The 46186-nt window shown below is 73.5% G+C and carries 41 protein-coding genes; 26 read left to right on the top strand and 15 right to left on the bottom strand.

Annotated elements, in window-relative coordinates; genetic code table 11:
- Window positions 1-704: 704 nt before the first annotated feature.
- Window positions 705-1190: a nitroreductase family deazaflavin-dependent oxidoreductase gene (locus O4U47_RS24305; protein ID WP_270680283.1), complete on the bottom strand. Its 486-nt coding sequence runs from the start codon at window positions 1188-1190 to the stop codon at window positions 705-707.
- Window positions 1191-1402: 212 nt separating this feature from the next.
- On the opposite strand from O4U47_RS24305, the gene O4U47_RS24300 reads away from it, so the two are divergent.
- The 6 genes from O4U47_RS24300 to O4U47_RS24275 all read left to right on the top strand — a co-directional run bounded on the left by O4U47_RS24300 (window position 1403) and on the right by O4U47_RS24275 (window position 8971).
- Window positions 1403-2164 (top strand): ATP-binding cassette domain-containing protein, encoded by a 762-nt coding sequence (locus O4U47_RS24300; RefSeq protein WP_270680282.1) that lies wholly within the window; start codon window positions 1403-1405, stop codon window positions 2162-2164.
- Window positions 2161-4314, top strand: coding sequence for a YhgE/Pip domain-containing protein (locus tag O4U47_RS24295; RefSeq protein ID WP_270680281.1), 2154 nt, complete (start codon window positions 2161-2163; stop codon window positions 4312-4314). Before O4U47_RS24300 ends, O4U47_RS24295 begins: the two co-directional genes overlap by 4 nt.
- A gap of 91 nt (window positions 4315-4405) precedes the next feature.
- Window positions 4406-4993 carry a TetR/AcrR family transcriptional regulator gene (locus tag O4U47_RS24290; protein ID WP_270680280.1) on the top strand — a complete coding sequence of 196 codons (588 nt, stop codon included), beginning with the start codon at window positions 4406-4408 and terminating at the stop codon, window positions 4991-4993.
- A gap of 179 nt (window positions 4994-5172) precedes the next feature.
- A complete protein-coding gene (locus O4U47_RS24285; RefSeq protein WP_270680279.1) occupies window positions 5173-5880 on the top strand; it encodes an ATP-binding cassette domain-containing protein in 708 nt (235 codons plus the stop codon).
- Window positions 5881-8229 carry a YhgE/Pip domain-containing protein gene (locus O4U47_RS24280; protein WP_270680278.1) on the top strand — a complete coding sequence of 783 codons (2349 nt, stop codon included), beginning with the start codon at window positions 5881-5883 and terminating at the stop codon, window positions 8227-8229. It begins immediately after the preceding gene.
- 343 nt (window positions 8230-8572) lie between these two features.
- Window positions 8573-8971, top strand: coding sequence for a DUF3592 domain-containing protein (locus O4U47_RS24275; protein WP_270680277.1), 399 nt, complete (start codon window positions 8573-8575; stop codon window positions 8969-8971).
- A gap of 24 nt (window positions 8972-8995) precedes the next feature.
- Here O4U47_RS24275 and O4U47_RS24270 read toward each other — a convergent pair whose 3' ends face one another.
- The 6 genes from O4U47_RS24270 to O4U47_RS24245 are packed head-to-tail and all read right to left on the bottom strand — an operon-like array spanning window position 8996 to window position 16465.
- Window positions 8996-10231 carry a cytochrome P450 gene (locus tag O4U47_RS24270; protein ID WP_270680276.1) on the bottom strand — a complete coding sequence of 412 codons (1236 nt, stop codon included), beginning with the start codon at window positions 10229-10231 and terminating at the stop codon, window positions 8996-8998.
- Window positions 10228-11826: an AMP-binding protein gene (locus O4U47_RS24265; RefSeq protein ID WP_270680275.1), complete on the bottom strand. Its 1599-nt coding sequence runs from the start codon at window positions 11824-11826 to the stop codon at window positions 10228-10230. The genes O4U47_RS24270 and O4U47_RS24265 overlap by 4 nt, the downstream gene beginning before the upstream one ends.
- A complete protein-coding gene (locus tag O4U47_RS24260) occupies window positions 11826-12983 on the bottom strand; it encodes a thiolase domain-containing protein (protein ID WP_270680274.1) in 1158 nt (385 codons plus the stop codon). Before O4U47_RS24260 ends, O4U47_RS24265 begins: the two co-directional genes overlap by 1 nt.
- Window positions 12980-13966: a lipid-transfer protein gene (locus O4U47_RS24255; RefSeq protein ID WP_270680273.1), complete on the bottom strand. Its 987-nt coding sequence runs from the start codon at window positions 13964-13966 to the stop codon at window positions 12980-12982. The genes O4U47_RS24260 and O4U47_RS24255 overlap by 4 nt, the downstream gene beginning before the upstream one ends.
- Window positions 13963-14913 carry a Zn-ribbon domain-containing OB-fold protein gene (locus O4U47_RS24250; protein ID WP_270680272.1) on the bottom strand — a complete coding sequence of 317 codons (951 nt, stop codon included), beginning with the start codon at window positions 14911-14913 and terminating at the stop codon, window positions 13963-13965. The genes O4U47_RS24255 and O4U47_RS24250 overlap by 4 nt, the downstream gene beginning before the upstream one ends.
- Window positions 14903-16465, bottom strand: coding sequence for an acyl-CoA synthetase (locus O4U47_RS24245; RefSeq protein ID WP_270680271.1), 1563 nt, complete (start codon window positions 16463-16465; stop codon window positions 14903-14905). Before O4U47_RS24245 ends, O4U47_RS24250 begins: the two co-directional genes overlap by 11 nt.
- 169 nt (window positions 16466-16634) lie before the next feature.
- Between O4U47_RS24245 and O4U47_RS24240 the strand changes: the two genes are divergently transcribed.
- From O4U47_RS24240 to O4U47_RS24205, 8 genes are all read left to right on the top strand, one after another.
- On the top strand, window positions 16635-17465 hold the full coding sequence (locus O4U47_RS24240) for a crotonase/enoyl-CoA hydratase family protein (RefSeq protein ID WP_270680270.1): 831 nt from the start codon (window positions 16635-16637) through the stop codon (window positions 17463-17465).
- A 62-nt stretch (window positions 17466-17527) separates the two neighbouring features.
- Window positions 17528-18547, top strand: coding sequence for a hypothetical protein (locus O4U47_RS24235; protein ID WP_270680269.1), 1020 nt, complete (start codon window positions 17528-17530; stop codon window positions 18545-18547).
- A gap of 600 nt (window positions 18548-19147) precedes the next feature.
- Entirely contained in the window at window positions 19148-20341 is a 1194-nt protein-coding gene (locus O4U47_RS24230; protein ID WP_270680268.1) for an acyl-CoA dehydrogenase family protein, read from the top strand.
- 58 nt (window positions 20342-20399) lie between these two features.
- Entirely contained in the window at window positions 20400-21488 is a 1089-nt protein-coding gene (locus tag O4U47_RS24225; protein WP_270680267.1) for a zinc-dependent alcohol dehydrogenase, read from the top strand.
- A 99-nt stretch (window positions 21489-21587) separates the two neighbouring features.
- On the top strand, window positions 21588-23042 hold the full coding sequence (locus O4U47_RS24220) for an alpha,alpha-trehalose-phosphate synthase (UDP-forming) (protein WP_270680266.1): 1455 nt from the start codon (window positions 21588-21590) through the stop codon (window positions 23040-23042).
- 19 nt (window positions 23043-23061) lie between these two features.
- Window positions 23062-23973 (top strand): UTP--glucose-1-phosphate uridylyltransferase, encoded by a 912-nt coding sequence (locus O4U47_RS24215; protein WP_270680265.1) that lies wholly within the window; start codon window positions 23062-23064, stop codon window positions 23971-23973.
- A 34-nt stretch (window positions 23974-24007) separates the two neighbouring features.
- Window positions 24008-24508 carry a flavin reductase family protein gene (locus O4U47_RS24210; protein WP_270680264.1) on the top strand — a complete coding sequence of 167 codons (501 nt, stop codon included), beginning with the start codon at window positions 24008-24010 and terminating at the stop codon, window positions 24506-24508.
- Window positions 24505-25557, top strand: a complete 1053-nt coding sequence (locus O4U47_RS24205) for a Gfo/Idh/MocA family protein (RefSeq protein WP_270680263.1) — start codon at window positions 24505-24507, stop codon at window positions 25555-25557. The genes O4U47_RS24210 and O4U47_RS24205 overlap by 4 nt, the downstream gene beginning before the upstream one ends.
- Here the strand turns inward: O4U47_RS24205 and O4U47_RS24200 are convergent.
- Window positions 25511-25840 (bottom strand): ArsR/SmtB family transcription factor, encoded by a 330-nt coding sequence (locus tag O4U47_RS24200; RefSeq protein ID WP_270680262.1) that lies wholly within the window; start codon window positions 25838-25840, stop codon window positions 25511-25513. The two genes, O4U47_RS24205 and O4U47_RS24200, sit on opposite strands and share 47 nt — an antisense overlap.
- 193 nt (window positions 25841-26033) lie before the next feature.
- Between O4U47_RS24200 and O4U47_RS24195 the strand changes: the two genes are divergently transcribed.
- Window positions 26034-27512, top strand: a complete 1479-nt coding sequence (locus O4U47_RS24195) for an MFS transporter (protein WP_270680261.1) — start codon at window positions 26034-26036, stop codon at window positions 27510-27512.
- 54 nt (window positions 27513-27566) lie between these two features.
- Here the strand turns inward: O4U47_RS24195 and O4U47_RS24190 are convergent, their stop codons facing one another.
- The 3 genes from O4U47_RS24190 to O4U47_RS24180 all read right to left on the bottom strand — a co-directional run bounded on the left by O4U47_RS24190 (window position 27567) and on the right by O4U47_RS24180 (window position 29674).
- On the bottom strand, window positions 27567-27986 hold the full coding sequence (locus tag O4U47_RS24190; RefSeq protein WP_270680260.1) for a nuclear transport factor 2 family protein: 420 nt from the start codon (window positions 27984-27986) through the stop codon (window positions 27567-27569).
- A 128-nt stretch (window positions 27987-28114) separates the two neighbouring features.
- On the bottom strand, window positions 28115-28543 hold the full coding sequence (locus O4U47_RS24185; RefSeq protein ID WP_270680259.1) for a DUF4333 domain-containing protein: 429 nt from the start codon (window positions 28541-28543) through the stop codon (window positions 28115-28117).
- Between the two features lie 81 nt (window positions 28544-28624).
- Window positions 28625-29674: a helix-turn-helix domain-containing protein gene (locus O4U47_RS24180; protein WP_270680258.1), complete on the bottom strand. Its 1050-nt coding sequence runs from the start codon at window positions 29672-29674 to the stop codon at window positions 28625-28627.
- A gap of 99 nt (window positions 29675-29773) precedes the next feature.
- Here O4U47_RS24180 and O4U47_RS24175 point away from each other — a divergent pair, with 99 nt between their 5' ends.
- Entirely contained in the window at window positions 29774-31090 is a 1317-nt protein-coding gene (locus O4U47_RS24175) for an APC family permease (protein WP_270680257.1), read from the top strand.
- A gap of 214 nt (window positions 31091-31304) precedes the next feature.
- On the opposite strand, the gene O4U47_RS24170 is transcribed toward O4U47_RS24175, so the two are convergent.
- Together O4U47_RS24170 and O4U47_RS24165 are read right to left on the bottom strand one after the other, a co-directional pair.
- Complete coding sequence (locus O4U47_RS24170) at window positions 31305-32351, bottom strand: hypothetical protein (RefSeq protein WP_270680256.1); 1047 nt, start codon at window positions 32349-32351, stop codon at window positions 31305-31307.
- 95 nt (window positions 32352-32446) lie between these two features.
- Window positions 32447-32854, bottom strand: coding sequence for an NUDIX hydrolase (locus tag O4U47_RS24165; RefSeq protein WP_270680255.1), 408 nt, complete (start codon window positions 32852-32854; stop codon window positions 32447-32449).
- Window positions 32855-32980: 126 nt separating this feature from the next.
- Here O4U47_RS24165 and O4U47_RS24160 point away from each other — a divergent pair, with 126 nt between their 5' ends.
- The 4 genes from O4U47_RS24160 to O4U47_RS24145 all read left to right on the top strand — a co-directional run bounded on the left by O4U47_RS24160 (window position 32981) and on the right by O4U47_RS24145 (window position 36145).
- On the top strand, window positions 32981-33742 hold the full coding sequence (locus tag O4U47_RS24160; protein WP_270680254.1) for a TauD/TfdA family dioxygenase: 762 nt from the start codon (window positions 32981-32983) through the stop codon (window positions 33740-33742).
- Window positions 33743-33816: 74 nt separating this feature from the next.
- The gene (locus tag O4U47_RS24155) at window positions 33817-34071 is read left to right on the top strand and encodes a hypothetical protein (RefSeq protein ID WP_270680253.1); all 255 of its coding nucleotides are present in this window, start codon (window positions 33817-33819) and stop codon (window positions 34069-34071) included.
- The gene (locus O4U47_RS24150; RefSeq protein WP_333563670.1) at window positions 34068-35039 is read left to right on the top strand and encodes an MvdC/MvdD family ATP grasp protein; all 972 of its coding nucleotides are present in this window, start codon (window positions 34068-34070) and stop codon (window positions 35037-35039) included. The genes O4U47_RS24155 and O4U47_RS24150 overlap by 4 nt, the downstream gene beginning before the upstream one ends.
- The gene (locus O4U47_RS24145; RefSeq protein WP_270680251.1) at window positions 35036-36145 is read left to right on the top strand and encodes a methyltransferase domain-containing protein; all 1110 of its coding nucleotides are present in this window, start codon (window positions 35036-35038) and stop codon (window positions 36143-36145) included. The genes O4U47_RS24150 and O4U47_RS24145 overlap by 4 nt, the downstream gene beginning before the upstream one ends.
- 89 nt (window positions 36146-36234) lie before the next feature.
- Here the strand turns inward: O4U47_RS24145 and O4U47_RS24140 are convergent, their stop codons facing one another.
- Complete coding sequence (locus tag O4U47_RS24140) at window positions 36235-37356, bottom strand: VanZ family protein (protein WP_270680250.1); 1122 nt, start codon at window positions 37354-37356, stop codon at window positions 36235-36237.
- A gap of 462 nt (window positions 37357-37818) precedes the next feature.
- On the opposite strand from O4U47_RS24140, the gene O4U47_RS24135 reads away from it, so the two are divergent.
- The 6 genes from O4U47_RS24135 (at window position 37819) to O4U47_RS24110 (ending at window position 44418) form a co-directional block, all read left to right on the top strand.
- Window positions 37819-40452: a sensor histidine kinase gene (locus tag O4U47_RS24135; RefSeq protein ID WP_270680249.1), complete on the top strand. Its 2634-nt coding sequence runs from the start codon at window positions 37819-37821 to the stop codon at window positions 40450-40452.
- Window positions 40453-40478: 26 nt separating this feature from the next.
- Complete coding sequence (locus tag O4U47_RS24130) at window positions 40479-40877, top strand: roadblock/LC7 domain-containing protein (RefSeq protein ID WP_270680284.1); 399 nt, start codon at window positions 40479-40481, stop codon at window positions 40875-40877.
- 11 nt (window positions 40878-40888) lie between these two features.
- On the top strand, window positions 40889-41263 hold the full coding sequence (locus tag O4U47_RS24125) for a DUF742 domain-containing protein (RefSeq protein WP_270680248.1): 375 nt from the start codon (window positions 40889-40891) through the stop codon (window positions 41261-41263).
- Window positions 41244-41840 (top strand): GTP-binding protein, encoded by a 597-nt coding sequence (locus O4U47_RS24120; RefSeq protein ID WP_270680247.1) that lies wholly within the window; start codon window positions 41244-41246, stop codon window positions 41838-41840. The genes O4U47_RS24125 and O4U47_RS24120 overlap by 20 nt, the downstream gene beginning before the upstream one ends.
- Window positions 41841-42005: 165 nt before the next feature.
- Window positions 42006-42977, top strand: a complete 972-nt coding sequence (locus tag O4U47_RS24115; protein ID WP_270680246.1) for an oxygenase MpaB family protein — start codon at window positions 42006-42008, stop codon at window positions 42975-42977.
- Between the two features lie 7 nt (window positions 42978-42984).
- Window positions 42985-44418 (top strand): MFS transporter, encoded by a 1434-nt coding sequence (locus tag O4U47_RS24110; protein WP_270680245.1) that lies wholly within the window; start codon window positions 42985-42987, stop codon window positions 44416-44418.
- Between the two features lie 33 nt (window positions 44419-44451).
- Here the strand turns inward: O4U47_RS24110 and O4U47_RS24105 are convergent, their stop codons facing one another.
- Entirely contained in the window at window positions 44452-45699 is a 1248-nt protein-coding gene (locus tag O4U47_RS24105) for a metallophosphoesterase (protein WP_270680244.1), read from the bottom strand.
- Window positions 45700-46186: the final 487 nt, after the last annotated feature.

Genomic DNA, 46186 nt, shown 5'->3' with positions numbered 1-46186 from the left:
GGTTCAGGGCGGGCCCGACGGGGGCGGGTCCGGGCGTCGGAGAGGGCGAACCCCGACCCCTGCGTCTCACCATGCGGGACATTTTCGCCGAGGTACGCCTGGTGGCCGGAATCGGGGCCCGGATTCCGGCCACCAGGCGCATTTCGGCGAACCCGCCCCCCCGGGCGGCCTCGCCCAGGGCCCGAGGGATGGGCCCAGTGGCCGCCGGGAACGCGAAGAAGCCTCGCCTTCCCTGCCGCGCCGCCCACCCGCACCGCAACGGCCCGCCGCCCGGCCGGAGTCCGCGAGCGGGGTACCAGCCGCGCCGCCCGCCGACCCGGACCGCGAGGGGCCCGGCGCCCGGCAAGCAGGCTCGGGGAACCGCCCCCGCTCTGGCCGTCGCCGCCATCCACGGTGACCACGCACACGCCGCGCAGCCGACAACGCTGCAGGCAGGGCCGCCGACCTTCGTCGTCGCTGCCCCCCACCCCGCACCCCGACGACCCGCCGCCCGGCCGGGGGCCGCGAGTGGGATACCAGCCGAGCCGCCCGCCAACCCCGACCGCGAGGGGCCCGGCGCCCGGCAAGCAGGCTCGGGGAACCAGCCCCGCTCTGGCCGTCGCCGCCATCCACGGTGACCACGCACACGCCGCGCGGCCGACCGACCCGCAGGTAGGGCCGCCGACCTTCGTCGTCGCCGCCATCCACCTCGCGCCCCGGGTCCCCTACCTTCCGGGGTGCTCCAGGAGGACCACCGGGATCTCGCGGTCGGTCCACGATTGGTAGTCCGCGTACTCCGGGTAGAGCTCGACCAGGCGGGGCCACAGCTCAGCGCGTTCCTCCGGGGTGGCGGTGCGGGCCCGGCGCACGGTCATGTCGGCGCCGGTCTGCAGGACCACCCGGGGCTCGTCCAGGATGTTCCTGTACCACATGGGGTTGCGCGCCATGCCGCCCTGGGACGCCACGACGGCCACGGTCCCGTCCTCCAGCTCCAGGTAGAGCAGCGGCGCGGTCCGCAGCCGCCCGCTCTTGCGCCCGCGGGTGGTCAGCAGGCACACGGGGATGGCGCGCGGGAAGCCCCGGTGCGCCCGGAAGCGGCCGCCCACGCGCCCGCCGGTGGCGCGGTACACGGCCGCGTTCAGCCGGGAGACCGCCTTGACGGCGCGCAGGGTCGAGGGCGCGTCCAGGCCCGGGGGCCGCGTGGGGTCCATGGATCCTCCGATCGGGTCGGGGCCGAGGCTACGCCGCCTCCCCTGCCCGCGGTCAAGATGTCCGGGATGGCCCGATTCGGCCGCCTTTTCGGGAACCCCCGCCCCAGCACCGCGTGACGCATTCCACCGTCCGACCGCACCCCGCCACCCCCGCCCGTGGCGTACTTTTGTACTGACTGGTCAGTTCAAAAACACGCACGGGAGGCACCGGCATGCGCACGGCGACGGGGGCACGGGTCCAGGCCCAGGGCCTGGGGCTGCGAACCGGCCAGGGGACCGTCTACGCGGGGGTGGACCTGGACGCCGCCCCCGGCTCGCTCACCGCGGTGCGGGCCGACTCCGGCGGCGGACGCACCGCGCTGCTGCTCACCCTGGCCGGGCGGATGCGCCCCACCTCCGGGACCCTCGCCGTCGACGGCCACGAGCTGCCCCGCAACGCGCGCAGGGTGCGCGGCACCGCCGCCCTGGCGCTCTGCGAGGGCGTCAACGACCTGGACGAGCGCCTGCGCGTCGCCGAGCACCTGCGCGAGCGGCTGCTCATGCGCTTCCGCCCCGCCCCCCGCTCGATCACCGGCCCCGCCCTGGCCGCCGCCGGGCTCGACGGGCTCGACACCCAGCGCCTGGTCGGCGACCTGGGCATGCCCGAGAAGCGCCGCCTGGGCGTGGCGCTCGCCCTGCTGGACGAACCCCGCCTGGTGCTGGTGGACAACGCCGACACCGGTCTGAGCCCCGAGCAGCGGCGCGCCTTCTTCAAGCGGCTGCGCACCGTCGCCGACACCGGGCCCACCATCGTCGCCGCCTGCGCCGACGCCGAGGCCGCCCGCGGGCTGGCCGACGTGGTCGAGATGGGCGGGGCGGCCCCGCCCCCGGAGGGGCGCCACCACGCCGGACGCCTGCCGACCGCCGACGCCCGCACCGACGGCGGCGCCGACACCGGATCCTCCCCGAACCGTTCCGAGAAGGAGAACGCGTGAAGCTCCGGAAGCCCCGGGCCCTGCCCTCGCTGCGCCTGGGCGGCCTGTCCGTCCGGTCGTTCTTCCGGGCGCGCCTGACGACCGCCGCGATCGTCGCGCTGAGCATCGTCCCGCTGCTCTACTCCGGCCTGTACCTGTCCTCGTTCTGGGACCCCTTCGACCGGATGAGCAACCTTCCGGTGGCCCTGGTCAACGAGGACCGCCCGGTGGAGGCCGGCGGCGAGGAGCTGAGCGCGGGCGACGAGATCACCGACGAGCTGCTCGAAGGCGGCGACCTCAACTGGAAGGTCGTCGACGCCGACGAGGCCGCCGCGGGCGTCGCCCAGGGCCGCTACTACGTCTCGCTGACGATCCCCGAGGACTTCAGCGAGCGCCTGGCCTCCCCCGACGAGGACGGCGCCGAACCGGTCCCGGCCCTGCTCCAGGCCGACTTCAACGATGCCAACGGCTTCACCGTGCGCCAGCTGCTCACCTCCGCGTTCAAGGAGGTGCGCTCGGCCGCCGCGAGCACGGCCGTCGCGGACTACCTGGACAAGATGTTCCTCGGCTTCAACGAGATCCACTCCAAGACCGAGGAGGCCGCCGACGGGGCCGACAAGCTGGCCGACGGCAGCGCCGACGCCAAAGACGGGTCCGAGCAGCTCAGCGACGGCCTGGGCGACGCCAAGGACGGCTCCTCCCAGCTCTCCTCCGGCGCCGACGAGCTGAGCACCGGGATCGACGAGCTCTACGACGGCTCCCAGACGCTCGCCTCCGGCCTGGGAACCGCCTCCCAGCAGGTCTCCGACGCCGCCGACCAGCTCAACCCCAAGGCCGACGAGGCGATCCCCTACCTGCGGGACCACGAGGACGAGATCACGACCGCCGCCGAGGACGCCGAGGCGGCCGCCACCGCCCTGTCCGAGGCCCTGGACGGGCTCCCCGACGAGCCCACCGGGGTGCGGCAGGACGCCGCCGACGCGCGCGCCTACTCCCAGAGGGTCGCCGACCACCTGGAGGAGAACCCGGACCTGCAGACCACCGACCCCGGCGGGTACGCGCTGCTCCAGGACGCCCGGACGTACGCGGACGGCGGGGCGGACTACGCCGACTTCGTCGCCGACAACTGGGACCGCATCCACGGCATCAAGGCCAAGGCCGACGAGGTCGCCGACATCGCCGGGACGGTCGCCGACACCGTCCCCGGCCTGGCCGACAAGGCCGAGGACGCGCAGGGCAAGATCAACGACCTGGACGACGGCCTGCAGGAGCTGGCCCAGGGCAGCCGCGACCTGCGCGACGGCCTGGAGAAGGCGTCCGGCGGTGCGGGCGACCTGGACGAGGGGGCCGGGGCGCTGGACGAGGGCATCGGACGGCTCGACGACGGCGCCGACGAGCTCGACGACGGCCTGGGGCGGCTCGCGTCCGGTTCCGGCGACCTGGCCGACGGCCTGGACGAGGGCGCCGACTCCATCCCCACCTTCGGCGCGGACGACCGCGAGGACCGCGGCGCCATGATGAGCGAGCCGGTCCGGCTGAGCTCCGACATCGCCAACGAGGCCCCGCAGTACGGCACCGGCTTCGCCCCGTTCTTCATCCCGCTGTCGCTGTGGGTGGGCGCGATGATGATCTACATGGTGCTGCCGCCGATGTCGGGCCGCGCGCTGGCCTCGGCCGCCCCGTCCTGGCGGATCGCCCTGGCCGGGTGGGTCCCCGCCGCGGCGATCGGCGCCGCACAGGTGGGCATCAGCCTGGCCGCGCTGCACCTGTACCCGGGGCTGCAGGCCGACCGCTGGCCGGCCACGGTCGGGCTGCTGCTGCTGACCACGGCCGCCTACACCGCGGTCGTGCAGTGGGCCAACGCCCGCTTCGGCTCGGCCGGGCGCATCCTGGCGCTGGTGCTGCTGATGCTCCAGCTCACCTCGGCCGGGGGCACCTACCCGGTGGAGACCAGCCCGGGCTTCTTCCAGGCGATCTCCCCCTACCTGCCGATGAGCTGGGTGGTGTCGGCGCTGCGGGTGCTGATCAGCGGCGGCGACACGACGGTGGTGCTGCGGGCGTGCGGGGTGCTGGCCGCCTACACCGCGGTCTTCGGGCTGCTGACGTGGCTGGCCGTGGCGCGCAAGCGGATGTGGACGATGAGCGCCCTGCACCCGGCGCTGAAGCTGTGAACGTCGGCCGGGGGCGCCGCGACCGGCGCCCCCGGCCGGGGAAGGCGGGATAATGACGGTCGCACCCATCCCCCGTACGCAGGAGCGACCCGTGAGCGCGCGACGCGAGGCCACCCGGCAGCGCCTCTTCCAGGCCACCCTGGAGGAGGTCTCCGCCCACGGCCTGGACGGTGTGACCGTGGACCGGATCGCCGAGCGCGCCGGCCTGGCCAAGGGCACCGTCTACTACAACTTCGGCGGGAAGAACGAGCTGTTCACCGCCTTCCTGGAGTGGGGGGTGGACCGGTTCGCCGCCATGCTGCGGGAGGGCGCGGTGGGCCCACCGCGCGAGGCGCTCTCCGGGCTGGTCCGGGCCGAGCTGCAGTTCATCGCCGAGTACGAGGACCTGGCCCGGCTGCTGCTGTCGGAGTCCTGGCGCACCAACCAGGCCTGGGAGGCTACCGCGCTGCGCATCCGACGCCAGGCGATCGACGTGTTCACCGAGCTCCTGGACGCGGTTCGGGCCGAGGGCGGCATGCGCCCGGGCCTGGACACCGGTGTGGCCGGGTCGGCGCTGTTCGGCATGGCGCTGACGGCGGCCCTGGAGTGGCGCACCCTCTCCCCGGACCGGCCGCTGGAGGAGGTGCACGCGGTGCTGATGCGGCTGGTCGACGACATCCTGCGGGCCGAGCGCGCCTGAGCGCTCCCCCGCGTCGATCTCGGGGATCCGCCCCTACGGGCGCGGCTTTAGCGTCGTTATTCCCGAGATCAACGCCGAGGTCCGGGGATCGCCAAGTCCGAGCGTGGCGCGTTGCCCCCGGCGTGCCCCCGCGCCCAGGCTCGTGCCCAGGACGGACGTAGGCGAGCCGAGGGGGGCGGATGCGCCGTGCGACGGGGGTCCGGGTGGTGGCCGAGGACCTGGAGCTGCGCACCGGGGAGGGAACGGTCTTCTCCGGGGTCGGCCTGGAGGCGGCCCCGGGGTCGCTGACCGCCGTCGCGGGCGACTCCGGCAGCGGGCGCACCGCGCTGCTGCTCGCCCTGTCCGGGCGGATGCGCCCGACCGGCGGCCGCCTGGTGGTGGACGGGCACGCGCTGCCCCGCCACGCCCGGAAGGTACGCGCCATCGCCGCCCTGGGGCTGTCCGAGGGTGTGAACGACCTGGACGAGCGGCTCCGCGTCGCCGAGCACCTGACCGAGCGGATGCTGCTGCGGCTCCGCCCCGCGCCCAAGACGGCGGTCGCCCCCGCCCTTGAGGAGGCGGGGCTGGGAGGCTTGGACACGCGCACGCTCGCCAAGGACCTCTCGGGCCTGGAGCGCCTCCGGCTGGGGGTGGCGCTGGCCCTGCTGGAGGAGCCGCGCCTGCTGCTGGTCGACGACGCCGACGACGGCCTGACCGACGAGCACCGCCGGGAGTTCTGGGGGTCGCTGCGCGCACTGGCCGACACCGGGCTGACCGTCGTCGCCGCCTGCGGCGACCCCGCCGGGGCGGACGAGGGCACCGCCGTGGTGCGCCTGCACCGCCCGCCACGCCCAGGACGCAAGCGCGCGGTCCGCCTGTCGGAGCTGTTCGCGCGCAAGGAGGCCTAGATGAGGGCCCCCAAGCCGCGGCTCCCGAGGATGCGCTTCCTTCCCACCCCGCGCCTGGGGTGGCTGTCGGCCCGCTCCTTCCTGCGCCACCCGCTGACCATCGCCGCGCTGTGCGCCCTGGCGGTCATCCCGCTGCTGTACACCGGCATGTACCTGTGGGCGTTCTGGGACCCCTTCGGCAAGCTGAGCAACCTGCCGGTCGCCCTGGTCAACGAGGATGAACCGGCCACCGCCGAAGGGGAGACCGTCACCGCCGGGGACGACCTCACCGACGAACTGGTCGAGCGCGGCGACCTGGCGTGGCGGGTCACCGACGCGCGCGACGCCGCCGCCGGGGTCGCCGACGGCCGCTACTACGCCTCCGTCACCATCCCCGAGGACTTCAGCGCCGACCTGGTCTCCCCCGCCGACACCGAGCACGACCCCACGCGCGCGCGGCTGGAGGTCCACTACAACGACGCCACCAACTACATCGCCTCCGAGCTTCTGGCTCTGGGGCTCACCGAGATCGAGAAGGCGGTCGACGAGACAGCGGTCTCCCGGTACCTGGACTCGATGTTCGTCGGGTTCAACGAGATCCACTCCCAGACCGAGGAGGCCGCCGACGGCGCCGGGGAGCTGGCCGACGGCGCGTCGCAGGCCAAGGACGGCTCGGAGCGGCTGTACGACGGGCTCGGCGACGCCGAGGACGGCGCCGGGGAGGTCGCGGGCGGCGCCTCGGACGCCGAGGAGGGGGCGGGAGAGCTGGCCGACGGCGCGTCCACCGCCAAGGACGGCGCGGACGACCTGGCCGAGGGCGCCTCCGCCGCCAAGAGCGGCGCGGACGACCTGGAGTCCGGCCTGGGCGACCTGCGCTCGGGGGCGGCCGACCTGGCCGAGGGCGCCGCCTCCGCCTCGGACCGGGTCGGCGCCAAGGCCGACGAGGTCGACGCGCTCGCCGACGAGTGGATCCCGCTCCTCAAGGAGCACTCCCCCGAGATCGAGAAGGACGCGGGCGACGTCGCGACCGCCGCCGACGGGCTCGCGACCGCCCTGGACGGCCTGCCGGAGATCTGCCATGAGGAGACCGCGCGGCTCAAGGCGTTCAAGGAGGACCTGGACGACCCCGCGAAGTACCCGGACATCCCGCCCGAGGTGCGGGACGCCCTCAAGGAGGGGATCGACCTCGCACTCAGGGCCGACCAGTACGTGGAGGACCACCGCGACCGCATCGACGGGATCGCCTCGGACGCGCGCGCGGTGCGGGACCTGGCGCAGGAGCTGAAGGACGAGGCCCCCCACCTGGCGGACGACGCCGAGGACGCCCGGAACCAGGTCGACGAGCTCGCATCGGGGCTGGAGGACCTGGCGTCCGGGTCCCGCGAGCTGCGCGACGGCCTGTCGGAGGCCGAGGACGGCGCGTCCGACCTGGACGACGGGCTCGGCGACCTGGAGGACGGGGCCGACGACCTCGCCGACGGCCTGGGCGACCTGGAGGAGGGCGCCGACGAGCTGGACTCGGGCCTGGGCGACCTGGCCTCCGGCGCCGGTTCGCTGGACGAGGGCATCACCGAGCTGCGCGTCGGCGCCGGGGACCTGGACGAGGGCCTGGGCGACCTCGAAAGCGGCTCCGGCGAGCTGGCGGACGGGCTGCGGGACGGGGCGGGGCGGATCCCCACGTTCGACGAGGACTCCCGCGACGCCCGCGGCTCGATGATGAGCGCGCCGACGCGGCTCGCCTCGTCCACCTCCAACCCCGTGCCCGACTACGGGACCGGCTTCGCCCCGTTCTTCCTGGGCCTGTCGCTGTGGGTGGGCGCCATGGTGGTGTACATGGTGCTGCCGACCGCGCCGGGCCGGGCGCTGGCCTCCACCGCCCCGTCCTGGCGGGTGGCGGTGGCGGGGTGGCTGCCGGGCCTGGTGCTGGGGGCGGCGCAGGCGGTGGTGATGGCCGCCGCCCTGCACCTGCTGCTGGGGCTGGACGCGGTGGACTGGCCGGGGCTGATCGGCTTCCTGGTGCTGGTGGCCGCCGCCTACACCTCGATCGTGCACTGGGTGGACGCCCAGTTCGGCGCGCCGGGCAAGGTCATCGTCCTGGTGCTGCTGATCGTGCAGATCGTGTCGGCCGGGGGCACCTACCCGCTGCAGACCAGTCCGGGCCTGCTCCAGGCCATCGCGCCGTTCATGCCGATGTACCAGGCGGTGACCGCGAGCCGCCACCTGATCAGCGGCGGGGACCCGCAGGCGGTGCTGCACGCCTGCCTGGTGCTGGGCGCCTACACCGCGGGCGGGCTGCTGCTGGGCTGGGCGGCGGTGGCCGGGAAGCGGGTGTGGACCATGGCGCGCCTGCACCCGGCACTGGAGCTGTGAGCGCGGGCCGTGTGCGCCGCCCGGCGGCCGGGAACGGTGAGGGGCCGGGGTCCCACCACGGACTCCGGCCCCGCCGTACGGGCCCGAACGCGCCCGGCCGGGCCCCGCGGCCTCCGGCGCGGCCCCGTATTCCCCGCCGTCGGCCGGGTCCGACGCTACCGGCGGGCGGCGGGGCGCGGCATCGGCCCGGGAGCGTATCCGCGCCTACGACGAAAGGTGGGCCCGTCCTCGTCCCGGAGGATGGCGCGCCCGCCCGCGTGTCACGGGTGGTGCTCTATCGGCGGCCCGTTGCGTGCTCTAGCCTGGGCCCTGGTGCCGACCGACCGAGTGGAGCAGAGCCGCCGTGGCCGACATTTACCCCCTCCTGCCGATCGCCGCCGGCATCGCCGTCATGTACGCCTATTTCCGCCACGCGCTGTGGACGGCCCTGCTGATGCGCAACGGGCTGCGGGCCGAGGGGGAGGTCGTCGGGTACGCCGAGTCCAGCACGACCGCCCGGATGATCGTCCGCTTCACCACGCACCTGGGCGAGGAGGTCCACGCCCAGCACGAGAGCACGGGGTGGACCGCCTCGAAGCACGGCGAGACGGTGACCGTCACCTACCACCCGAACCGCCCCGAGGTGGCGCGGATCGTGGACGCCCCGTGGCTGAGCAACTGGGTGCACATCATGTTCGCCGTGGTGGGCGCGGTCCTCATCGTGGTCGGAATGTACCTGGGCTACCTGCGCTGGTTCGTGTGAGGCCCGGCCCCGCTCACCGGTGGCTCACCGGTAGCGCACCGGCAGGTGCTTGACGCCGTTGATCCACGACGAGCGGAACCGCTCGGGCGGGCCCAGCGCGCACAGGCCGGGCATCCGGTCGGCGATCGCGTTGAAGATCAGGTCGATCTCCAGCCGGGCCAGGTTGGCGCCCAGGCAGTAGTGCGCCCCGGTTCCGCCGAACCCCAGGTGCGGGTTGGGGTCGCGGCCGATGTCGAAGGCGAACGGGTCGGTGAACACCTCCTCGTCGAAGTTGGCCGAGCTGTAGTAGAGCCCCACGCGCCGCCCCTTCTCCACCGGGACGCCGCCGATCTCGGTGTCCTCGGTGGCGGTGCGCTGGAAGGCGATGACGGGGGTGGCCCACCGCACGACCTCGTCGGCGGCGGTGGAGGGCCGCTCGCCGCGGAACCGCTCCCACTGCCCGGGGTGGTCCAGGAAGGCGAGCATGCCGTGGGTGATGGCGTTGCGGGTGGTCTCGTTCCCGGCCACGGCCAGCAGGATGACGAAGAAGCCGAACTCGTCGTCGGTCAGCCCGCGCCCGTCGACGTCGGCGTTGACGAGTGCGGAGACGATGTCCTCCCGGGGCGCCTCGCGCCGGTCGGCGGCCAGCGCCATGGCGTATTCGAGGATCTGCGCCGAGGCGACCGCCGGGTCGACGGTGTACTCCGGCTCGTCGTAGCCGAGCATCTCGTTGGACCAGGCGAACAGCCGCCCCCGGTCCTGCTGGGGCACCCCGATGAGGTCGGCGATCGCCTGCAGGGGCAGCTCCATGGCGACGTCGGTGACGAAGTCGCCGCCGCCCTTGTCCGCCGCGCGCGCGACGATGCGGTCGGCGCGCTCGGCGAGGGCCTCGGACATGCGCCCGATCGCGCGCGGGGTGAAGCCCCGCTGGACGATCTTGCGGAGCTTGGTGTGGTCGGGCGGGTCGATGTTGATGAGCAGGTGCTTGCGCTGGACGTCCATGGCGTCGGCGTCGATGCCCTGGAAGTAGCGGACCACGGCGGTGTTGGCGTGGGTGGAGTAGAGCCGGGAGTCGACCGAGGCGGTGCGCACGTCCTCGTGGCGGGTGAGGATCCACAGCCCGCCGTCGTCGAAGCCGTGGCCGGGCGGCTGGGGGTTCCAGTACACGGGGCGGGTGCGGCGCAGCTCGGCGAACTCGGCGTGGGGGACGCGCTCGGCGATCAGGTCGGGGTCGGTGAAGTCGAAGCCGTCGGGGACGGGGCGCGGGCTCGGTGCGGTCATGGCGGTGCGTCCTTCCTCGGCTGGAAAGGTGCGGGACCGCGGCCTTCGGCGGCCGCCGCGCGCGCCCAGCGGTAGTCGGCCTTGCCGCTGGGCGAGCGCTGCACCCGCGGGACGATCCGGTACAGGCGCGGCGCCTTGTACCCGGCCAGGCGGGCGCGGACGTGGGCGTCCAGGTGCTCGGGGGCGGGGGGCGGCGCCCCGTCGGGGGCGGCGACGACGGCGGCCACGCGCTCGCCGTAGCGGGGGTCGGGCACGCCCACGACGACCGCGTCGCCGACGCCGGGGGCGCCTTTGAGGACCGCCTCGACCTCCTCGGGGTAGACCTTCTCCCCGCCGGTGTTGACGCAGACCGATCCGCGGCCGTGCAGGACCACGGTGCCGTCGGCCTCGACCGTGGCCATGTCCCCGGTGAGGGTGTGGCGGACCCCGTCCACCTCGACGAACACGGCGGCGGTCTTGTCCGGGTCGTTGAAGTAGCCCAGCGGGACGCGCCCGGCGCGCGCCACCGTGCCCACCTCGCCCGACCCCGGGGCCACGGGGCGCAGTCCGGCGCCGAGCACGGTGATGCGGTCGTCCTCGAACCGGTAGCGCAGCCCGGTCTCGGGGACGGACCCGGCCACGCCCCAGGCGACCAGGCCGGTCTCGGTGGAGCCGTAGTTGTCCATGACCGTGCGGCCGGGAAGGGCCCGCTCCAGGCGCTCGCGCACGGAGCCGGACAGGATCGCCCCTGTGGAGCTGACCACCAGCAGCGACGACAGGTCGTACGCACCGCGCTCGATCTCCTCGGCCAGGGGCGCGGCCATGGCGTCGCCGACGATGTTCATGGTCAGCACCCGCTCGCGCTCGACCGCGCGCAGCACCTCGGCGGCGTCGAAGGAGGGGACGAGCACGAGGGTGCCCCCGGCCCAGAAGGTGATGAACGCGGCGAGCTGGGCGGCGCCGTGCATGAGCGGGGCGGCGGGCAGCATGACCACGCCCTCGGTGGCGGCGGCCCGGTCCACCGCCTGCCCGGGCGAGGCGGCGGGCTCCCCGCCGGGGTCGCCTCCGCCGTGCCCGGCGAAGAACAGGTCCTCCTGGCGCCACATGACGCCCTTGGGCATGCCGGTGGTGCCGCCGGTGTAGATGATGTAGAGGTCGTCGCCGGAGCGGGCGGGAAGCGGCGGGCCGTCGGGGGCGGCGGCCAGCGCCTCCTCGTACCCGTCGGGCACCCGGACGGTGCAGCGCAGCGAGGGGGCCGCGGAGGCGGCGCCGGCGACCCGGGCGTCGAAGACGGCGTCGTGCACCAGGGCGGCGGGGTCGGCGTCGGCGAGCAGGGAGCGCAGCTCGCCGGAGACGTAGCGGTAGTTGACGTTGACCGGGACCGCACGGATCTTCAGCGCCGCCAGCAGCGCCTCGACGTAGTGCGGCCCGTTGTACAGGTACTGGGCGACCCGGTCGCCGGGGCGCACCCCGGCGGCGGCCAGGTGGCGGGCCAGGCGGGTCGCGCGCGCGTCCAGCTCGGCGTAGGTGCGGCGATCGTCTCCGCAGGCCAGGGCGGTTCGGTCGGGGACGCGGGCGGCGACGCCCTCGAAGAGGTCGGCCAGGTTGAACTCCATCAGGGGCGCTCCGATCCGACGATCCACATGGCGAAGAACTGGGACCCGGCGCCGTAGGCGTGGCCGAGGGCGGTGCGCGCCCCCTCCACCTGGTGGTCTCCGGCGCGCCCGCGCACCTGCTGGGCGGCCTCGGCGAAGCGGATCATCCCGGAGGCGCCGACGGGGTTGGTGGACAGCACGCCCCCGGAGGGGTTCCAGGGGGTGTCGCCGTCCAGCGCGGTGGCGCCCCCGTCGGTCAGCCGCCACCCCTGCCCCGGCTCCGCGAAGCCGAGATTCTCCAGCCACATCGGCTCGTACCAGCTGAACGGGACGTACACCTCCGCGGCGTCGATGCCGCGGCGGGGGTCGTCCACCCCGGCCTGGGCGTAGACGGCGGCGGCGCAGTCGCGCCCGGCCCGGGGGTCGACCGCGTCGCGCCCGGCGAAGGCGATGGGCTCGCTGCGCACGGCGGCGCCGCGGATCCAGGCGGGTGGGCCGGGGGCGGTCCGCGCCTCCTCTTCGGCGGCGAGCACGATGGCGCAGGCCCCGTCGGAGGAGGGGCAGGTCTCCAGGTAGCGCAGCGGCTCCCAGAGCATGGGGCTGGCGGCGACCGCCTCCGCGGTGATGCCGGGCATGCGCAGGTGGGCGTAGGGGTTGAGCAGGGCGTTGCGGCGGTCCTTGGCGGCGACGGCCCACCCCACGTGCCCGGGCGCCTTCGCCCGCTCGATGTAGGCGCGGATGAAGGGGGCGAAGTAGCCCCCGGCGCCCACGACGAGGGAGGCGGAGAAGGGCTGGCCGACGGTGAGCGCCCAGGTGGCGTTGGACTCGGACTGCTTCTCCCAGGCCACGGCGAGGACCCGGCGGAAGGCGCCGGAGCGCACGTGGTCCGCGGCGACGATGGCGGTGGACCCGCCCACCGAACCGGCGGTGTGCACGCGCAGCAGCGGCTTGCCGCGGGCGCCCAGGGCGTCGGCGAGGAACAGGTCGGGCATGGCCACGCCCTCGAACAGGTCGGGGGCCTTGCCCAGCACGACCGCGTCGATGTCGGCGAAGCCGAGCCCGGCGTCCTCCAGGGCGCGCAGGGCGGCCTCGCGCACCAGGCCGGGGATGGACACGTCCGTGCGCCTGCTGCGGTGGTGGGTCTGGCCGACGCCGACCACCGCTGCCGCTCGGCTCATCGTGGGCCTCCTTCCGGAGCGGCCTCCAGGACCGCGACGAGGTTGTGCTGCAGGCAGGGGCCCTGGGCGGCGTGGGCGGCGGCCCGGTCGGCGGTGCCGTCGGCGACGCGGCGCGCGGCCTCACCGATGCGGACCAGGCCGGTGGCCATGACGGGGTCGGCCGCCAGGGGGCCGCCGGAGGGGTTGACCTCGGTTTCCGGGCCCAGGCCGAGGGCGGCGCGCAGCAGGGCCTCCTCGTGGAGGTGGCGGGCGTGGAGTTCGGCGACGTGGACGGGGCCCTTGTCGACGCCCGCGGCGGCGGCCGCCTGCTCGGCGGAGGCGCACCGGGCCAGGTCGCGGCAGGCAGGGCTGTGCATGTCGATGCGGTGTTCGAGACCGGTGATCCAGGCAGGGCGCACGCCGCGCGCGCGGGCGATGCGGGAGGCGGCGGGCTCGGTGGCCAGGAGGACCGCGGCCGCGCCGTCCGCAGGCGGGGCGCCTGCGGCACCGGCCGCCTCCTCGGTGCACACCCCGGCGTCGACGGCCGCGCGCGCTTGGAGGGCGGCGAGGTCGTCGGCGTCGACGCCCAGCGGGGCGAGGTAATAGGGGTCGAGGGTGCGGGCGAGGATGTCGGGCAGCGACCCCTGGGTGGGTTTGCCGAAGCCGTAGGCGAGGGCGATGCCGCTCCCCTCCTCCGCGCCGAGCAGGTGCAGCCACGCCTCGTAGAGCGCCCAGGCGGCGTCCATCTCCACGTGGCTCTCGCTGATGGGCGGCCAGGCGCCCAGGGAGTCGAGGGCCCCGACGAAGGAGAAGGGGGCCCCGGCGAGGTAGTCGAAGCTGCCCGAGCAGGTGAAGCCGATGTCGGAGCGGTCGATCCCGGCCTGGCCGAGGACGGCGGTGACGGCGCGGTGGACCAGGGCGGGTTCGGCGGCGGCGGTGCCGCCCGGGTGCACGTCGGCGGCGTAGGCGACGACGGCGACGTGGGCCGGGTTCGCGGCGCTCATCGGCCCTCCGCCTCCCCCGCCTGCTCTTCGGCGCCTTCCTCCGGCACGAACCAGCGGATGCTCGGGCGGGCGCGGCTGCGCTCCCCGGGCGGGAGCCATTCGGCGCGCACGCGCATGCCCGGCCGGACCCGCCCCGGGTCGACGCCGCTGACCAGCGCCAGCAGGTCGACGTCGGCGCCGTCCAGGCGGACGTATCCGGTGACGAAGGGGACCTGCGGGGCGCGGGGGTCGGGCACGTGGTTGACCGAGAAGGTGGTGAGGGTGCCGGTGGGCGGCAGCTCCACGTCCCCGGTGACGGGGGTGCCGTCGGCGGGGTCGACGTCGCGCGGGGGCACGTACACCGCCCCGCTGCGGGCGCGGGACCCGAGGATGCGCCCTTCGGTCTGGGCCTCCAGGTAGCGGGTGAGGGCGGCGTCGGCGCGGACGGTGTAGTCGAGGCGGCCGGTGTCGCGGACCCCGGTCACCTCGGGGCGCAGGCAGGCGATGTCGGTGATGGCGCCGGTGCGCTCGGCCTCGGGGCGCAGGCGGGGGCGGACGCGCAGCCCGGCCCGCAGGGACCGGGGCGGGTCGGTCCCTGCGCCCTCCCCCATGTCGAGCGCGTGGAGCAGGGCGGTGTCGGCGCCGTCGAGGAGCACGGTCGCCCAGGCGAAGGGGCGGTCGAAGGGGTGGGCGGGGCGGGGGTCGGCCACCCAGCACCTGGCCTGGACGGTGCCGGCGGGGCCGACCTCGGGGAAGTCGCCGGTGACCGGGGAGCCGTCGCGGGGGTCGTACTCGGTGGGCGGGAACAGCACCCGGCCGGACGCGGCGCGGACCCCGACCAGGCGGCCGTCGCGCAGCTCGGTGAGGAAGCGGCCGATGACGGGGCCGGTGCTGCGGGTGTAGCCGCCGGGGAAGGCGACGGTGTGCGCCCCGACGAGGGGTCCGGGCCCCGGGGGGTCAGTCGGCATTCTTCTCACGGCCCTCCCAGTAGGGGTCGCGGAGGCGGCGCTTGGGCAGCTTCCCGTTGGGCTCGCGGGGCATCTGCGCGATGAAGTCGATGGTGCGGGGGTGCTTCATGCGGGCCAGGCGGCCCAGCAGGCGGGCGCGGATGCGCTCGGCCAGCTCCGGTCCGGGCTCGGAGCCGGGGGCGGGCTCGACGACGGCCTTGACCTGCTCGCCCCAGTCGTCGTCGGGCACGCCGAACACCGCGGCGTCCATCACCTCGGGGTGGGTGAGCAGCTCCTTCTCGATCTCGGCGGGGTAGATGTTGGCGCCGCCGGAGATGATCACCTCGGAGGTGCGGTCGCTCAGGTAGAGGTGGCCGTCCTCGTCAAGGCGGCCGATGTCGCCGAGGGTGAAGAACCCGTCGAGGCGGGCCTCGTCGGTCTTGCGGCGGTCGCCCTTGTACTCGAAGTCGGGGCCGAGCATGCGCATGTAGACGGTGCCGGTCCCGCCCGGCGGGAGGGTGCGGCCGTCGTCGCCGACGATGCGCAGCTCGGTGATGGGCCAGGGGCGGCCGACCGAGCCGGGGTGGGCGTGCCGGTCCTCGGGGCGCTGCACGGTGCCGCCGCCCTCGGTGGCGGCGTAGTACTCGTAGATGCACTCCCCCCACCAGGCGAACATGGCCGCGCGCACCTCCTCGGGGCAGGGGGCGGCGCCGTGCACGAGCCAGCGCATCGAGGAGGTGTCGTAGCGGGAGCGCACCTCCTCGGGCAGGTGGAGCAGGCGCTTGAAGTGGGTGGGGACCATGTGCGTGCCGGTGACGCGGTGGCGCTCGACCAGGCGGAGGAACTCCTCGGCGTCCCACCCGTCCATGTAGACGACGGTGTGGCCCATGTGCAGGGCGGTGGTGCTGAACTGGGTGACGGCGGTGTGGTAGGTCGGCGCGGTGACCAGGTGGGCGTTGCCGGGGCCGGGTTCGATGCCGAAGAACCCGAACAGGGCGGTGCCCAGCTCGGCCGCGTCGTCCGGGTCCAGGCCGCTGAGGGCGCGGCGCACGCCTTTGGGGCGGCCGGTGGTGCCCGACGTGTAGTGCATGGTCTGCCCGGCGGTGCGGTCCTCGGGCATGCGGTCGGGGTGGCCGCCGGTGAAGGTGTCGAAGGGGACGAAGCCGAGGACGCCGCCGAATCCGATGCGCGCCTCCTTGGGGAGGCGGGCCGCGTCGGCGCCGTGGAGGCCCGCCTCGGCGAACCGCTCGTGGACGAAGAGGGCCCTGGCGCCGCTGTCGGCGGTGATGTAGCCGATCTCGGGGCCGGTGAGGTGCCAGTTCACGGGGGTGAAGTAGAGGCCGGCCTGGAGCGCGGCCAGGTAGAGGGTGAGGCCGTCCGACCCGTTGGGGGTCAGGCCGCAGATGCCGTCGCCGGTGCGCAGTCCCAGCGCGCGCAGGGCGTGGACGAGGCGGTTCGCGCGGGCCAGGAGGGCTCCGGCGGTGTGCTCGGTCCCGTCGGGGTCGACGCAGGCGAGGCGGTCGGGGTGGGCGCGGGCGGTCCTCCAGAAGCCGAGGGGGGCGGTGTCCGACATGGAGACCTCCGTCACACGGAAGCGGACTCCCCGAAAAGTAGAGCACGTTCTTCTTTTTGTGACTAGGCCGTGTCCAACAGCGTTTTTCCGATCTAGAATCAGTTCTCACCTAGGCCCCGAGAACACCGTTAACGCACGCGTCGGCGCGCCCGGCGGACGGGAGGCCCCCATGAAGGACCGGCCAGCGGAGGACACGCCCCTGCCCCTCTCCACCCCCCACTGCGCGGTGCGCCGGGAGGGGCCCATCGTCACCGTGGAGATGAACCGCCCGGAGGCGCGCAACGCGCTGTCGACGGACATGCTCGTGGGGCTGGCGGACGCCTTCGCCTACATCGCGGCCGAGCCGGGGGTGCGGGTCGGGGTGCTCACCGGCGCGGGAGGGGTGTTCTGCGCCGGGGCGGACCTGAAGGGGATGGGGCGGCCGTCGGAGGATCCGCGCGTGAACGCGCGGGCGGCCGAGATCGAGGACTTCCACTGGAAGGGGCTGCTGCGGCAGGACCGGCCGCCCAAGCCGCTGGTGTCGGCGGTCGAGGGCCCGGCGGTGGCGGGCGGGACCGAGCTGGTGGTCGGCACGGACGTGCGCGTCGCCGGGGAGGGGGCGGTGCTGGGCCTGTACGAGGCCAGGCGCGGCCTGTTCCCGATGGGAGGGTGCGCGATCCGGGTGCCGAGGCAGATCCCGTACGCGCACGCGATGGAGATGCTGCTGACCGGCCGGTCGTACACGGCGCGGGAGGCGGCGGACATCGGCCTGGTGACGCGGGTCGTCCCGGACGGGTCGGCACTGGAGGAGGCGATGCGGGTGGCGCACGAGATCGCCGCGTGCGGCCCGCTGGCCGTCCAGGCGATCCTGCGCGTCCACCGCGAGACCGAGGGCATGCCGGAGGAGGAGGCGCTCAAGGTCAGCGACGCGGTCGGCTGGGAGGTGATGGCGTCCGAGGACGCCGAGGAGGGCGCCCGAGCCTTCGCGGAGAAGCGCGAGCCGAGGTTCACGGGAGGGTAGGGCCGGTTGGCCGAGTCCGGCCCCGACGGAACGCCTTGAGGCGCGGCCGGTTCCAAGCGACCATGTCCGACTCTCACGACGGCCCCACCCAGGGCCCGGTCAAAGAGGCCGCCATCGTGGCGTTCCTCTACACCCCGATCGCGACCGTGGCCACGGTGCTCGGCACCGTGCCCCTCCTTATCACCGTGACCAGCGTCGACCCCACGGCCGTATCGCTCACACTGAGGGCCCTGGCGCCCGGGGCCGTCGTGATGTGGATCGCGGGGGCCAGACTCAGGGAGCGCCGTGTGGAGCACCCTTACATCGTCGGCGGACTGGTAGGGCTCGTATCGGCGTGTGTCGCTCCCGCCGGCCTCCTGTTGCTTTGGAGGCCGCTGGACGAGATTTGGGCGCTGCCCATCGTGCTGTCGTCGGCCCCGGCGGTGTTCATCGCGATGCTCGTGGGGGCAGGCTTCCGCGACACCGAGTACCGCCGCTACGCCGCCTGGGCGACGGTCATCGCGATGGCCTTCGTGGCGCACGGCGGACTGCGCCACGCCGAGGCACAGGAGGAGCAGGAGGAGGCGGCGGCCGACCTGGCCGGGTACTCCAGCGTCGCGGTGCTCGACGCGCCGGGCTGGAGGTTCACCCACGCCTACGGGAAGAGCGGCTTCACCGAGCTCGTCTACCGCGACTGGTTCGGCCGGACGGTGCTCCTGGGCACCACGCCGCCCGCCCCCGACCCGGAATCCTCCGGGCCCACGGCGGCCGGCCTCCTCTCCTGCGGCCCGGGGGAAGAGCTGACCACGGTCAGCGTTGAGGAGTGCGCGCGGCGGGACGGCGCCATCGTCACGAGCATGGACCCCGCCTATCTGGACAGCGAAGAGCCCGACCACAGGCTCCAGTGGCCGCACGGGTGGAGGGAGGCCCGCCTGGAGTTCCCCGGCGAGCGCGCCGCCCGCCTGAGGACCGACTCATGGGGCGTGGACCTGGTCGAGCTGTCGCACTCCATCGAGGAACGCGAGATCGACGACCCCGAGGACCTGATCGACGAGGCGTCCTGCCTACTGAACTGCCAGAACTGGAGGGACTACAGCGGCTGACGGGAGTGACGCCCGCGTGTCCACAGAATCCTGCATTCCGTCCGTTCCACCTTGATGTGACGCGCACCATACACGGCCCCCGAAACACGAAATTCTGTGAACATTCACCGAACACCCTCCTGCCGTGTCGCGAGAAAAAGTTTCCCAAAAAGAGATTGCGGCACCGTGGGCCACGGCGCCACTACGCGAAGTGACACTTCGCACCCACGAAGGGAAGCGCCTCCATTCTTTCCGCCGCCTTCACACCTATTGACCGGATGCGGACGCGACGGTTTATGCGTGTGCTCCACATCACAAGAGCGCCGAAACGTCCAATGGCCACTCCACAGAGGAACCGCAGCCCCCGCACCGATTATCACCACCCGCGATAGGGGGCCCACTCTTCGTCATCACGAAGGCGTCCGGCGACCGCGCAGGTCAGCAGCGCCTTCCAGGGGCGGCGACCGCAACCGGACGGCCCCGCATACCTGTTGACCTTCCCGGCGACGCCGCCATACTTGAAACATCCCCGCCCTTCCACGAGGCGGATCACGACGGATAGTTTGTATGTACGCGTACTAACGAACTTCCGTGACGACGCTCTTTTCAAGGTGAATGCACATGTCCCGGAGAAACACCTTCGCCCACTTGTTCACCCGCGATCTCCCCCCGGACCGGAAGGAATGGCGGGACCGCGTCCGCGCACTCGCCCCGCTCCTCCAAGAGAACAGGGACGCGGCCGAGTCCGACCGCGCCACCCCCGAAGAGACCTTTCGCGCCCTCGCCGAATCCGGGCTCACCCGCCTGTGGGTCTCGACCGCGTTCGGCGGATCGGCCGCCTCCATCCCGGCCGGTTCCACCGCCATTCGCGAGCTCGCCCGCATCGACGCCTCGATCGCCTGGCAGATCGGCGTCCAGGGGGCGATCGGCCGACTGTCGGACTACCTGCCCGTGCCCACCGCCCGCAAGCTGTTCCTCGACTCCGACGGGTTCGTGGTCGGGGCCGTGAACCCCGCCGGGCGCGCCGAGAAGGCCGACGGAGGCTACATCCTGTCCGGGACCTGGGGGTTCGCCAGCGGATCGGCGCACGCCGATTGGATCGTGTGCGCCGCCTTCGTCACCGAGGACGGGGACCGCCGCACCGTCGGCGGCGCCCCCGAGGTCCGCATGCTGTTCATCCCCAAGGAACAGGCCCACTTCTCCGACACCTGGCACACGCTGGGGCTCCGGGGGACCGGCAGCAACGACTTCAGCGTCGACGGGGTCTTCGTGCCCGACGACTTCACCGTCGCCGGGGCCGATCTCAACCGCCCGCCCGCGCCCACCCGCGCCTATCCCATCGGCTACTACGACTTCGGCCCGTTCACCTCGGCCTCCACCGCACTCGGTATCGGCCGGGACGCGCTGGACACGCTGCGCTCCGTGGTCGCCGGGAAGATCCCGGCGGCCGGGTCCCGGGGCCTGGCCGACAGCCCGGTGCTCCAGGAGCGGCTGGCCCGGCTGGAGATGCGCCTGCACGCCGCGGGCGTCGTCCTCGACGACGCCGCGCGCTGCGCCGAGGAGTCCGGTGAGACCGGGGGCGACCGGCTCAGCGCCCTGATCCGGCTCAGCGCCGTGAACGCGGCCGAGGCCGCCGTGGAGACGGTGAACCAGGCCTACGTGCTGGCCGGGACGGGCTCGCTCTACACCTCCAGCCGCCTGGAGCGCTGCCTGCGGGACGTCCATTCGGCCACCAAGCACATCACGCTGTCCCCCACCCACTACGAAACGGTCGGCGGCTTCCTCCTCGGCGGCGACCTGGTCATGCGCCGGTGAGACCGGCCCCGCCCCGCACTCCCCCGCACCGCACCACCGCATCCGAGAAAGGACGACGATGACGGCGACCACCGTGCACACGACGACGATGAAGGCCCTTCAGCTCCTCGGCCCCCGCAAGACGGTCATGGCGGAGATCCCCAAGCCGGTCACCCCGGACGACGGGCTGCTGATGAAGACCCGGTGCGTCTCCATCTGCTCCACCGACATCTCCATGTTCGAGGGGAACCTCTTCCCCTCCGAATACCCGGTGATCCTGGGGCACGAGTACCTGGGGGAGGTCGTCGACATCGGTCCCGGCTTCGTCCCTCCGGCCGACGGCCTGGAGGTCGGCGACCGGGTCGTGTACTGGGGCCAGACCGACTTCGGCGGGTTCGCCGAGTACCGGACGGTGCGCCCGATCTTCGCCGGCCAGGTGAAGGAGGACGTCTTCTGGGCCGACCGGAACTTCCACGACGACCGGCGGGCCGCGGCCGTCAAGGTCCCCCCGGAGCTGGCCGACACCCACGCCTCCTTCATCGAGCCGGCCACCGGGGCGCTGCGGGCGATCCTGACCCACCCGCCGCAGATCGGCGACCGGGTGCTGGTCCTGGGCACCGGCCCGATCGGCGTCATCGCCGGGAGCATCATCAAGCGGCTCTTCGCCCCGCACTCGGTGGCCTCGGTCGACTCCAGCCCCGACCGCAACGATTTCGCGCGGCGGCAGTTCTCCGACGCGTCGTACCTGCCGGACCGGTTCGTCTCCGACGTCGAGGAGAACACCTTCGACTACGTCTTCGACGCCCTTCCGCCCATCAAGGGGGACGAGGAGCGCGACCCCCGCCGCATGGCGATGCGGCGCCTGAAGCCCCGCGGGAAGTACGTCCTCTACGGCGCCTCCCAGGAGATGCAGAAGTTCGACACCTGGCTCATGCTGGCCAAGGGCATCACGGTCGGCTCCGCCCCCTTCGACGTGACGAGCTTCCCGATGTACAAGTCCGCCGGCGTCATCGCCGCGGCCATGCACATGCTCACCTCCGGCGTCATCGACGCGCCGGCGCTGCTCTCCCGTGTCATTCCCTTCGGCGACCACGACCGCCTCGTCTCGGTCCTGGAGAACTACCGGGGCACCACCGACATGAAGACCGTCATCGACTTCCGCGACTGATCCGCGCCGCCCCCGCGCGGCGGCTCAACGCCGAGCACCGACCTCCGGGTGGGGAGGCAGGCGCCTCCCCGCTCCCTAGGGAATCCGAGGCAGCGAGCAATGGAACCCATCGTCGAACCGAGCGACACCGCCGAGCCGGTCATCGTCGCCAACCGGCTCCCCGTCACCGCGGTCGGCACCGGCGACGGCACGGTCCGCTGGAAGCGCAGTCCCGGCGGCCTCGTCAGCGCCCTGTCCAGCCGCGGGGGCTCCGGGCGCACCACCTGGGTGGGATGGGCGGGAACCCCCTCCCAGGGCGCGGCGCCCGCCCCGCCCGCGCCCGACCGGGACGGGCCCACGCTGGTCCCCGTCCCGATCAGCGCCGACGAGTACGCCACCTACTACGAAGGGCTCTCCAACGGGGCCCTCTGGCCCCTGTACCACGACGCCGTCGTGCCGCCGGTGGTCGACGCCGCTCACTGGGACGGCTACACGCGCGTGAACGAGCGGTTCGCGCGGGCGGCGGCGGACGCGGCGCCGCCCGGCGGGACCGTCTGGGTGCACGACTACCACCTGCAGCTCGTTCCGGGAATGCTCCGGAGGCTGCGGCCGGACACCCGCATCGGCTTCTTCCTGCACATCCCCTTCCCCGGCAAGGACCTGATGCGCAGGCTCCCTTGGGCCGGGGCGATCCTGGACGGCCTCCTGGGGGCCGACCTCATCGGGTTCCAGACCGCAGAGCACGCCGACGGCTTCGCGTCCTGCCTGGCGGAACTGGGGACCGGGCCGCCCGGGCCGCCGCGCTCCGCGGCGCTCCGGTACGGCCTGCGCCGGGACGGGCGGGACGTGGACGTCGGCGTGTTCCCCATCTCCATCGACCCGGCCGAGTACGACGGGCTCGCCTCGCGCCCCCGGACCCGGGCGCGGGCGCGCGAGATACGCGAGCGGACCGGCCGTCCGCACCACCTGCTCCTGGGCGTCGACCGCCTGGACTACACCAAGGGCATCGAGGCCCGCCTGGAGGCGCTGCGGCGGCTCTTGGAGCAGGGGCGGCTCCGCCCCGGCGAGGTCGCCATGGTGCAGGTCGCCACGCCCACCCGGTCCGGAATGCGGGAGTACGCGCGGACCCGGCGCCGGGTCGAGGAGGCGGTGTCCCGGATCAACGGGGAGTACGGGTCGGTCGGAGCGCCGGTCGTCCACTACCTCTACGACACTCTCGACCGTGAGCGGCTCGCCTCCCTCTACCGCGCCGCCGACGTGCTGGTGGCCACCCCCTACCGGGACGGGATGAACCTCGTCTGCAAGGAGTACGTCGCCAGCCGGGGCGACCTCGGCGGAGCGCTGGTGCTGAGCCGGTTCGCCGGGGCCGCGGCGGAACTGGCCGAGGCCCACCTGGTCAACCCCTTCGACCCGGCCGACATCGCGCAGGCGCTGGTCCGCGCCGTCGAACAGTCCCCCGAGGAGTCCGCCCGCCGCATGGCGGCCATGCGCGCGCACCTCGCCGAGAACGACGTCCACGCGTGGGCGCACCTGTTCCTGTCCGCCCTCACCGCCGCACCGGTCACCACCCCTTGACGCATTGGGAGCGCCACAGATGCCCATCCCCGTCCTTCCCGGCACCACCCCGACCAAGGCGGTCATCCCCGCAGCGGGATACGGGACCCGCCTGCTCCCCGTCACCAAGGCCGTCCCCAAGGAGCTGCTCCCGATCGTCGACAGGCCGGCCCTCCAGTACGTGGTGGAGGAGGCCGTCGCGTCCGGGCTCCCCGACGTCCTGGTCGTCACCGGGCGCAACAAGTCCGCCCTGGAGGACTACTTCGACCACGCGCCGGAGCTGGACGGCGCCGCCGGGGCGTCCGCGGCGGCACGGCTGGCCGGGCTCGGTGAACTGCGCGAGGAGGTGGGACTGCACTTCGTGCGCCAGGGGCGGATGCTCGGACTCGGGCACGCCGTCCTCCAGGCGCGCATGCACGTCGGGGACGAGCCGTTCGCCGTGCTCCTCCCCGACGACCTGCTCTCCGACGACGACCCGCTCCTGGAGCGCATGCTCCGGGTGCGCGAGGAGCACGGCGGGTCGGTGGTCGCGCTGATGGAGGTCCCGCGCGAGCGGATTCCGCTGTACGGGTGCGCCGCGGTCGACGGCGCCCCCGAGGGGGGCACCGTCCGCGTGGCCGACCTCGTGGAGAAGCCGTCGGCGGACGAGGCGCCGAGCACCCTGGCGGTCGTGGGCCGCTACGTGCTCTCCCCGCGGGTCTTCGCGGCGCTGGAGAAGATCGGCCCGGGACTGGGCGGCGAGGTCCAGCTGACCGACGCGCTGCGGACCATGGCCGCCGATCCCGGCACCTGGGGGCCGGTCCACGGCGTGCTCATGCGGGGCGAGCGCTACGACACCGGCGACCGTGCCGAATACCTCAGGACCGTGGTCCGCCTGGCCGCACGCCACGGCGAACTCGGTCCGGACTTCACCGCGTGGCTGCGCGACTTCGTCTCCGACGCGGCGCGTTGACCGCACCGACCACCCGATCCTGCGGAGTTAGACAATGGCGATCTCTGGCACCGACTACACCGACGCCATGGCGCGGGTCCCCTCCCCGGTCTCCGTCGTGACCACCCGGGACGCCTCCGGGCGCCGCTGGGGGTTCACCAGCAGCTCGTTCTGCTCGCTGTCGAAGTCCCCTCCGCTGGTCCTGGTGTGCCTGGACCGCTCGGCGAGCACGCACGAGGCCTTCGTGTCCGCGTCGCACTTCATGGTGAACCTGCTCGCGCACGACCAGGCCGATGTGGCCCGGACGTTCGCCACCTCGGGCGTCGACCGCTTCGCCGCGGGCGACATGGTCGCCTGCGAACTGGGGCTTCCCGGCCTCTCCGACGCCGCGGTGCGCCTGGCGTGCTCGATGCGGCAGGTTCTCGGCGGGGGAGACCACAGCATCCTGGTCGGCCACGTCGAAGAGGCCCATCTGGACGACGCGCGCCCGCTGACCTACTGGAACCGGAACTTCACCCATGTGGCCGCCCCCCGGTCCGCGGTCGGGTCCGGGTGAGCGCACCCGCGCCCGTCCGGGTGGCCCTGCTCGGCACCGCCCACGTGCACGCGCGCGACCATGCGCGGCGTGTGGCCGCCGACCCCCGGGCGGGCCTGGCCGGGGTGCTGCCCTCGGCCGGGGCTCCCCTCCCCTGCCCGGACCCGGCGGACCCGACCGTCCGGGTCCGCCGGGCCGGGTCCGCCGAGGAGGCGCTCTCCGGCGCCGACGCGGCGATCATCGCGTCCCGGACCGATGAGCACACCGCCCTGCTCCCGGCCGCGCTCGGCGCCGGGGTGCCCGTCCTGTGCGAGAAGCCGCTGGCGGCCGACGCGGCCGGGGCGGAGGCGCTGCACGCGGCGGCCGCCGCGGCCGAGGCGCGCGTGTCCATGGCGATGTTCCTGCGGAGCGCCCCGGTCATGCGGAGGGTGCGCGCCCTGCTCGCCGCAGGCGCGATCGGGGCGCCGACGGCGGTACGCGCCTACTTCGCGCATCCGGGCCTGCTCGACGGGGTGTTCTCCGGCGGCGCCGCCTGGATGCTCACCGAGCGCCACGGCGGCGGCAGCGGGTTCGCCGACCTGGCTCTGCACCTGGTCGACCTGCTGCTCTGGTTGGACCCGCGCCGGAAGCAGGGGGTCCGGTCGGCCCGCATGGCCCACCGCGGGGGCGCGGACACCGACTCCGGCGGCGTCGCCCTGCTGGATTGGGGCGGGGTCCCGGCCCTGCTCCGGGCGGACTGGACGTCGCGCCCGGGAGGGCTCGGGCTGAGCATCCGCGGCGAGAAGGGGGCCCTGCGGGTCAGAGGCGGTGTGCTGCGGGTGGACGCGCCCGGCGGGGCGGATGTCGAGCACCACCGCGCCCCGGCGGCCGAGGACGCCTCCGCGCACTTCATCGGCTCCCTGGCGGACCCCGCCGCGGGGCCGGGCGGCGGCGCGGCGACGACCGCCGACGCGGTCGTGTGCGCGCGGGTCCTGGACGCGGTCAGGCGGGCCGCGGAGGTGCCGGGGGCGCCGGGGGCGCCGCTCAGGCGAGGGCGGCCCCGGAGCCGCCGTCCACCATCGCACCGGTGAGGACGGAGTCCAGCAGGCCGGGGTAGCGGATGTCGAGGTCCTCCCGCCGCAGCGAGAGCAGGTTCTCCCGCCCGGACGGGCGCTGCCAGATGACGCCGGCGTCGCGCAGGACCCGCCAGTGGTGGGTCATCGTCGACTTGGACACGCCGTCGAGGATGCTGCCGCAGGTGTGCTCCCGGCCGTCGGCCAGGACGCGGACCACGGCGAGCCTCATCGGGTTGCCCAGCGCCGACATCACGTTGTCGATGCGGATCTGGTCGCGCTCGGGGTGCTGCGGAATCACAGTCTGACTATACCGCGACAATCCGACCTTCGACAGCCCCCGTGACCGCGCCGAACACCCGGAACGGCGGGCCGGGCGGCCCTCCGCGGGGGCGGCGCACGGGTTGACGGAACGATCCGACCGTACGTAAATTTGCGAACAGTCGCACCGAGTGGTGCGCGTTCACCCCCTCGACCTGGAGAGCGACCGACCCATGTCATCCGCATCGACCCGTGCCACGGGAACCGGGGCGCGCCTGGGATGGAGCCTGGCGCTCCTGGCCACGGCGCAGCTCATCTTCTCGCTGGACATCAACATCGTGTTCGTGGCCCTCCCGGAGATCGGCGCCGACCTGGGCTTCCCCGGGCAGACCCAGCAGCTCGTGGTCAGCTCCTACGTCGTGTTCGCCGGCGGCTTCCTCCTGCTCGGCGGGCGCATGGCCGACATGCTGGGGCGCCGCCGCGTCTTCGTCGCCGCCCTGGCGACCTACGCGGTCTCCTCCCTGGCCGGGGGCCTGGCCTGGTCCCCCGAGGTCATCGTGGCCGCCCGCGCCCTCCAGGGCATCGGCGGCGCCCTCCTCCTCCCCTCGACCCTGTCGCTGGTCAACACCCTCTTCGAGGAGGGCCCCAAGCGGAACCGCGCCCTGGCGATCTGGGGCGGCGCGGGCGCCAGCGGCCTGACCGTGGGCGCCCTGCTGGGCGGGGTGCTGACCGAGCTGTTCGGCTGGCCCGCGGTCTTCCTCGTCAACGTGCCCCTGGCCGGGGGCGTGGCCCTGGCCGCGCTCGCGGTCATCCCCGCCGACGGCGCCCGCACCCGCGGCCGCCGCTTCGACCTGCCCGGCGCGATCACCGCCACCGTCGGGGCGACCCTGGTCGTCTTCGGCCTGGTCCAGGGCACCGAGGTCGGCTGGAGCGACCTGCTGGTGGTCGGCTCGCTGGCCGTCGGCGCCGTCTTCCTCGCCCTGTTCGCCCTCACCGAGGCCCGCAGCAAGGACCCGCTGATGCCGTTCCGCCTCTTCAAGGGGCGCAACCTCACCGTGGGCGCCTCGGTCACCTTCATCTACATGGGCACCTTCGGCGCGCTGCCCTACTTCCTGACCGTCCTGCTGAACACGGTGCACGGGTTCAGCGCCCTGCAGACCGGGCTCGGGTTCCTCGTCCCGTCGCTGGCCATCATGACCGGCACGCAGCTCGGCGAGCGGCTCACCAACCGGATGGGCACCCGCGGCACCCTCCTCCTCGGGTTCGGGATCGGGGTCGTGGGAACCGCGCTGCTGGCCGTCGGGTTCGACGCCGAGGCCACCTACGCGATGGCCCTGCCGGGGCTGATCGTCTCGGGCGTGGGACAGGGCATCGTCTGGACGGCGATGTGGATCGCCGCGGCCACCGGCGTGGCCCCCGAGGAGCAGGGCGTGGCCAACGGCGTGGCGACCACGACGCTGAACATCGGCAACGCGATCGGGATGGCGCTGCTGATCGGCGTGTCCAGCGCCGGCGCGGCCGGCCTGGAGGGGCAGGCGGAGCTCACGGCGCTCGCCGACGGCGGGTTCGTCGCCGTCCTGCTGGCGGCGGCGGGCATGTTCGCCGGGCTGCTCATCACGCTCGCCCTGCCGCGCAACGCACCGACCGCCCCCTCGGTGGAGGGGCCGGCCGCCCCCGACCCGTCGGAGCAGGCCCACGCGACGACGGGCTGACCGGCCCTGACGCCCCCGTCCCGCGCCGTGCCCCCGCGCGGGACGGGCCTTCGTCTATCCCTGCAGGTCCAGGATCTGCGAAGGGTTCCAGTAGTCCCGCCACTCGGCGATCCGGCCGTCGACGACGCGCAGCACCCACAGGTAGCGGACGGTGAACCGGCGGCCGGTGGGGGCCGCCACACCTTCGGCGTCGTATTCGGCGACGACCACCTGCGGGTCCGCCGCGGGATTCACCGCGACCGGGTGGAACGCGTGGAACTCCAGGGGGACGTGGGCCAGCGTCGAGGAGAAGTACTCCCGGATCCGTTCACGCCCCTCGATGCGGCGGGGAGCGCCGGGAGGGGCGAAGGGGAGTTCGTGCACCGCGTCCTCGGTGTAGAGGTCGGCGAGTGCGTCGAGGTCCTTGTCGCGCAGGAGCGGCAGCATGCGCTCCAGGACGTCCAGGGGGCCGCCGCCGTGCGCGGGGTCCGTCATGTCGGCTCCTCGGTGAGGGGGTCGCCGTTGCCGGGTCCGATGATGGACCACCGCATCCGTGAGCGCCATCCCCGGGAGCCGGGACCCGGGGCCGGGACAGCGGCGTCCCGGCCCCGGCCCGGCGGGCGTCAGCCCGCGGGGACGTCGTCGACGACCACGTCGAAGTCGACGTTCGTGCCCTCGACCGCGGTCGCGGTGACGGTCACGCCCAAGGTCTGGCCGTCCGCGGTGAGCTCGCAGCGGATGGAGGCCCCGACCTCGGCCGGGAGGTCCTCGGGACAGGTGAGGGAGTCGGGCGTCTGGCCGACGGTCTCCGCCAGGGTGTCGGATGCCTGCCGGGCGACCTCGTCCGCGGGGACGGCGCCCGCGTCGCCGCCCGCCTCGGGGGACTCGGCGCCGCCGCCGCTCTCCTGCCCGCCCTCCTGCTCGGCGTCCGGGCTGCCGACCGGCTCCATGTCCCCGACGCTGGCGTTGAACGAGCAGCCCGCGGAGAGGAGCAGCGCCAGCGCTCCCAGACCGCTCGCCGCCGCCGCACGCCTGCTTCCGGTTCCTCCCATGGCCGTTCTCCCTGCTGTGTTCCGTGGATGGGGTATACCGTCTGCGACGCCGGGGGCCGGCCGCGGGTTCCCTGGCCGATGTCACGATTGCGCTGCGTACGGTGTTGCGCGTGACGCACGGGAGGCCGCCGGGGGCGTGAGGGGCGCTACCGCCCCCCCGGCCCTCCGCTCCCGGGAGGCGAGGAAGGCGCGGCGGTAGGCGAGCGGCGCGACCCCCACGTGCCGGGTGAAGTGGCGGCGCAGGTTCGCCGCGCTGCCCAGACCGCTCGCCTCCGCCACCTGCTCGACGGGCAGCCCGGTGGTCTCCAGCAGGAGCTGGGCGTGGCGGACGCGCTCGCGCAGCAGCCAGCGCAGCGGCGGCATGCCCAGGGCGTCCTCGAACCGGCGGGCCAGCGTGCGCCTGCTGAGGTTGGCCCGGCGGGCGAGGTCGTCGAGGGTGAGCGGCTCGGCGATCCGGGAGCGCGCCCACTCCAGGAGCGGGGCCAACCGGGTGTCGTCGCGGGCGAGCGCGGGCGCCTCCACGTACTGCGCCTGCCCGCCCTCCCGGTGGGGCGGGGTGACCAGGCGGCGGGCGAGGGCGTTGGCGACCGCGGTGCCGTGGTCGGCGCGCACCAGCTCCAGGCAGAGGTCGATCCCGGCGGCGGTCCCGGCGGAGGTGTAGACGCCGCCGTCCTCGACGTAGAGCACCGCGGGGTCGACCCGCACCTTGGGGTGGGCGGCGGCCAGCTCGGCGGCGTGCATCCAGTGGGTGGTCGCGGTGCGGCCGTCCAGCAGCCCGGCGGCGGCGAGCACGAAGGCGCCGGTGCAGATGGAGGCGATCCTGGCCCCGGCGTCGTAGGCGGCGCGCACGGCCTCGACCAGTTCGCGGGGCGCCCGGTCCACCTCGGTGCAGTTCGGGACCAGCACGGTGTCGGCCTCGACGAGGGCGTCGAGGGGGTGGGCCTCCCGCAGGGCCAGGCCGTGCGCGAGCGCGGTGTCGGGGCGGGCGGCGCAGATCCGCATCTCGTACCAGGGATCGGCGAGGTCGGGCCGGTCGATGCCGAAGACCTCGCACGCGACGGAGACCTCGAAGACCGGTGCCTCCTCAATGACAGCGAGGGCGACGCGGTGGGCGGCAAGATCCGTGCGCATATCGGCAAGCTTGCCACTGGCCGGGCTCCGGCGGAACCCCGAGGCTGGTTCCTGCCGCCGGGACCCCTGCGGCCGCACGGTCCGGGAGGAGGAACGAGGGTGAGCGTCACCGGTCGTCGGGCAACGGCACCGGAGCCGGGTGCGCCGCAGCGCACCATCGGTTTCGGGCAGGCGGTGGCGCTCTATTCCGGAGCCGTGCTGGGGGCGGGGGTCCTGGTGCTGCCGGGGCAGGCGGCCACGATGGCCGGGCCCGCGTCGCTGCTGGCGTGGCTGTTCATGGGGCTGCTGGGACTGCCGCTGGCGACGACGTTCGCGGCGCTGGCCACCCGGTTCCCGGACGCCGGGGGCATCGCGACCTACGCGGCACGGGCGTTCGGTCCGACGGCGGGAGGGCTGTCGGGGTGGTTCTACTTCGCCTCCGCGGTGGCCGGCCAGACGGTCGTGCCGCTGACCGGCGGCTACTACGTGGCCGCGGCGCTGGGGGCCGGGCCGTGGTTCGCGTACCCGATCGCCGCCGTCATCCTGGCCCTGGCCGCGGCGGCGAACCTGGCGGGGATGCGCTTGAGCGGACGGGCGCAGCTGGTGCTCGCCGCCGGGGTGGCGCTCATGCTGCTGGCCGCGGCCCTCGCCGCGCTCCCCCGCGTCTCCCTGGACGGGTTCACCGACCCCGCCGCGTTCGCCCCGCACGGGGTCGCGGGTGTGGCCGAGGCCGCCGTGGTGCTGTTCCTCGCGTTCGCCGGGTGGGAGGCGGTGGCGCACCTGGCGGGCGAGTTCCGGGACGTGCACCGGGACATGCGCCGGGCGACCGTGGCGACGGTGGCGGTCGTCCTGGTCCTGTACACGGGGGTGGCCTTCGCTGTGGTGGGGACGCGGACCTACGGCGACCCGGCCGTGGACCGGGTCGCGGTGGGCGAGGTGCTGGGGACCGGGCTGGGGTTCAGCGCGACCGTGGCCGCCGCCGTCCTGGCGACGGTGATCAGCCTGGGGACGACGAACACGTTCCTCGCCTCGACGTCCCGGCTCGCCTACGCGCTGGGGCGCGACGGGTGGATGCCGGAGGCGCTCACCCGCCGCGACGCGCGCGGCGTCCCGGTGGCGGGCGTCCTGACCGTGGCGGGCGGCGGCGCGGCGGGCCTGGCGATCAGCTGGGCGGGAGGCTGGGGGACCGAGGCGCTGGTGGGCATCCCGGCGTCGCTGGTGCTGGTGACGTACCTGGCGGGGATGGGCGCAGGGGTGCGCCTGCTGCAGGGCCGGGCCCGCGCGCACGCGGCGACGGCACTGGTCCTGACGGCGGCGATCGCCCCTTTCGCCGCCAAGTACATCGCGGTCCCCGCGGTGGTGGCGGCGGTGGCGATGGCCTTCCGCCGGAAGACGGGCATAAGGCCAGTTGCGAAAGCGGATGAAGGCCACAGATGATCGCGGGCCGCGTCGCGCGCGCCCACCGGCACGTTCGCAGCGTCGGTATGGGGTCGCGCGGTTCCACACGAGGACTACCGGGTCTGAGCAGTGCCCTTTCCCTCGTGAAGCCGCCGCGAGACCGATCAGCGGGTCCAATACTCCTCATGCGGGATCGCCCGGCGCCGCGCCGGTATGAGGGCGTCAGCGCACAACTTCAGCGTGCTGAGGTAAATCATCGGGGTATCGGTAGAGCTCGCAACTTGCGGAGGATAGCCCGCGCACGGTCGCCGAGTTCGAGCAAGCGGCCCTCTTCTGCAGTGCGGACTATGCGCTGGACCTGATGCGGTAGACGGTGGCGCTCGGCGACGAGGAGCGCTTCCGTGAGTGCCTCCTCACCTCCGGCCACATCCCCTGCCCCGAGAAGGGCCTGGCCAGTGGTGGCACGTTCGATCGCCGACCACTGCGGGGCCGGTGGTTCTTCCTGCGGGGCCTGCTGTGCAAGACGAGTCGCCCGATCAGCACGACCGGTGGCCGCGAAACCACGAATCCGGGCTTCCCGGAGAGTGAAGTCGGTGAGCAGGATGCCCGACGCCCCTTCCTGGTCGGCGGTGTGTTGCGCTTCGCTGATCGCGGCGTCGAAGGCGTTGGCGTCGCCGTACTCCCCGGCGGCGCGGGCGAGCAGGAGGAGCGCTTGCCCGCGCTCTCCCGGAGTGCGGGTGAGGTGGAGCGCCTGGGTCAAACGTGCGGTGGCGGCACGGCTCCTTCCAGCCTTGCGAAGTTCATTGCCGTGCATGCGTAACACCCGCCCTTGGAGTTCGGCACCCTCAAGCTGCTCGGCCAGCACCAAAGCCTTTCCAGTCCAGCGTGCAGCAACGTACTGCTGTTCCTCAGCCAGGATGTGTCCCAGGCACACGCCGAGAGTGGTACGGGCGCGGGCGAGCAGGTACACGATTGAGGCGTCCACGCATCCTTCGGCCAGGCGGGCCTCCAGGCGAGCGACGAGAGGCCAGAGTTCTTCGACGGCTTCGGTAGCGCGTCCGGCCTGGCGTGCGATGTCGGCCAGGCGGATGGTGGAGTCACCGAACTGGAGAGCGGCGCGGAAGTCGGCGTCATCCTCGGTGGAGATGCCGAGAGCATGCGGTGGGACGGCCAGGGATCGGGAGAGGTGCGCCAGCCCAGCACGGTCGGCCAAGCGGCGACGTCCCCGTTCGAGGAGGGAGATATAGGAGGGGTCGTACCCCAGGTACTCGGCCAGTGTGGCTTGAGAAGTGCCGGTCAAGCGGCGATAGCAGGCGAGAATACGGCCCGGGTCGCCGCTGTCCAGGGCGGGACGGGCCTCTGGGCGCACCCAGATCCAACGTGGGGCCCGCCTGGTCACCGAGCCCGTTCCGGGTGGCTGAACCAGGCGTGGACGGAGCGCTTGTATCCCTCGGGCATGTTCAGCGCGTCGATCTCCTCCCGCCTGAACATGGCCCCTTCCTTGTGCTCGTGGGAGATCTGGAGGGGGGCACGCGACGTGGTCGTGCACCCGTAGGTCACGATGAATACGTGCCTGTCGGCCGCGAAGATGTAATACAGCCAGGAGTCCAGGATGGGGCCGGTCTTGACCGGCCACCCGGCCTCTTCAGTGATCTCTCGTGCCACGCACTCCTCAGGTGTCTCCCCCAGGTCGATCTTTCCGCCTGGCAGTTCCCACTCGTTCCTCTCGTTGCGCAGGAGCAGAACCAGCTCGTCGCGGATAACGACGCCCTTGACGGAGACCGGGAAGTGCGTGACGGACATGGGCTCGCTTCCGGCTCGGGGAGAATCCTGGGCGCACCGTAGCACCGCTTCCGGTCGCTAATGGCGGAACCTTCCTTGACAGATTGTCACTGGCCTCAAGGCAGTAGCGCCCGGGATGCTCGAGGCGTGACCAGAACGCGAGTCCCCCTTGCGGCCTCCAGCGAGGTGATGGCCCTGCTCCGCGAGACAGGGCTGGCCCATGTCCGCGTGCCTGCCGAACGCACCGCATTCACCGCAGCGGCCCGACGGCTGCTGGCGGCGTTCCCTCATCCTGATGCTGGAGCGGACGGTGTAACCGTGCTTCGTCCTCGCCCGGACGGTCGAGATCCAGGACGGGCGGGGTTCACTCAGGAAGCGCTGCTCGCTCACACTGAACGCGCCGGCGTACCCGTCCCGCCGCACCTGATGCTGCTGGCCTGCGTACGACCGGGCAGTTCCGGTGGCCTGACCACACTGGTGGACGGCGAGAAGGTCTTCTCGTTCCTGTGTGAACGCGCCCCGCAGGCGGCGACTGTCTTGTCCTCTCGTGGGGCTGCCTACTTCGGCGGCGCCACAGGGCATGCCGGGGCAGTGTTCGAGCGCACTTCCGAGGGCCGGTGGACCATCCGCCTGCGTCTGGACGAGCTCGCACGGTTCTCACCTCGGGCAGAGCCACACCTGCCAGAATTGTTGGACGCCATCAAGGCATGCACCACCATGCACCCCTTGGCGGCAGGTGAGGGTGTGCTGCTGGACAACACCCGCTGGCTGCATGGACGCCAGCCCTTCCACGGAAACCGGGTGATGTGGCGCGTACTCGGCGCCCCCATCACCCCACTGGCCCGGGGCTTCTATGCCTCGTGGGCCTACTCCACCCCGATGCTCCTCGATGCGAAGCCGGAGAAGTGATCACGGCTCCGACCGTGTCCTCCCCGGATGGAACTGCCCGCCCTGTCCGCCCTGATGAAGAATGCAGGACGACCATGAGCGATTCTCCCCTGGCCCTCGCCCGTGACCGCTTCCCTACCGGCCTGCCCGGCCACCGCGTCCCGATCCGCCCGCAGCCCTGTACACCGGGCCGCCCGTGGGGCATGGACCGCGCCCGCGAGATGCCCGCCGCCCCCGCCACCGGGAAGCACGGAAAGCCCACCAGCACCCGCCAGGAGACGGTGCCCACCGAGTACACCGACGACAGCAGGACCCGGCGCGACGACTACACCCAGACGGTGACCGATTGACGGGGCCGAGCAAGAGCGTCCTCCTACTGGCCGAACCCGATGACGGCGAGGCGGACCTGGTCGATCGGTGCCTGGGCACACGAAGGGTGAACACACTCCGCTTCGACACGGCGTGGTTTCCCGTCCGGGCTCGTCTTGCGGTCGAGCTCGGCCCCTCGGGTTGGGAGGGCACGATTCATACCCCCGAAGGGCCGATCGATCTGGTGGATATCGAAGCCGTGTACTACCGCCAGCCCCGCCCCTTCGAACCGGCGCGCGGACTGAGCGAGGCCGAAGCCCGCTTCGCCTCCGCCGAGGCCCGGTTCGGCCTCGGCGGTGTTCTCGCCTCGCTGGACGCACGCTGGGTACCCGGAGCCCCGGGACGGGTGGCCGACGCCGAGTACAAGCCGCTCCAACTCGCAATCGCCGCACGCTGCGGACTGTCCGTCCCGCCCACCATGGTGACCAATGATCCCGCCGCCGCACGCGAATTCGCCGCCGGGCAGAGGGACGGCGCGGTGTACAAGGCACTGATGCACAAGCTGATCGCCGACTCTGGCGAGCCGCGGCTGATCTACACATCACCGGTGGCCGCCGAGGAGATCGGCGGGGGCGTGGCCGCGACCGCTCACCAATTCCAAGCCGACCTGGCCGGGAAGAAGGCCGTCGACGCACGCCTACTGGTCACCCTTCGGGGTTGTGCGGCTGTGGCCATCCGGGCCGAGCGCCCGGAGGCACGGCGGGACTTCCGTCTGGATTACGCCGCACTCGACTACGCGCCGATCGAGGTTCCCGCCCCGGTGGCCGAGGGCTGTACCCGCTACCTGTCGGCGCTGGGTCTGACGGCCGGAGTATTCGGCTTCTGCCTCACCGACCGCGACTGGCTCTTCTTGGAGTGCGGCCCCGGAGCCCAGTGGGGCTGGCTTCAGGAGGCCACCGGCGTAGCGATGTCCGACCTGGTCGCCGAGGAGCTGATGGCATCCCCATGACCAACGTCCCGCGCGCCCGATGGGGCCCGCTTCTGGAACGGCTGGCCGACGACCTCACCCCGGAACCGCTGTCGGACCCGGCCTGGGAACGGGCCTTCCGGGAGGTGCCGCGCCACCTCTTCGTTCCCGGCTACTACGACGAGACCGCCGATCGCGACCCGACCTGGGTCGGGGCCGAGGATCCCGGATGGCTGGAGGGCGTCTACACCGACGACTCGCTGATCACCCAGCTCCGCCGACACCCGCAAGCGCCCGGCTCTTGGTGGCCGACCAGTTCATCCAGCCGCCCCTCCCTCATGGTCGCAATGCTGCACGCGCTCGACGTGCGCGACGGCCACCGTGTGCTGGAGGTCGGCACGGGAAGCGGCTACAACGCCGCACTGCTCTCGGCCCGGCTCGGAGGCGAGAACGTCACCACCGTCGACATCGGCCCCGCGCTGACCTCGACGGCGTGCCGACGGCTGGCCGGGGCGGGGCACCTCCCCACGGTCGTCACGGGCGACGGTGCCGAGGGCGCGCCCGGACACGCCCCGTTCGACCGGGTGATCGCCACGCACTCGGTCGAACAGGTCCCCTACGCCTGGATCGCCCAGACCCGGCCCGGCGGCCTGGTCCTGGTCGATGTGCGGTCGGTGGGCACGCCGCGGGTCGGGCATCTCGCTCGGTTGGAGGTGCACGGGGACGGCACAGCCTCAGGTGGGTTCAGTGTCAGCGAACCCGGGTTCTTCATGCCCGCACGCCACGACCTCGCCGTCCCTCAGCGCCGGTTCCCTCCGCCGATGGACCTGCGGGACGCGGTCGAGCGGAGCAGCGAGATCGGCGCCCGCGCATTGGATCCGCCCGGCGCGGCGTTCCGGCTGTGGGCGGAGGTGCCCGACATCGGCATCACCAGCATGGGAAGGGCTGCTCTGCTGTTCACCCCGGACGGGGCTTGGGCCACCGCCGATGAAGTGGGCCGGGTGCGCACTTCCGGGCCCCGCGACCTGTGGGCGCTGGCCGAGAAGGCCCAGAACGAGTGGGAGGCCGCCGGGCGACCGGGCGTCGAGGAACACCTCATCGAGGTCGGTCCCCAAGGCCAGAGGATCATGCTCCCGGGCACGCCGTGACCTCGGTGACGGGACAGCAGAGCGGAACCACGGGCAAGGGGGTGGGAGGGCCCGCCAAGCAGCGTCGGGATGCAACGGCCCCTACAGGCTCAGTTCCCCACCCTCTGTGGGGGTGGGCCGGGTTGGAGGGAGGGGCGGTACCGGATCAGCTTGCCCGGGAGGCCTCCTGCCACCGCGGTCCTCGTCGTGATCCGCGTTCCCGTCATCAGGTCCGCGGTGCCCGCCTGGTCGCGGCGGACCAGTTCCGGTGCCCCGTGGATCAGCACGACCAGCAGCGCCCATGGATGCAGGTCGAACACGAACAGCACCGTCACCGGCGTGTACAGCAGCGCCGCCCGCAGGGTCGACCTCCACCGCGCCGCTGGGCCAGGACTCCCCTTCTCGGCGACGGCCAGCCTCATGCTCGCCCGCCCCGGTGTGCTCCGGTCCCTCCGCAGCAGCGGCACCAGCAGGCCGAACAGTACCGCCGCCGCCACCAGCGCCGTCTTGTGCGCCGCACCCGCTCCTCCGGCGGCGACGACCCCCGCCTGCAGCAGCACGCCCGCCAGCAGCAGCGTCCCGTACCACCAGAGCATCAGGTCCAGCAGGTGCCCGCCGAGGCGCCGCGACAGCCCCGGCGGCATCGCGTCCATGACGGCCCCGGGCCACCCGCGCGGCAGGACGCGCACGGCCGCGCTCCCGGCCAGCCACCCCGCGGCGCCCCCGGCCGCGCCCAGCAGCACGTCGTCGACCGCGGCCACCCGGTAGGCGCAGGGGTACAGCCCGAGCATCCCGGTCGCCTGCACGGCCTCCACCGCGAGCGCGATCAGCGCGGTCAGCGCCAGCGTGAACCAGAACCCGCGCCGGTACCGGTAGCGGGCCAGGGCCCCGGCGGCCGCGGGCACCCCGGCCGCCGCCGCGGTGTGCAAGGCGGCCGTGGTCCACGACCCCGGGAGCGCGCCCAGGGACAGCGGCTGGGCCAGCACCGGGGCGCCGCCGTCGATCGCGCACAGCCCGTCCGTGCCGCGCGGCAGCGGCCACACCGCCAGCACGCCCGCCGCCAGCGCGGTGGCGAGCACCGCCAGGGTCGCCTGCCCCTGCCAGCCCGCGACGCGCCCGTAGCGCCCCAGGTGGGCGCGGAAGAACAGGGCCGCCCCCACTGCCGCGGCGAACACGGCGGCCGGTACGGCGACCACGGCCCCTCCCGGCCCGGCGCCCAGAATCCCTCCCATAGGTCCACCAGGCTAGCCGCGCCCGCACGGCCGCGCGGGAGAACACCGGATCCGGAGACGGGGGCGGCCGGGAGCCGCCGGTACGGGCGCCCGCCGACACTCTTCTGTAACTATTCGATAATTCTTCGTCAGGCTACGAACGCGTAGCGCTGTCGGACCGAACCCGGCAAACGCCCACATCCACACGACGGACGCCCAGTTAGGGACCAAAGTCTTCCCTGCCCCACCGCACCGCAGAGCCCCTGGAGGCCCGTCCCCCCGGCGATTCCCGCCCTTACTCGGGCGAGATACGATCCCTGGGCCGAATCCCCGCGTCTTCCTCGCGTTGCGCGGACAGGTCGGCCCGGCCGGAGGGCGCCGCGCGCGCACCGGCCGCCGGTCCTCCACACCGAAAGCACCGGAACGCCCCTTCGCCGTTCCACCGCGTCCATGTGTGCTCAAGGCACGGGCCATAGGAGAGCAGTGCAGGAAGCAGAGAAGCGGCGGGTCCCGAGCATCCGCACCCGGCTCCGCAGGATCGTCATGACCCCCACCGCGGCGCTGGTCGCGGTGTGGCTCGTCGTCAGCGGCGTCCTGTTCTACAACGCCGCCATGGAGCTGGCCCTGAGCAAGGGCAACGAGACCTACCTCACGCCGTCCGCCGTGGCGCTGACGACGGTGATGAAGGAGCGCACCATCACCGTCGGGTACCTGGAGCACCCGGACGACCTGGCCGGTGAGCTGGAGGAGGCCCAGCAGGAGTCCTCGGACAAGATGGGCACGATCATCACGGACTACGACGAGCTGAAGCCGCTCGTCCCGGAGTCCTCCGTCGAGCGCATCACCCGGCTCCAGGAGTCCTACGAGGGCATCGAGGAGCTCCGCGCCTCCGTGAAGGCGGGCACCGCCTCCCGCCGGGAGGTCCTGGACTTCTTCAACGGCGTCACCGCCGCCGCCGCCGACGTCTTCGACGACCTGGCCCGCGCGGGCACCAACCCCGAGTCGATGGGGCCGGGGGTCAGCGCCACCTCCACCTTCCGCGCCGTCGACCAGCTCGGCCGTGCCGACGCCCAGCTCATCCGCTCCTTCGCCGAGGACGAGCTGAGCCACCCCGACATGCACGCCTTCGTGCAGGAGTTCGGCGCCTACGAGTCGCGGATGGAGCAGACCGCCCCCTTCCTCGGCCCCGAGCAGCGCGTGCGGTACCGGGAGCTGACCGAGACCCCCGAGTTCAAGCGGCTGAACGAGTACGTCGACCAGATCATGCAGCGCCCGGCCGAGACCGAGACCGACCCGGTCACCGGCGAGGTCACCGAGCGCTTCCCGATGCCGGTCGACAAGGAGGACTGGGACGAGGCCTACCTCGCCGTCTTCGACGAGCTCACCGCGATCGGCGCCGACGAGGCGCTGTACGCCGGGTCCCTGCAGGCCAACGTGGCCTACCGGTCGATGGCCATGGCCGTCCTGGGCAGCGCGGGCGTCGGTTCCCTGGCGATCCTGGCGGTGCTCACCGCCACCCGCTCCGCGCACCGCCTGGTCGACCGGCTGCACCGGCTGCGCGACGACACCGAGGAGCTCACCGAGCGGCGGCTGCCCGGCATCATGGGCCGGCTGCGCCGGCACGAGCCGGTGGAGCTGGACGACGAGCTGCCCGACCTGGTCGCCAACCAGGACGACGACGAGATCGGCCAGGTCGCCCGCTCGTTCGACACCGCCCAGCGCACCGCGGTGGAGGCGGCGATCAACCAGGCCGAGCTGCGGCACGGCGTGAACCGGGTGTTCCTGAGCATCGCCCACCGCAGCCAGACCCTGATCCACCGCCAGCTCCGCCTGCTCGACCGGATGGAGCGCGACCAGGAGGACCCCGCCCAGCTCACCGAGCTGTTCAAGCTGGACCACCTGGCCACCCGCTCCCGCCGCAACGCCGAGAACCTGCTCATCCTGGGCGGGGAGAACCCGGGCCGCACCTGGCACCGCCCGATGCCGCTGGTGGACGTGCTGCGCGGGGCCATCTCCGAGTCCGGCGACTACTCGCGGGTGCAGCGCAACCACATCGCCCGGGTGTCGCTGATCGGCCCGGCGGTGGCCGACGTCATCCACCTGGTCGCCGAGCTGGTGGACAACGCCACCGCGTTCTCCCCGCCGCACACCCGGGTGATGCTCAGCAGCGAGCAGGTGCCCAACGGCGTGACCGTGGAGATCGAGGACCGCGGCCTGGGCATGCAGGACGACGAGTTCGAGTCGGCCAACGCCCTGCTGGCGGACCCGCCCGAGTTCGACGTGATGCGGCTCAACGAGAAGATGCGCCTGGGCCTGTTCGTCGTCTCGCGGCTGGCCAAGCGGCACGGGATCAAGGTGTGGCTGCGCTCCTCGCCCTACGGCGGCGTGCAGGCGATCGTGCTGCTGCCGCCGGAGCTGATCTCCGAGGCCCCCGCGCCCGCGTCGCCGCGCGGGCTCCCCGCGCCCTCCCCCGCGCCGTCCGACGGGGACCTGCTGGGCGCCTCCGACGGCCCGTCCCCGGCCGCGAAGGAACGGGAGGCGGTCGAGGAGGCCGCCGGGGGCGACGGCGCGGACGCGGCGCCGGACGACGCCCCCGCCGAGGCCCCGGAGACCCCGGACGACGCCCCGGACGCCCCGCTGGAGGTCCGCACCGGGGAGCCGACGGACAAGGCGATCAGTGCCCTGGCGCCGTTCGCCGCCCCCGGCGGCGAAGGGGGGAACGGCTCCGCCCGCGACGGCGGCCCCACCGTCACCCCCTCGGGCCTGCCCCGGCGCGGCTCGCTCCGCTCCGGCCCCGCCTCGCGCGACACCCGCCCCGACCCGGCCCCGGCCGGCGACGGCGCCGACCGACCGGCGCTGCCCAAGCGGCGCCCGCAGACCAACCTCGCCCCCCAGCTCGCCGACCGCTGCCCGAACGATCCCGCCGCGGACGGCGACGGCGGCGGGCAGGGCGCACCCCCGTCCGGATCCGCCCCACAGGATCCGGAGCGCTCAGAGCGGCTGCGCCGGAACATGTCCGCGTTCCAGCAGGGCACCCGCCGCGGCCGCGAGGAGAGCCGCGGCCAGGGCCGCGCCGCCGAGGACGACACCACCGAGGACACTGAGAAGGACTCCTGACCTTGACGAACAACGCTGCGAAGGACTTGAACTGGCTCCTCGACGGGCTCGTCGAGCGCGCGGTGGGCGCCCGGTACGCGATCGTCCTGTCCGCCGACGGCCTGCTCATGGGCAGCTCGGCCGACCTGGGCAAGGACGACGCCGAGCAGCTCTCCGCGGTCGCCTCGGCCTTCCAGAGCCTGGCCCGCGGCACCGGCAAGCAGTTCAACGGCGGTGAGGTGCTGCAGACCGTCGTGGAGATGGAGCGCGCCTACCTGTTCGTCACCGGCGCGGGCAGCGGCGCCTGCCTGGCCGTGGTGTCCGAGGAGGGGTCCGATGTGGGCCTCATCGCGTACGAGATGAACGTCCTTGTGGAACAGGTCGGCCGGTTCCTGGACGCGGCCCCCCGGGGTGACGGGAGGCCCGCGCCGGAGTCGGCCGGGTGACGGGAGGCACCATGGCGGATCCCCGCGATTCGGGTCTCGGCCAGGACGAGGCCGGGTCGGTCGTCCGGCCCTACATCCTCACTGAGGGCCGGCAGCACGCCGACGCCGTCCAGCTGGACATGGTCAGCGTGGTCATCGCCGCGCGCGCCGAGGTCGACGAGATGGCCCTGGAACCGGAGCAGCTGCGCATCCTGGAGCTGTGCCGCAGGGCCCAGTCGGTGGCCGAGGTCTCCGCGCACATGGACATCCCCGTCGCCGTGGTCAAGGTGCTGCTCGGCGACCTCATCGGCCGGGGCTACGTCCTGGCCCGCGCCCCCTACACGACAGAGAGCCCGGTGAGCCGGGACGTACTGCAGGCGGTTCTCGATGGCATCCAACGACTCTGACAGCGGCCCGGACGGCGGCGAGCGCATCCCGGCCGCCATCAAGATCCTGGTGGCGGGCGGCTTCGGCGCGGGCAAGACCACCCTGGTCGGTTCGATCAGCGAGGTCGCACCGCTCAGCACCGAGGAGCTGATGACCGAGGCCAGCCTGGGCGTGGACGACCTGTCCGGGGTGGAGCAGAAGAACACCACCACGGTGGCCCTGGACTTCGGCCGCATCACCATCAACGAGGACCTGGTCCTCTACCTGTTCGGCACGCCCGGCCAGCAGCGCTTCTGGTTCATGTGGGAAGAGCTGGCCACGGGTGCGCTCGGGTCGGTGGTGCTCGCCGACACGCGGCGGCTGGAGACCTGCTTCCCCGCGGTGGACTTCTTCGAGCGGCGGGGGGTGCCGTTCGTGGTGGCGGTGAACTGCTTCGAGGGCGCGCACCACTACGAGGCCGAGGAGGTGCGCGCGGCGCTGAGCATCCCGCCGGAGGTGCCGGTGCTGCTGTGCGACGCGCGCGACCGGTCCTCCAGCAAGGAGGTGCTGCTGACGCTGGTGCGGCACGTGGCGCGGCGCACCGCCGCCCCGGCCTGACCGGCGCGGGGCGCGCGATCCCCTGTGCCGCCGGGGCTGCCGCGCGGGGCGGAGTTCCTCGGGCGCGGGGGCGGCCGGTAAGGTCCCTACCGACCGGTACCTACCGGTCACTCGGTGGGTGTCCCCCCGGCCCGCCCCGTCCCCACACCGCACCGGAGAGGCCCGATGAAACGGTTCGACTGGTACGACGAGATCCACCGCCTCGACGCCGAGGCCGACGCGCGCCGGATCACCTTCGTCCTGGGCGCCCACGAGTTCCCCTGGGACATGTCCCAGGCCCTCGGGCTGGCCCTGTACCGGACCTATGCGGTGCCCAGCATCGGCGGGCTGCTGGGCGACACCGAGGAGTTCACCGACCGCACGCAGCACCGGTACGACGACACCGCGCTGCTGCTGGGCCAGATGCTGCGGCACGGTTTCGAGCCGGGGCGGGGCCGCGACGCCCTGCGGCGCATGAACCAGATGCACCGCAGCTACGACATCTCCAACGAGGACTACCTGTACGTGCTGAGCACGTTCGTGGTGATGCCCCCGCGCTGGCTCAACGAGTGGGGCTTCGGGTGGCGCCGCCTGAGCGAGCACGAGATCCGCGCGAACACCAACTACTACCGCGACCTCGGCCGCCACATGGCGATCAAGGACATTCCCGACACGTTCGAGGAGTTCTACGAGCTGTTCGACTCCTACGAGCGCGAGCACTTCGGCTTCAGCGAGGGCGGCCGCGCGGTGTCCGACAGCACGCTCGACCTGATGCTCGACTTCTCCCCGTCCTGGCAGCGGCCGGTGATGAAGAAGTTCACCATGGCGCTGCTGGACGACCGGCTGACCGGGGCGTTCCGGTACGAGCCGGCGTCGGGCTTCTGGAAGGGCGCCGCGAAGTTCGCCCTCAAGGCGCGGGCGAGGGTCGTGCGGTTCATGCCGCCGCGCGTGGAGCCGTTCACCGAAGACGACAACCCGAACATCAAGAGCTACCCGGACGGGTTCGACCCGAGCCGGATCGGCACCTTCCCCGCGAAGTGCCCGGTCCCGCACGACCTGCGGACGGTGGAGGTGTCGGGCAGCCGCGACCGCGTCCCGGCCCCGGGCGAGGCGCTGCCGCCGGAGAAGCGCGGCGCCCAGCAGGGTGAACAGGTCTGAACCGGCCATGACCGCACCCCCCGCTGCGGAGGCCGACGGCCTCCGCGGTGCGATGCTGCCCCGATCCGTCCACGCGGGCTACGGGGTGGGCGCGATCGCCACCCACGTGTTCACGACGGTCCCGTCCCTGCTGCTGCTGATCTACCTGACCGACGCCCTGGCCGTGGCGCCCGCCCTGGCCGGGTTCGTCGTGGTGGCGCCCAAGGCGGTGGACGTGCTGGCGGGCCCGTTCATCGGCATCCGCTCGGACCGGACCGTGTCCCGGTGGGGGCCGCGCCGCCCGTGGATGCTGGCGGGCACGTTCGCCCTGCCGGTGTGCTTCGCGCTGCTGTTCGCGGGGTTCCCCCTGCAGGGCGCGCCCGCGGCGTTCGCCGTCCTGGCGGTGTTCGTCGCGGCGGCGCTGTCGGCGTCGGTGTTCCAGGTGCCGTATGCGGCGATGCCCGGGGAGATCACCGACAGCTACCACGAGCGGTCGGTGCTGCAGAGCTGGCGGACGGTGTTCGTCGGCGTGGCGCTGCTGCTGGGCGGGGCGCTCGCGCCCGTCCTGGTGCACAGCACGGGGCCCGGGAACGCGATCGAGGGCTACCGCCTGATGGGCGTGGTGATGGCGGCCATCACGATGGCGGTCATGGCGGGGTGCGTGTACTGGACGCGCAAGGCGCCGTTGCGCCGCCGGGTGCACGAGGCGCAGGGGCTGGTGGCCCAGTTCCGCACGGCGCTGGGCAACCCGCACTTCCGGCGGCTGCTGCCGACGGCGTTCCTGCAGGTGGTGGCCTCGGGGACGATGATCGCGGGCGTGCCGTACGTGACCGGGCACGTGATGGGCGAGCCGGGGTACACCGCCCTGCTGGTCGTGTGCGTGACGGTGCCGCTGATCGCGACCATGCCCGTATGGATGGCCGTCTCGCGCCGCCTGGACAAGCGGCCGACGCTGGCCCTGGCGGCCGGGTTCTTCATCGCCGGGGCCGTGGGCCTGTACTTCATCCCGGTGATGGGCGGCCTGCCGTGGGCGGTCGCCATGTCGGTGGTGGTGGGCACGGGCAACGCGGGCTGCACGATGCTGCCGTACTCGATGCTGACCGACTGCATCGCCGCCACGCGCGCGGTGAGCGGCAGGCACCAGGCGGGCGTGCTGGCCGGGATCTGGTCGTCGATGGAGGCCCTGGGCGGGGCGCTGGGCGCCCAGCTGCTGAGCGCGGCGCTGGCGGTGAGCGGCTACCGCCAGTCGGCGGCGGGCGAGGCCGTCGCCCAGACGGACCGGGCGCTGCAGGGCATGCTGGTCGGGAGCACGCTGGTGCCCGCGGCGGTGATGCTGGCGTCGGTGCTGCTGCTGCGGCTGTACCGGTTGAACGCGAAGGAGATGGCGCGGCTGACGACGACCGTGCCCGAGCCGTCTCCGAGCCGCCCCCGAGCCGGGCCGAAGGGCGCCGAGGGGGGCTGAAGGGCGCCCCGCCGGTTGCGCGGACCACGGGGGTCAGGCGGGTTCGCTCTCCAGGGTCAGCAGCCCGACCTGCGGGGGGATGCCCACCCGCTGCGGCGGGCCGTAGAAGCCGACGCCGTTGGTGACGTACAGCCAGGTGTCGCCCACCCGCCCCAGGCCCGACTGGATCGGGTTCTCCCGTGCGCGGAGCACGTTGAGGGGGATGGTCTGCCCGCCGTGGGTATGCCCGGACACCTGCAGGTCGACCCCGTACTCGGCGGCGTCGAAGACCTGGGCGGGGGTGTGGGCGGCCAGGACCGCCGGGACGCCCTCGTCCCGGCCGCCCAGCGCCGCCTCGTAGTCGGGCGGGGAGCCGTGGGAGCGGCCGGCCTCGTCGTGGACCCCCGCCAGGTCCAGGCGGGCGCCGTCCCGCTCGATGGTCACCCGCTCGTTGCGCAGGACGCGCACGCCGAGTTCCTCCACACGGTCCAGCCACTCCTCCGTCGGCCCGCTCACGCGGTAGAACTCGTGGTTGCCGGTGACGAAGAAGGCGCCGTGCGGTGCGTGCAGGTCCGCGAGGGCGGCGACCTCCTCCCCCGCCCGGCCGACCGGTGCGTCCGCCAGGTCCCCGGCGACGACCACCAGGTCGGGTTCGCGGGCGTTGAGGAGGTCGACGGCGCGGCGCAGGCCGTCCCCGTCCAGGAAGGGCCACAGGTGGGTGTCGGCCAGGACGCCGATCCGCAGGCCGGACAGGCCGGGGGCGAGCCGGGGCATCGGGACGGCCGCCTCGTGCACGTCCGGGGCGGCGAACGCGGTACGCGCCCCGGTGCCGACGGTCGCTCCGGTGGCCAGGAGGGCCGCCGCAGCGGCCCCGCGCGAGAGAACCTGGCGCCGCGCCCAGAACGGCGGCCCGCCGCCGGAGGCGGCGGAGGCGGCCTGCCCGGAGCTTTCGGGCGCACCGCCTCGCAGACTCGGCGGGGCCGCTCCTCCCCGGTCGGTCTGCGGCACCGCGGCACGGCGCCGTAGCACGGCCCCAAGGAGGTGCAACGGCTCCATGGCCACGAGCCACACGGCCAGGTAGCACACCACCGCCGCCCAGGTGAATCCGGTCCAGGCCAGCCACGACGGGAACGACACCGCCAGTAGGGCCCGCACGCTGAGCGCGCCCAGCAGGGCCCCGGCCGCCAGGACCAGTCCGCCGAGCACCCGCGGCGGCCACGCGGGGGTGGTGCACCAGATCAGGCGCCAGCCGATGTAGGCGTGGACCGCGAGCATGAACAGGGCGAGGGGGATCAGCAGCACGGATGTTCCCTGCAGGTGGGGGAGATGATGCCCATTGAGACGAACGGCGCCCCATGCCGGGTTCCGGTGGACTGTGCCTCTGCGAGGGCGAATCCACCGGCCCGCACGGGCAGAGAGCGCCGACGACGAAGGTGGTTGGTCCTACCTGCGACGTTGTCGACTGCCTGGTGTGCGCGTGGTCGGGGTGTTCGGCGGCGACGGCGCAAGCGGGGCGGTTCCCTTGGCCTGCTTGCCGAGCGGCGGGCTCCTCGCGGTCCGGGTGGGGGCGGCGATCCCGAGCGGCGGAATGGACGCTTTTCGCGTGATCGGGTGGCGGATCCGCCGCGCAGGATGACCCCAAGCCGCCCGTCGCGTCCGGAAGGCCGGTTCCGGTCCGGGTGGGTTCTAGTTTGTGTTGCAAGTGTGCAGGTCCGAGAAGGAGGAACGGGACGTGCCGGGCAAGCGCCTGACGATCACCGAACGCGAGGAGATCGCGATCCTGCTGGAC

The organism is Nocardiopsis suaedae (assembly GCF_027706745.1).
GTDB lineage: Bacteria > Actinomycetota > Actinomycetes > Streptosporangiales > Streptosporangiaceae > Nocardiopsis_A > Nocardiopsis_A suaedae.
Note: the sequence above shows the minus strand (reverse complement) of the source record. Positions and strands in the feature narration are given on the sequence as shown.

Excerpts from the sequence above, each read along its gene's own strand:
- O4U47_RS24220 (WP_270680266.1), top strand. The coding sequence starts at position 21,588 with ATGGAACCCATCGTCGAACCGAGCGACACCGCCGAGCCGGTCATCGTC.
- O4U47_RS24180 (WP_270680258.1), bottom strand. The coding sequence starts at position 29,674 with ATGCGCACGGATCTTGCCGCCCACCGCGTCGCCCTCGCTGTCATTGAG.
- O4U47_RS24155 (WP_270680253.1), top strand. The coding sequence starts at position 33,817 with ATGAGCGATTCTCCCCTGGCCCTCGCCCGTGACCGCTTCCCTACCGGC.
- O4U47_RS24265 (WP_270680275.1), bottom strand. The coding sequence starts at position 11,826 with ATGGAGTTCAACCTGGCCGACCTCTTCGAGGGCGTCGCCGCCCGCGTC.
- O4U47_RS24240 (WP_270680270.1), top strand. The coding sequence starts at position 16,635 with ATGAAGGACCGGCCAGCGGAGGACACGCCCCTGCCCCTCTCCACCCCC.
- O4U47_RS24245 (WP_270680271.1), bottom strand. The coding sequence starts at position 16,465 with ATGTCGGACACCGCCCCCCTCGGCTTCTGGAGGACCGCCCGCGCCCAC.
- O4U47_RS24285 (WP_270680279.1), top strand. The coding sequence starts at position 5,173 with ATGCGCCGTGCGACGGGGGTCCGGGTGGTGGCCGAGGACCTGGAGCTG.
- O4U47_RS24110 (WP_270680245.1), top strand. The coding sequence starts at position 42,985 with ATGACCGCACCCCCCGCTGCGGAGGCCGACGGCCTCCGCGGTGCGATG.
- O4U47_RS24280 (WP_270680278.1), top strand. The coding sequence starts at position 5,881 with ATGAGGGCCCCCAAGCCGCGGCTCCCGAGGATGCGCTTCCTTCCCACC.
- O4U47_RS24225 (WP_270680267.1), top strand. The coding sequence starts at position 20,400 with ATGACGGCGACCACCGTGCACACGACGACGATGAAGGCCCTTCAGCTC.
- O4U47_RS24305 (WP_270680283.1), bottom strand. The coding sequence starts at position 1,190 with ATGGACCCCACGCGGCCCCCGGGCCTGGACGCGCCCTCGACCCTGCGC.
- O4U47_RS24215 (WP_270680265.1), top strand. The coding sequence starts at position 23,062 with ATGCCCATCCCCGTCCTTCCCGGCACCACCCCGACCAAGGCGGTCATC.
- O4U47_RS24260 (WP_270680274.1), bottom strand. The coding sequence starts at position 12,983 with ATGAGCCGAGCGGCAGCGGTGGTCGGCGTCGGCCAGACCCACCACCGC.
- O4U47_RS24195 (WP_270680261.1), top strand. The coding sequence starts at position 26,034 with ATGTCATCCGCATCGACCCGTGCCACGGGAACCGGGGCGCGCCTGGGA.
- O4U47_RS24120 (WP_270680247.1), top strand. The coding sequence starts at position 41,244 with ATGGCATCCAACGACTCTGACAGCGGCCCGGACGGCGGCGAGCGCATC.
- O4U47_RS24190 (WP_270680260.1), bottom strand. The coding sequence starts at position 27,986 with ATGACGGACCCCGCGCACGGCGGCGGCCCCCTGGACGTCCTGGAGCGC.
- O4U47_RS24125 (WP_270680248.1), top strand. The coding sequence starts at position 40,889 with ATGGCGGATCCCCGCGATTCGGGTCTCGGCCAGGACGAGGCCGGGTCG.
- O4U47_RS24185 (WP_270680259.1), bottom strand. The coding sequence starts at position 28,543 with ATGGGAGGAACCGGAAGCAGGCGTGCGGCGGCGGCGAGCGGTCTGGGA.
- O4U47_RS24235 (WP_270680269.1), top strand. The coding sequence starts at position 17,528 with ATGTCCGACTCTCACGACGGCCCCACCCAGGGCCCGGTCAAAGAGGCC.
- O4U47_RS24140 (WP_270680250.1), bottom strand. The coding sequence starts at position 37,356 with ATGGGAGGGATTCTGGGCGCCGGGCCGGGAGGGGCCGTGGTCGCCGTA.
- O4U47_RS24270 (WP_270680276.1), bottom strand. The coding sequence starts at position 10,231 with ATGACCGCACCGAGCCCGCGCCCCGTCCCCGACGGCTTCGACTTCACC.
- O4U47_RS24230 (WP_270680268.1), top strand. The coding sequence starts at position 19,148 with ATGTCCCGGAGAAACACCTTCGCCCACTTGTTCACCCGCGATCTCCCC.
- O4U47_RS24115 (WP_270680246.1), top strand. The coding sequence starts at position 42,006 with ATGAAACGGTTCGACTGGTACGACGAGATCCACCGCCTCGACGCCGAG.
- O4U47_RS24145 (WP_270680251.1), top strand. The coding sequence starts at position 35,036 with ATGACCAACGTCCCGCGCGCCCGATGGGGCCCGCTTCTGGAACGGCTG.
- O4U47_RS24210 (WP_270680264.1), top strand. The coding sequence starts at position 24,008 with ATGGCGATCTCTGGCACCGACTACACCGACGCCATGGCGCGGGTCCCC.
- O4U47_RS24165 (WP_270680255.1), bottom strand. The coding sequence starts at position 32,854 with ATGTCCGTCACGCACTTCCCGGTCTCCGTCAAGGGCGTCGTTATCCGC.
- O4U47_RS24255 (WP_270680273.1), bottom strand. The coding sequence starts at position 13,966 with ATGAGCGCCGCGAACCCGGCCCACGTCGCCGTCGTCGCCTACGCCGCC.
- O4U47_RS24250 (WP_270680272.1), bottom strand. The coding sequence starts at position 14,913 with ATGCCGACTGACCCCCCGGGGCCCGGACCCCTCGTCGGGGCGCACACC.
- O4U47_RS24300 (WP_270680282.1), top strand. The coding sequence starts at position 1,403 with ATGCGCACGGCGACGGGGGCACGGGTCCAGGCCCAGGGCCTGGGGCTG.